This window comes from Micromonospora chalcea (assembly GCF_028768405.1).
In the GTDB taxonomy this organism is placed as follows: Bacteria; Actinomycetota; Actinomycetes; order Mycobacteriales; family Micromonosporaceae; genus Micromonospora; species Micromonospora chalcea.
The window spans coordinates 6131288-6187435 of the sequence record NZ_CP118233.1 but is presented as its reverse complement, the minus strand read 5'-3'; the positions used below and the strand labels follow the sequence as shown (position 1 = coordinate 6187435).

Here is a 56148-nt window from a genome sequence, read left to right as displayed (position 1 = left end):
GACACCGAGCGCTGGCGGGCCGTGCAGTACCAGTGGAGCTACGCGCTGGACCTGGGCCGCACCCGCCTGGTGATGCTGGACAACCGGTCCAGCCGGGTGCTCCTGCCGGGCAGCCGGGCGATGCTGCCGCCGGGCGAGTGGTCGTGGTTCCTCGACCAGGCGCACGGCGAGTACGACCACCTGGTGGTGGGCAGCTCGCTGCCGTGGCTGCTGCCACCGGGCATCCACCACGTCGAGGCGTGGAACGAGCGCCTGGCCGACTCCGGTCGGCCCTGGGTGGCCCGGATCTCCGAGCAGATCCGCCGGGCCCTGGACCTGGAGCACTGGGCGGCGTTCCGGCGCTCGTTCGAGGCGCTGGGCGAGCTGTTCGCGCGGCTGGGCAGCGGCACCGCGCCGCGCACCGGTGCGCGGGTGGGCGCCGGGCCGGCGTACGCCCGACCGGCGTCGATCAGCGTGCTCTCCGGGGACGTGCACCACTCGTACGTGGCGCGGGCCCGGTTCGCCGACCGTGACGTCCGCACGCCGGTGCACCAGCTCACCTGTTCACCGATCCACAACCAGGTGCCCGCCGGCATGCGCCCGCTGATGACGCTGGGCTGGAATCCCGGCCCGGCCGGGGCGACCCGGGCGCTGGCCCGTGCGGCCGGGGTACGCCGCCCGCCGGTGCGCTGGCGGAAGCTGGCCGGGCCCTACTTCGGCAACGCCGTGGCCACGCTCACCCACCGGGGCCGTGAGGCCGCCGTGGTGATCGAGGGCACGACCAGCGACGGCGAGCTGCGCCCGGTGGCGCAACAGCAACTCAGCGACGGGGACTGAGTACCCTCTGAGCGTGGACGAGACGCTGCGCGCCGTGGAGCACGAGTTGACCGCGTTGCTGCGCAGGGGCCGGGCGCTGTCCTGGGAGATCGCCCGCGAGGTCCACCCGAACCTGGAGCCCAACGCGTACGGCCTGCTGCTCTGGCTGCGGCGGTCGGGGTCGATCCGGCTCACCGACCTGGCCGTCAAGCTGGGCATCGGCAAGGGCACGCTGAGCCGGCAGATCGGCGGGCTGGAGGCGCTGGGCCTGGTACGCCGCGACCCGGACCCCACCGACCGCCGGGCGGCCCAGCTGAGCCTGACCGAGGAGGGCACCCGGCGGTTCGACGCGGCCCGGGCGGCGCGACTCGGACAGATCAGGCGTTCGCTGGAGAGCTGGCCGAAAGAGGACGTGGCGGACCTCGCCCGGCTGATGCACCGCTTCAACGAGTCGTTCTGATCTTCCGGCGAGGGGGAACAAACCCGACCCGGCAAGAGTTGTTGCTCAAGGCAACGGCTTCTACGGTTGCCCAAGGCAACCTTTCTCCCCCGCTCCGGAGGCAATCCACGATGACCCAGGCGACTGCGCCCGCGCGGGCGACCGCCGTCGACATGTCCCACCGCCAGATCCTGGAGGCGCTCTCCGGCCTGCTGCTGGGCATGTTCGTCGCGATCCTCTCCTCCACGGTCGTCTCCAACGCGCTGCCGCGGATCATCACGGACCTGCGCGGCGGCCAGTCCGCGTACACCTGGGTGGTCACCTCGACGCTGCTGGCGACCACCGCGACCACGCCCATCTGGGGCAAGCTGTCCGACCTGTTCAGCAAGAAGCTGCTGGTCCAGATCTCCCTGGTGGTCTTCGTGCTGGGCTCGGTGCTCGCCGGGCAGGCCCAGACCACCGGCGAGCTGATCGCCTGCCGGGTGGTGCAGGGCGTCGGCGCGGGCGGCCTCACCGCCCTCGCCCAGGTGATCATGGCGACGATGATCGCCCCGCGCGAGCGCGGCCGGTACAGCGGCTACCTCGGAGCAGTGATGGCAGTCGGCACCATCGGCGGCCCGCTGATCGGCGGCGTGATCGTGGACACCTCCTGGCTCGGCTGGCGCTGGTGCTTCTACGTCGGCGTGCCGTTCGCCGTACTCGCCCTGATCGTGCTCCAGCGGACGCTGCGCCTGCCGGTGGTCAAGCGCGACGTGAAGATCGACTGGTGGGGCGCCACCCTCATCACCGCCGCCGTCTCGCTGCTGCTGGTCTGGATCACCCTGGCCGGCGACAAGTACGACTGGATCTCCTGGACCAGCGGCGCCATGGTGGCCGGCGCCGCGCTGCTCGGCGCGCTCGCCGTCCGGGTCGAGAAGCGCGCCGCAGACCCGATGATCCCGCCGCGGCTGTTCCGCAACCGCACCATCACGCTCGCCGTGATCGCCAGCATCGCCGTCGGCGTCGGCATGTTCGGCGCCTCGGTGTTCCTCGGGCAGTACTTCCAGATCAGCCGCGGCGCCAGCCCCACCATGTCCGGCCTGATGACGCTGCCCATGATCGGCGGCCTGCTGGTCTCCTCGACGGTGGTCGGCCGGATCATCACCAGCACCGGCCGCTGGAAGAGCTGGCTGGTCATCGGCTCGGTGCTGCTCACCGCCGGCTTCGCGCTGATGGGCACCATGCGGGCCGACACGCCGTACTGGCGCCTGGCCGTGTTCATGGCGCTGATCGGTCTCGGCGTCGGCATGAGCATGCAGAACCTGGTGCTCGCCGTGCAGAACACGGTCCGCCCGGACGAACTCGGCGCGGCCAGCTCGGTGGTGTCCTTCTTCCGCAGCCTCGGCGGCGCGATCGGCGTGAGCGCGCTCGGCGCGATCCTCGGGCACCGGGTCACCGGCTACCTGGCCGACGGTCTGAGCCGCCTCGGCGTCCCGGCCTCCGGCTCGGGTGGCGGCGGCCTGCCCGACGTGCACACGCTGCCCGGGCCGATCCGGGACGTGGTCGAGGCCGCGTACGGGCACGCCGCCGGTGACATCTTCCTGGCCGCCGCCCCGTTCGGGCTGCTCGCCCTGATCGCGGTGGTCCTCATCCGGGAGGTCCCGCTGCGCCGCTCCAACGCCGAGCCGGTCCCCGCCGGGCCCGAGAAGGCCGCGGCGATCCCGGCCGGAACGCGGGACTGACCATGGACGCCGCGGAACGTGAACGGTACGGCCCGCGGACCCGGCCGTCGCCCTACGAGCGGGGTACGGACGGGCCGCGGGTGGTGCTCGTCGGCGTGGACGGCAGCCGCACCTCGATGCGTGCCGCCGCGTACGCCGCCGGACTGGCCCGGCGGCAGGGCGCCACGCTGGTGGCGGTGTTCGTCAGCTCGCCGGCCTCGTACAGCGCGATGCTCTCCGGCGTGGTGGCCGGCGCGGTCCAGCAGACCCACGACGAGCTGGCCGCCGAGCTGCGCGCGGAGTGCCGGCGCGGGGCCGAGGAACTGGACCTGCCGGTGACGTTCCTGTGCCGGCGCGGCGACGCCTACACCGAGCTGTGCCGGGCCGCCGACGAGCACCGCGCCGACATGGTGGTGGTCGGCTCGTCCGAACAGGCCGGGCACAAGCTGGTCGGCTCGGTCGCCACCCGGCTGGTCCGTACCGGCCGGTGGCCCGTCGTCGTGGTGCCCTGAAAGGAAGGGCCCCCTGTTAACGCCTCGCGTTGTGCAGGGGGCCCCTCTTAACATCTGCGCCCATGACCTGGACCGTGCCTGAGATCGACCGCCGCCACGAGCCCTACGTCGCCGACGAGCGCACCATGCTCGAAGGCTGGCTCGACCACCATCGCGACACCCTGGTGCACAAGTGCGCCGGACTCACCGCCGAGCAACTGCGTACCCGCAGTGTCGAGCCCTCCGGGCTGACGCTGCTCGGCCTGGTCCGGCACATGGCCGACGTGGAGCGGTGGTGGTTCCGCATCCGCGCCGCCGGCCAGGACGTGCCGACGCTCTACGACTACAGCGTGGACCCGGACGCCGACCACAACGACGTCGCCGACGCCGACCCGGCCGAAGCGTTCGCCACGCTGCGCGCGGAGATCGAGGCGGCCCGGGAGGCGGTCGCCGGCCTGCCGCTGGAGCACACCTTCCGCCATCGCCGGGGCGACACCGTCAACGACGTCAGCCTCCGCTGGGTCTACGTCCACATGATCGAGGAGTACGCCCGGCACAACGGCCACGCCGACCTGATCCGGGAACGCATCGACGGCGTCACCGGCGCCTGAGCCGGATCAGTACGCCAGCGCCGCCCGCAGGTAGCGCAGGTCGGCCGGGCCGCTCCAGCGGTGCGCGGACAGCCCGGCCACCCGGGCGCCGGCCACCGCGCGGTCCTCGTCGTCGACGAACAGCACCCGCCCCGGTGGCGTCTCCAGCGCCTCGCAGGCGGCCTGGAAGTACTCCTTCGCCGGCTTGTGCACCCCGACGACAGAGGAGTTGACGATCACGTCCAGCTCGTCGGTCAGGCCGAGCGCGGCCAGGTCGGCGTCGAGCAGGTCGGTGGCGTTCGTGCCCAGACCCACCCGGATGCCAGCGGCCCGCACCTCGCGGACGAACGCCAGCACCTCCGGGTCCACCTCGCCGCGGTAGCTCTGCCACTCCTGGACCGCCGCGCGGGCCCGGTCCGCGCCGACCGCGGGGGTCAGCGCGTCGGCCACACTCACCATCCACTGGGCGTGGCTGACCTGGCCGGTCAGCACCGGCTGGAGCAGACCCCAGGACATCGCGATCTCACCGAGGACGCCCTCGGTCAGCCCGTACTCCCGCTCGACGCCGGCGGCCACCGCCGGGTCCCAGCGGCGCAGTACGCCGTCGAAGTCCACCAGGAGCGCCGTGGCGCGTTCCCGACTCACTCGCTCGTCACCTGTTCCTCGTCGTCGGCCCGGTTGAGCCGCTGGCTGATCACCTGGGTCACACCGGCGCGCATGGTCACGCCGTACAGCGCGTCGGCGATCTCCATGGTCCGCTTCTGGTGCGTGATCACGATCAGCTGGCTCTTCTCCCGCAACTGTGCCAGCAGCGTGATCAGGCGGCCCAGGTTCACGTCGTCGAGCGCCGCCTCCACCTCGTCCATGATGTAGAACGGGCTGGGCCGGGCGCGGAAGATCGCCACGAGCATTGCCACGGCGGTCAGCGACCGCTCCCCGCCGGAGAGCAGCGACAGCCGCTTGATCTTCTTGCCCGGCGGCCGGGCCTCGACCTCGACGCCTGTGGTGAGCAGGTCCTCCGGGTCGGTGAGTACGAGCCGGCCCTCGCCGCCGGGGAACAGCACCGTGAAGACCTGCTCGAACTCCCGCGCGGTGTCTTCGAACGCGCTGGCGAAGACCTCCAGGATCCGGTCGTCCACGTCCTTGACCACGGTGAGCAGGTCGCGCCGGGTGGCCTTGAGGTCCTCCAGCTGCTCGGAGAGGAACTTGAAGCGCTCCTCCAGCGCGGCGAACTCCTCCAGCGCGAGCGGGTTCACCTTGCCCAGCAGGGCCAGTTCCCGTTCCGCCTTGGCGGCCCGCTTCTCCTGCACCGGCCGCTCGTAGCGGACCGGCTCCGGCACTGGCCGCCCGTCCTTCTCGGCCAGCGCCACGTCCGCGTCGGTGGGCGGCACCAGCCGGTCCGGGCCGTACTCGGCGACGAGCGTGGCCACGTCCAGGCCGAAGTCCTCGGCCGCCTTGGCCTCCAGCTGCTCGATGCGCATCCGCTGCTCGGCGCGGGCCACCTCGTCGCGGTGCACCTGGCTGGTGAGCCGTTCCAGCTCGGCGGCGAGGCGCTTGGCCGCGCCGCGTACCTCGGACAGCTCGGCCTCGCGGGCGGCGCGTTCGCGGGCGACGGCGTCGCGGTGCTCCTCGGCCCGGGCGATCGAGACGGTGAGCCGGGTGAGCGCCTCGCGGGCGCCGCCGACCACGGCCCGGGCGATCTGGGCGCCGCGGGCGCGGGCCGCGCGCCGGGCCGCGGCGCGCTCCCGCGCCGCGCGTTCGGCGGTGGCCTGCCGGGCCAGCGAGTCGGCCCGCCCGGCGATCGAGGCCACCCGCTCCTCGGCGGTACGCACCGCGAGCCGGACCTCCATCTCGTTCTGCCGTGCCTGCGGCACCATGGCGGCGAGCTGGTCGCGTTCCTCGGTGGAAGGTTCGGCGTCGATCGGGGTGGCCTCGGCCAGCCGCAGCCGTTCCTCCAGCTCGGCCAGCGCCGCGAGGTCCCGTTCCCGGGCCGCCTCGGCGCGTGCCCGGGACTCGCCGAGCCGGTCGGTCTCCGCCTTCGCCGACCGGGCGGCTGCGCCCAGTTCGGCGAGGCGGCGCGCGGCGGCGTTGCGGTGGCTCTCCGCCTCCCGCTTCGCGGCGGCGGCGTGCTGCACGGCCTCCTTGGCGGCGGCCACCTCGGCGCGCGCCTCGGCAAGCTGTTCACGCAGCTCGGCGGCGGTCCGTTCGGCGGTGGCCCGGTTGGCCCGCGCCTCCTCGACGGCGGCCTGCACCTCAATGAAGCTGGGCGCCTTTGCCGACCCGCCCGCCGCCGCGTACGCCCCGACCACGTCGCCGTCGGGGGTGACCGCGCGCAGCTCCGGGTTCGCAACGACGAGCGCGGACGCGGCGGCCAGGTCGTCGACGAGCGCGACGTCGCGCAGCGCCCGGTGCACGGCCGGCCGGATCTCGGCCGAGCACTCCACCAGTTCGGGCGCCCAGCGGGCGCCCTCGGGCAGCTTCGGGCGCAGCGCGTCCGCGGAGCCGTCCATGCCCGGCCCGGCGGGGCTGCCGACCAGCAGCCCGGCCCGGCCGGCGTCGGAGATCTTGAGCAGCCGCATCGCCTCGACCGCTTCGTCCACGCCGCTGACCGCCACCGCGTCGGCGAGCCCGCCCAGCGCGGCGGCGAGCGCCGCCTCGTCACCGGGCGCGACGGTGAGCAGCCCGGCGAGGCTGCCGAGCAGGCCGGGAACCTGGTCGGCGCGGGCCAGCAGCTCACCGGCGCCGTCCTTGCGGCGCAGGCCCATCGCGAGCGCTTCCTCGCGGGCCTTCCAGGTGGCGGCGTCCTTCTCCGCGGCGCGCTCCCCGTCGGTCAGGCTGCGCACCGCCGCCTGGGCCCGCTCGTGTACGGCCACCGCCTCGTCGTGCCGGGCGTCCAGGTCGGCGTTGTCCCGGTCGGCCTCGGTCGACTGCTCGGCGACCGCGTCCAGGTCGGCCTGAGCCTTCTCGGCCCGGCCCATCGCGTCGGTGTGCGCGGCGGCGAGCCGTTCGATCTCCTCGCCGGCGCTCGTGGTCCGGGCCCGGGCGGAGTTCACCTGGCCGGTCAGGCGGGCCAGTCCCTCGCGCCGGTCGGCGATCGCTTTGGCGGCGGCGACCAGTTCCCGCTCGGCGGCGGCGAGCTGGCGTTCCAGCTCCTGGCGGTGCTCGACCGCCTCGGCCAGCCGGATCTGGTCCTCGGTGAGCGCGGCGCGCAGCTCCTCCTCCTGCTCGCGCACGCGCCGCGACTCCGCCTCCAGCTGTTCCGGGTCGCGGCCGGGGCGCTCGTCGTCACCGGCGGCGCTGAGGTGACGCAGCCGTTCCCGGGCCAGTTGCTCGATCGAGCGGAACCGTTCCTGGAGCGCGGAGAGGCGGTACCAGGTGTCCTGCGCCGCCGCGAGCAGCGGGGCGTCCTCGGCCAGCGCCGCCTCCAGCTCGCCGAGGCGGCCCTGCACCTCGCCGTGCTCGGCCTCGATCAGCTCGCGCCGCTCGCGCAGCGCGGTCTCGTCGGCGATCTCCTTGTCCAGTGTGGTCCGCAGCGTGTGCAGGTCGTCGGCGAGCAGCCGCAGCCGGGCGTCGCGCAGGTTGGCCTGGATCGCGGCGGCGCGACGGGCCACCTCGGCCTGCCGGCCCAGCGGCTTGAGCTGGCGGCGCAGCTCGGCGGTGAGGTCGGTCAGGCGGTTGAGGTTGGTCTGCATCGCGTCGAGCTTCCGCAGCGCCTTCTCCTTGCGCTTGCGGTGCTTGAGGACGCCGGCCGCCTCCTCGATGAACGCCCGCCGGTCCTCCGGCTTGGCGTGCAGCATGCCGTCGAGCCGGCCCTGCCCGACGATGATGTGCATCTCGCGGCCGATGCCCGAGTCGGAGAGCAGCTCCTGGATGTCGAGCAGGCGGCAGGAGTCGCCGTTGATCTCGTACTCGCTCTCGCCGGAGCGGAACATCCGGCGGGTGATGGAGACCTCGGTGTACTCGATCGGCAGCGCGCCGTCGGTGTTGTCGATGGTGAGGGTGACCTCGGCCCGGCCCAGCGGCGCGCGTCCGGCGGTGCCGGCGAAGATGACGTCCTCCATCTTGCCGCCGCGCAGCGCCTTGGCGCCCTGCTCGCCGAGCACCCAGGCGATGGCGTCGACGACGTTGGACTTGCCGGAGCCGTTCGGGCCCACCACGCAGGTGATCCCGGGCTCCAGCTTCAACGTCGTGGCGGAGGCGAAGGACTTGAACCCCTTCACCGTCAGGCTCTTGAGATGCACCTTCTCGATCCTCGTCCGGTGGCCGCCGTACCGTCGCCGGCTGCGCGGACCTGGTGAACCCGCAGACTAACCCGGGACCGCGACGTCGCCGCCACGCGACCCACCCGGCACCTGCGGTGTCCGCTTTCCGCCCGGCCGTCGCGGTGGGAACGGAAATGCATGATCACAATTACCGGACGCAATTCCGGGCGGTTTCGCAAGATCGAGAATCACGGCGGGAACGGCGAAAAAGGGTACGCACATGGCTGCGCGCCGGCACTTGAGTGTCGGCGCGCTTTTCGGTGTGGTGCGATTCAGTTTTCCGGCGACTGGAGATCAGGTCAGCGCGGGCTCGGCCAGACGGAGGAGGTCGTCGGCCTCCGCCGCTGCCGCCGCGAGCCGATCGTTGTCGGCACGCAGACGCGTGATCTCGAACTCCAGTGCCTGAACCCTGGCACGCAGACGGGTGACCTCGTCGAGCAGGCGCCGGTCGGGCGCTGCGCTTACGTGGCCGTAGAGGGCCTTCGCCATGCTGAACTCCTTGATGTGCGCTGCCGGAAAGGCCGGCCAACGCGCGCCCATGATGTTCGCGGCTACCATTCCCGCTGTATCGGGGCATGGCTGGGCGCGACTGGCGACACCACTATATTGAGCCGAAACCCCCTCCTTCGTCAAGTTGACCAAGGCCGTAGATCATCTCCACGTCGGCCGGGCCACTCGCCGGGGGGCTGCCACAAGGCGCGGACACGCTCTGTCCGGACGCCTTTACTGTACGCCGGAAATGTGTGAACGCCTCATCCTCGGCGGCTGCTTCGCCTTAACTCTTTCTTAGCCACGTTGCCGCAGCTCCGAGCGCGCCCGTAGCGTCACCCCGGCCCGTAACCAACCCGTGGAGGGGACAGGCGTGTACCGCTGGAACGACCCGATCGAACCGGAGGGCGCCCGCCGGCGTCCCGAGCCGCCGACCGACGAGGGTCCGGCGTGGCTCAGCGACCGGCCCGAGCCGCGGTCGTCGTACCTCTTCGGCGACGGAGGGCAGCAGCAGCCGCCCGCCGGCTACGGCCCCGCCGGTTACGGCGCCGAGCCGGCCGGCTCCTACCCGCCGCCCCGCGACCGGTGGAACGGCGAGGAACAGCCCACCGCCGCCTGGCACGGCCAGGAGCAGCCCGCCAATGCCTGGCACGCCCAGGGGCCGGCCAGGACCGGCCACGAGCAGCCCACGGCCGCCTGGCAGGGCCAGGAGCAGGCGTGGCACGGCCAGGAGCAGCCGGCCGGCGGCTGGGAGCAGCCCGCGGCGACCTGGCAGCCGGCGGACGACATCCCGGCCGACGAGCCGCGACGCCGCAAGCGGCGCCTGTCCCGGCCCCTCGTGATCGGCGGGGCAGCCGCCGCGGCGACGCTCGTGGTGAGCCTCGGCGTGGGCGCCGTCCTGCTGCCCGGCGACGACCAGGGCACGAAGCGCACCTCCGCCGACGCTCCGGTGGCCGCCGCGCCGCAGGCGCCCGAGGACGCCGGGGACAGCCCGGCGGACACGCTCGCTGCCGAGTCGGCCAGCCCGTCGGCCGTACCGACCACCGCCGCGCCGAGCCCGTCGAAGAAGGCCACCCCGAAGCCGAGCCGCAGCACCGCGCCGTCGCGGCAGCAGGAGCGCAGCAGCGCCCCGAGCGGCGGCGGCACCGCGGCCACCAAGGCCACCGCCACGACCGCGCTGAGCGCGGAACTCCAGAAGGTCGTCACGCTGGTGAACCAGGAGCGGGCGAAGGCCGGCTGCAAGGCGCTGACCGTGAACGCCAAGCTGAACCTGGCCGCCCAGCGGCACAGCCAGGACCAGGCGGACCACAAGAAGATGGACCACAACGGCAGCGACGGCAGCAAGCCCTGGGACCGGGTGGAGCGCGCCGGCTACAACTACAGCATGGTGGGCGAGAACGTCGCCTGGGGCTACCAGAGCGCGGCCGAGGTGATGGACGGCTGGATGAACTCCGAGGGGCACCGGAAGAACATCCTCAACTGCGGGTACACCCAGATCGGAATGGGTCTGGCGCGCAGCAACGGGCCGTACTGGACGCAGGTCTTCGCCACCCCGGCCTGACCCGCGCGTCGTGACCGGCCCGGCGCTCGTTGACCGGTCGGGGGCGGCGTCGGGCCGCCCGCGTCCGGGGAGTCGTCGATGCGGATCCGGCCGGGGTGGGCCGTGCCGCGCGCCCGGCCGGCCCGCGTCCGCCGACGTGGCCCGCGCCGGGGCGTGGCGCTCGCGCTGACCGCGGCGCTGCTCGTCCCGGCGCCGGCCTGCCGGCGGCCGATCACGCCGCCCGGCGCGCCCACGCCCTGGCCGGTCGCGCAGGCCGACAGGTGGCGGTGGCAGTGGCAGCTCACCACCCCGGTGGACGTCACCGTCGACGCCGACGTCTTCCTCCTCGACCCGGTGGCGACCACCTCGACCGAGACCGCCGCGCTGCGCGAGCGGGGCCGCCGGCTGGTCTGCCACGTCCGGGTCGGCACGTACGCCGCCGACGATCCGGACGCCACCCGCTTCCCCGCCGCCGTACGCGGCGCCGCCGTGCCCGGACGGCCGGGGAGCCGCTTCCTGGACGTACGGCGCTGGGACGCGCTGTCACCGGTGCTGGCCGACCGGTTCCGGCTGTGCCGGGGCAAGGGCTTCGGCGCGGTGGCGCTGGCCGACGCGGACGGCTACCGGTACCGCTCCGGTTTCCCGCTGGGCTTCGACGACCAGTTGCTGTTCAACCGGCGGCTGGCCGGGCTGGCCCGCAAGCTCGACCTCTCCCCCGGCCTGGTCGACGACGTGGCGCAGGTGGCCGCGCTGGCGCCCGACTTCGACTTCGCTGTCAACCAGGAGTGCGTACGCCGCCGCGAGTGCGCGAAGCTGCTGCCGTTCGTCGACGCCGGCAAGCCGGTCTTCCACGTCGAGTACACGGGTGAGCCGGCGGACTTCTGCGTCACCTCGGCCGGCTACGGCTTCGCCTCGATCCGCAAGGACCGGCAACTGGACGCCTGGCGGGAGCCCTGCGTACTGCCGTGACGCCCCCGTCCCCGGCCACCTGGGCCGATACGGCCACGGAGGTGCCGACACTCTGCGTGACGCCACGGCTCAAGAGATGTACGCAAAAGCGATATACCTGAGAGTCATAATTATGACTCTCAGGTATATCGCACACTAGGGGATGCCGTCTCAGCCGCCAGCACGGTCCGGACCGGATGTCAAGCCGCGACGGACATGCCGCGCGGACCGGCGCCCGGACCCGGAATCAGCGGGCGCCGACCAGCTCCGGGGCCGGGGCGGGCGGCGGCTCCACCGCCGGGGCGACGACCGTACGGCGGCGCATGAAGCGTGGCGCCCACCAGTTCGCGTCACCCAGCAGCGTCATCACCGAGGGCAGCACGACCGCCCGGATGATCGTGGCGTCCAGCAGGATCGCCGCCGCCAGGCCGATGCCGAGCTGCTTGAAGTCGATCATGCTGAGCGTGGCGAAGATGGAGAACACCGCCACCATCACCACCGCCGCGCTGGTCACCACCCCGGCCGAGGAGGTGATGCCGTGCGCCACTGCCTCCCGGTTGGGCATGCCCCGGTCGACCGCCTCACGGATCCGGCTGACCACGAAGACGTGGTAGTCCATCGACAAGCCGAAGAGGACCACGAACAGGAACAGCGGCAGCCAGGTGACGATCGCGTCCATCGAGGTGAAGCCGAGCAGCCCTTCCGCCCAGGTGCTCTGGAAGACCAGCACCAGCAGCCCGTACGCGGCCCCGGCGGAGAGCAGGTTCAGCAGGATCGAGGTCAGCGCCACCACCACCGACCGGAACGTCCACGCCATCACCAGGAACGTCAGCGCCAGCACGAACGCGGCGACGATCGGCAGCTTCGCCCAGATGTGGGCGGCGTAGTCCTCGCTGGCGGCCACGCCGCCGCCGACCGCGTACTCCACGCCCGGGATGCCGCCGAGCGTGGCCGGCACCAGGTCCTCGCGCAGCTCGTGCAGTGACCGGGACGCCTCGTCGGAGCGGCTGGCGTGCGGCGTGGCCACCTCCAGCACCGACACCCGCCGGTCCGCCGACACCTGGATCTCCGGGCCGTCCGCCTCGGCCGGCGCGAAGAGCGGGTCCGTGGCGGTCCGGCCGGCCAGGTCGGTGAGCGCGGCCCGTACCCGGTCGGCCTGCTCGGCGGGCGCCCGCACGGCGACCGTGTGGCTGGTGCCGTTGCTCGGGAACGCCGCGGTGAGCCGGTCGTACGCCTGCATGGCGGCGGTGGTGCGCGGCACGTCCTCCGGGCCGGGGAACTTCAGCTTCATGCCGAGCGCGGGCGCGGCCAGCGCGAGCAGCAGCGCCACCGAGATCAGCAGCGTCGCCACCGGCGCGCGCAGCGCCGGCTTGAGCACCGCCGGCCAGAACCGGGGCCGGGCCGACTGACCGGTGCGCGGCGCGGTGAGGCGCCACAGCAGCGGCACCCGCGGCCGGTCCACCCAGCGGCCCAGCTTCGCCAGCAGCGCCGGCAGCACTGTGAGCGAGCCGATCACCGCGACCGCCACCACCAGGATCGAGCCGACGGCCAGCGAGGAGAAGATCGCGTCCTGGGCGAGCAGCAGACCGCCCATCGAGATGATCACGGCGGTGCCGGAGACCACCACGGCGTGCCCGGAGGTCTCCGCCGCGATCTCCACCGCGTCCAGACCGGAGCGGCCCTTCGCTCGTTCCTCCCGCTCCCGCCGCACGTAGAACAGCGAGTAGTCGACGCCGACCGCCATACCGATCAGCAGGATGACGCTGGCGGTGGTGTCGGTGGCCGGCACCAGGTGCGAGGCGAGCGTGGAGAGGCCCATCGCGGCCGCCACCGAGGAGAGCGCCAGCAGCACCGGCACGCCGGCGGCGATCAGCGCGCCGAACGCGATGATCAGGATGGCCAGCGTCACCGGCAGGCTGAGCAGCTCGGCGCGCTTGAAGTCCTTGCCGAGCGTGTCGTCGAGCGCCTTGTCGATCGACGGGCCGCCGACCTGCTCCACCCGCAGCTGCGGGTGCGCGTCCTGCACCTTCGCGGTGGTGTCCCGCAGCGGCTGCACCCGGTCCCCGGCGGTGCCCGGGTCGCCCGACATGGTGATCGGCACCAGCAGCGCGCTGCCGTCGCGCGACGGCATCGGCGTACCGATCGACGCCACGCCGTCGACCTGCCGCAGCCGGTCGGCCGCGTCCTGCGCGGCGGCCTTCGCCGCGGCCTGGTCGAGCGAACCCGAGCGGGCGGTGATCAGCACGTTCTCGGTCGCCGGCCGGTCGAACCCGCCACTGTCGACGATCAGCTGTGCCCGTCCGAACTCGCCGATCGCCTGATCCTCGTCGGTCGCCTCGTTCAGCCCGGCGGCGCTGCCGCCCACGAAACACACCGCCACGAAGACCACCCACAACGCGATCGCGCGCCACGGATGCTCCGCACTCCACCGTGCCAGCCGCACGGTCACCGGTCGCCTGCCCATGTTCCGGGTTCCACCCTCCTGATGCCGGCCCTGCGCCGACCCCAGATGACGCTAGGCAGCAGGCGGGGCCCCGGCATCGGGGAACGGCCCCCGCTCGTCCCCGATCCGGCGGGCGCGGTCCGCGCGGCCGGAACCGGCCGCACGGACCGGGCGGAAAAGGGCATCTCCGGGTACGCTCCGGCGCGTCTCCGGGGACCGTCGGGCGATGCACACCGGCGCAACCCCGAATCGGCTCGGGGTCAACCCCGGAGGGTGCCCCGGGGCCGCGGCTGACAACGCGGGCAGCTGTAGGAGGACCGGTTCATGAACGCCTCCCGCCGGATCGGCGCGCCGCAGCGCGGGCAGGGTTCGCCCTCCCGGCCGTACGCGTTCAGCGACCTGTCGAAGTAGCCGCTCTCGCCGTTGACGTTCACGTACAGCTCGTCGAAGCTGGTGCCGCCCTGCTTGATCGCCTCGGCGAGCACGTCCCGGACGTGCCCGAGCAGCCGCAGCGCGGCCGGGCGGGTGAGCGCGTCGGCCGGGCGGGCGCCGTGCAGCTTCGCCCGCCACAGTGCCTCGTCGGCGTAGATGTTGCCCACCCCGGAGATCAGCGTCTGGTCGAGCAGCGCGCGTTTGATCTCCGTACGCTTGCGGCGCAGCGCCGCCACGAACGCCTCGTCGGAGAACTCCGGGTCCATCGGATCGCGGGCGATGTGCGCGATCTCGGCCGGCAGCTCCGCCCCGCCTTCGGAGACGGACAACCCGCCGAACGTGCGCTGGTCGACGAAGCGCAGCTCCGGCCCGTCGTCGGCGAACCGGAACCGGACCCGCAGGTGCAGCTCGTCGGCCGCGCCGACCGGCTGCAACAGCAACTGGCCGGACATCCCGAGGTGGCCGATCACCGCGTCACCGCTGTCCAGCGGCAGCCAGAGGTACTTGCCGCGGCGGCGTACGCCGGTGATCGTCCGCCCGGCGAGCACGTCGGCGAAGTGCGCGCCGCCCGGCGCGTGCCGGCGTACCGCCCGGGGGTGGCGCACCTCGACGGCGGCGATCCGCCGGCCGATCACCCATTGGGCCAGTCCCACCCGGACGGTCTCGACCTCGGGCAGCTCAGGCACGGCCGGCGCCCGCCTCGACGTCCGCCGTCTCGTCCTGCCCCGCTGTCTCGTCCCCCGCCGCCTCGGCCTCGGCCCGCTCGGTGATCATCCGCCAGGCCGACTCGGCGGCGCGCTGCTCGGCTTCCTTCTTGCTGCGCCCCTCCGCGCCGCCGTAGCGGTTGCCGGCGACCACCACCCAGGCGGTGAACGTCTTCAGGTGGTCCGGTCCGGTGCCCTCGATCCGGTACTCCGGCACGCCGAGCCCCAGCGCCGCGGTCAACTCCTGGAGGCTGGTCTTCCAGTCCAGCGCCGCGCCCCGGCCCGCCGACTCGGCCATCAGCGGGTCGAAGAGCCGGTGGATCACGATGGCCGCGGTGTCCAGGCCGTACTGGAGGTAGATCGCGCCCAGCAGCGCCTCCAGCGTGTCGGCCAGGATGCTCGCCTTGTCCCGCCCGCCGGTGGCCTCCTCGCCCTTGCCCAGCAGCAGGTACGCGCCCAGCCCGTCCGGGCCCAGGCCACGCGCCACGTCGGCGAGCGCCCGCATGTTGACGACGCTGGCGCGCAGCTTCGCCAGCTGGCCCTCGGGCAGGTCGGGGTGGTTGTGGAACAGCGCAGTGGTGATCACCACGCCGAGGACCGAGTCGCCCAGGAACTCCAGCCGCTCGTTCGTGGGCAGGCCGCCGTTCTCGTACGCGAACGAGCGGTGGGTCAGCGCGCGTTCCAGCAGTTCCGGGTCGAGCGACACTCCGAAGGCCGCCTCCAGGTGGCCGACGGGAGCACGCCGCCGCTTGTCGTTGGTCATGGTGCTACCTCGGTGTCGTGTCGGTCAGGTGCGGGTTCGTGCGCAACGTCGGCGAGCAGGGCGCGGACCGTTCCGGCGGCGTCGCGGCGCCACAGGTGAGCGGCCAGGGCGATGCCCGAGGCGACGTCCTCGGAGCCGGCCGCGCCGTGGCACACGACCACGGTGCCGCCCACCCCCAGCAGGGCGGCGGCGCGGGGCGCGCCGCCGCCGGGCGGAGGGCCACCGGCCATCGCGTACGCGCCCTCGATGGCCTTCAGCAGGACGTTGCCGGTGAAGCCGTCGGTCACCACCACGTCGGCGCGGGCGCCGAGGGAGATGTCGTACCCCTCGACCAGGCCGACGTAGCGCGCGTCACAGGGCAGCGCCAGGGCGGCGATCGCGGGATCGGTGTGGCGGCGCAGCCGGTCGCCCTTGCCGGTCTCGTGCCCGACGGAGAGCAACCCGACGCGGGGCGCGGTGACGGAGTGCGCCACTGCCGCGTAGGCGGCGCCCAGGACGGCGTGCCGGGTCAGCGTGGCGGGGCCGGGTTCGAGCGTGCCGCCCACGTCCAGCAGCACCACGGGCCCCTCGACGGCGGGCAGCGTGGCGACGAGCGCGGGGCGGCGTATCCCGGTCCAGCGGCCGAGGCCGAGCGCGGCGGCGGTGACTGTGGCGCCGGTCGAGCCGGCGGAGACCACGGCGTCGGCGAGGCCGTCGCGGACGGCCTGCACGGCCGTGCGTACCGTGCTCTCGCCGCGGGCGGCGGTGGGATGGTCGGCCATGCCGACGGCGGTCCGCACCGGGCGGACCGTGACCCGGGCTCGCTGCGCCGGGTCGAGCGCACCGATCAGCTCGCCGGCCACCTCGATCGGGCCGACGAGCATCAGGTGCAGGGCGGGATCAGTGCGTACCGCTCGCAGAGCGCCGTCAACCACGACGGCGGGAGCATCGTCCCCGCCGAGGAGGTCGACGGCGATCCGCGCGGTGCCCGGCTCCGCCGGCCCGCCGGCCGGGGGCCGGTCGGCGGTGGAGGGAGCCGGGGCACCGGGCGTGAGCCTTGGTGCGCGCGTCACCCGACCGGTGGTCGGGGACGTCACTCGGCGTCCGCGTCAGACCTCGAGGACCTGACGGCCGTTGTAGGTGCCGCAGACGGAGCAGGCGGCGTGCGGCAGCTTGGCCGACTTGCACTGCGGGCAGGCCACGGTCGCCACCGCCGAGGCCTTCCAGTTCGCCCGGCGGGCGCGGGTGTTGCTGCGCGACATCTTGCGCTTGGGGACGGCCACGGTTCTTACTCCTCTGTACGGGTCAGTTGCGTCAGGCTCGCCCAACGCGGGTCGACCTGCTGATGGCTGTGATCGGCCGGCAGATCGTCCCAGTGCACCCCGCAGTCGGGGCACAGGCCTGGGCAGTCCTCCCGGCAGAGCGGGTTCGTCGGCAGCGCCAGCACCACCGCGTCCCGCAACGCCGGCTCCAGGTCGATCAGATCGCCCTGCATCCGGCCCACCTCGTCCTCATCGGTCGTGTCGTCCGTGGTGCTGTTCTCGTACGCGTACAGCTCCTGGATCGTCACGGCCAACGATTCGTCGATCTCGCGCAGGCATCGGCCGCACTCGCCCTTGACGGGACCGGTGACGGTCCCGGAGACGAGCACGCCCTCGGACACCGACTCCAACCTCAGGTCGAGGTCGAGGTCCGCGCCCTCCGGCACACTGATCAACTCCACGCCGAGGTCCGCCGGTGCCGGCACGACCCGCTTGTGCGTACGCAACGCGCCAGGTCGGCGCGGCAGTTCCCTCGTGTCGAGGACCAGCGGCGACCTGGGGTCGAGTGTGCTTGGCGAGTGTTTGGGCATAGTCAGACTCCGGCCGATGAGAGGCCGACAAAGAAGGTTACCTGCCTGGCGGCGGACCGTCGAACCGGGGGCGGACCTCCGGCTCGGCGGCAGCCGGCTGTCGGCGACCGGCCCGCGCGCCGCTCAGAAGGGTAGCGGGCGGTCCGGCTCGTCCCCGGCGAAGGTGCCGATCTCGCGCAGCGCGTGCATCTTGTCCCGGCCGCGCTCTATCGAGGCGAGCGCCCGGGTGAGGAACTGCTCGAAGTTCGCCAGCGCGGTGTCGACGTAGTCGTCCACCTCCTCGCGGAGGCGCTGCGCCTCGGCCCGCGCCTCGGCGATGATCCGCGCGCCCTCGTGCTCGGCCGAGACGGTGATCTCGTTGACCGAGACCAGCCGGGCGTGTTCCGCCTCACCCTCGCTGATGATCCGGTCGGCCTCGCGCTTGCCGGCCTCCATGATCTTGTCCCGTTCCTCCAGCAGCGCGGCGGCCCGGCGCAGGTCGGCGGGAAGCTCCGCGCGCAACTCGTCGAGCGCGGCGATCATCTCGCCCCGGTCGACCATGCAGTTGTTGCGCGACATCGGGACGGAGCGGGCCTGCTCCACCATGGCGATCAGTTCGTCGATGCGATCGAGCGGGTCCACCGGTACCTCACTCCTGTCTTCGTCGGCCGCCCTCCATGATGCGGCCTGCGCCCGGCTTCGGCGCTGCACACATCATGTCGCGCCCGAGCCACCCACGCCCCACCCGCCCCACCCGGCGCGTCGCCCACCCCCGGCGGAGGGTCAGGGGCGGAGGCGGGTGGCCAGCTGCTCCCGGACCAGGTCGGGGACGTGGGCGGAGACGTCGCCGCCCCACTTCGCCACGTCCTTGATCAGGCTGGACGAGATGAACGAGTAGAGCGGGTTGGTCGGCATGAACAGCGTCTCCACGCCGGCCAGGCCGATGTTCATCTGGGCCATCTGCAGCTCGTAGTCGAAGTCGCTCACCGCCCGCAGGCCCTTGATCAGCACACTCGCCTGCTGCGCCCGGCAGAAGTCGACGAGCAGACCGCGGAACGACTCGACCCGGACGTTGTCGTACGAGGCGGTGACCTCGTGGAGCATGTCGATCCGCTCCTCGACCGTGAACAGGCCCTGCTTCGACTGGTTGACCAGCACCCCGACGATCACCTCGTCGAACAGCCGGCTCGCCCGGCCGATGATGTCGAGGTGACCGTTGGTGACCGGGTCGAACGAGCCCGGGCAGACCGCACGTCTCATGATCGGCGACCGTACCAAAGAGTGGTCTCGCCGTAACGTCTGCTGCGCTCCGGAGTGACACCTTCCACCCACGTGACCGATCCGGAACGACTGGACCGCTCGACGATCACCAGGGCGTCCGGGGCGAGCCAGCCGCCGTCGACCAGCGCCGTCAGCATCGCGGTGATCTCGGCGTCCGGCACCGCGTACGGCGGATCGGCGAAGACCACGTCGTACGGGCCGTCGGCCGGACCGGCGGCCAGCACGGTGGCGACCTTGCCGGTGACCAGACGCGCGGCGGGAGCGGCCCGGAGCGCGGCGATGTTCTCCCGGATCACCCGGGCGGCACGCGCGTCGGACTCGACGAGCAGCACGTGCGCGGCGCCCCGGGACAGCGCCTCCAGGCCGACCGCGCCGGAACCGGCGTACAGGTCGGCGAAACGTGCCCCGTCCAGGTCGACGTGCGAGTGCACGGCGCTGAACAGCGCCTCCCGGACCCGGTCGGAGGTGGGCCGGGTGCCGGCGCCGGGCGGCGCGGCGATCCGCCGCCCGCCGAGCGTGCCGGCCACGATCCGGGTCACCGTCGCTCCCTGCGCATGCCCCGACGCTACGCGACCCGCGCGCCGGGGTGGATCGAGCACCCGAGGTGACGCCGGGTGACTCGACGTACATCAATGATCTCGGATTCATAACGGACCCTTTACGACCCGTCGATCTCGGTAACGCCCGCACTGTCGATCTCGCTAGGGTCTGGCCCGATTGCCGGACGGACGCGCGGCTCCGGCCCCTCCGCCCGGTCTCTCCCATCCTCCCCCTCGTCAGGAGCAGGCGTGAATCGTCTCCACCTCCGGCGTGCCGCCGCCCTCACCGCCGGCACGCTGCTCGGCCTCGCGGGCGTCGCCACCGTCGCCGGCCCGGCCGCCGCCCACCACCCCGAGCCGTCCGGCAGCTACTGCGCCACCCCGAACGGCGCGGTCACCGTCACCTGGTCCGTGACCAGCAGCGAGACCGACATCTCCGGCCGCATCACCAAGCTCGTGTCCACAGTGCCCGGCCCGGTCAGCGGGGACCTGGCGGTCGGCGCCGAGCTGAAGCCGGCCGGCAAGGGCACGCTCACCGGCACCCAGACCCACACGTTCGCCGGCGCGATTCCGGAGCTGAAGCTGACCGTCGGGGCGCACTGGGACCGGGGCCGCAAGTCGCACGAGGGCGAGCGGACCGTGATCGCCCGCCCGGCCCGCGACTGCGTGACGCCGAGCCCGTCGCCGTCGCCCAGCACGCCGCCGAGTCCCACGCCCACGCCGAGCACGCCGGCCTCGCCGACCCCGACGCCGTCGGCGTCCCTCCCGCCGAGCCCGTCCACCCCGCCGTCGCCGTCCGCCCCGCCGGCGGAGCCGATCTTCAAGCTGGACCAGGACTGCGACTCGATGACGTTCGTCGTGGAGAACCCGGCCCAGGGCGCGCCGTTCACCGCCACGCTGACCACCGAGAAGGGCGTCACCAGGACGCTCGCGTCCGAGCCCGGCAAGACCAGCTCGGTCGAGTTCGACGCCTACCCGGGCCTCAAGGTCACGGTGAAGTACGACGTGGTCGAGGACGCCGAGACCATCCCGTACACCCAGCCGGACGACTGCTCCGGACAGGGTGGCGGCCTGCCCGTCACCGGCCCGGCCGCCGGCGCCATCGTCGGCGGCGCCGCGCTGCTGCTCACCGCCGGCGCGGTGCTGTTCGTGGTGGCCCGTCGCCGCCGGATCCGCTTCACCGCCTGATCCGTACCCGAGGGCGCGTCGACCACCCGGTCGGCGCGCCCTCGCCGTGCCTGCCGCGGGTCCGGTACAGGGCGCGCGGGCGGTCAGACCGCGTCGAGCACCGACGTGACCGCGACCGGGTCGACCTCGGCCTGGTCGGTCAGCAGGACGAGCCGCTCGTCGGAGTCGGGCAACCAGGCGGCGAACGCCTTGTAGCCACCGTTGTCCCCGGAGTGGTGCAGCGCCCGCCGGCCGGCCAGCGGGCCGACGAAGAACCCGTAGCCGTACGCCTCGTCGGGCCGTCCGGTGGGCGCGTGCGGCGCCGTCATCGCCGCCACCGAGGCCCTGGCGAGCAGCCGCCCCCGGCGCGGTACGTCGAGCCAGGTGAGCAGGTCCGCCCCGGTGCACCAGACGTCACCAGCGCCCATGCTCACCGTCGCGAGGTCCCAGGACGGCACCGGGCGGCCGTCCTCGTGGCCGGTCGCCACGTCCGGCCGCCCCTCGCCGGAACCGGCGAAGCTGCCGGCCATGCCCAGCGGCGCGAAGACCTCCTCGGCGAGGAACTCGGCGTACGGCCGGTCGGCCACCTGCTCGACGGTCCGGGCCAGCAGCACGTAGCCGGGACTGCTGTAGTGCCACCCGGCGCCGGGCGGGAACAGTGGCGGCAGCGCGGCGAACCGGTCGAGCAGCTCGTCCGGTTCGGCCGGCCCGTGCAGGTCGATCGCCGGGTAGTCCTCCCAGTGGCCGAGCCCCGAGGTATGGGTGAGCAGGTGGTGCAGCGTGATGCCGGACCACTGCGGCGGCGGCGTGCCGGGCAGCCGGCGTACGACCGGGTCGGACAGGCTCACCGCGCCCCGCTCGGCGAGCAGCAGCACCGCCACTGCCGCCATCTGCTTGCTGATCGAGGCGATCTGGAATCGCGTCGCCGGAGTGCAGCGCCGGCCGGACGCCTCGTCTGCGACCCCGACGACCCGGTCCACCAGGAGCTCGTCACCTCGGGCCAGAAGCAGCACGCCGCGTTCGGGTGATGGTGTCGACATCTGCGCGAGCCTAGGCACGCCACGGGCGTGCCGCTGCCCCGCGACCGCACCGGCCCGCCGTCAGCCCTTCTCCAGGTATTCGGCGCGTTCCTCGTCGACGAGCGCGGCCACCGAGGCCGCGAGCGCCGGGTGCCGGGCCAGGTCCGGGTCCTCCTCGACCAGTTCGATCGCCTCGGCCCGCGCGTCGCGGATCAGCTCGGCGTCGCGTCTGAGCGACAGCAGCCGCAGGTGCGAGCGCCGGCCGGACTGGGTCGCGCCGAGCACGTCGCCCTCGCGGCGCTGTTCCAGGTCGAGTTCGGCCAGCTTGAACCCGTCGGTGGTGGAGGCGACCGCGTCCAGCCGTTCCCGCGCCGACGAGCCCTCGACCGCCTCGGTGACCAGCAGGCACAGACCGGCGGCCGAGCCCCGGCCGACCCGGCCGCGCAACTGGTGCAGCTGGGAGACGCCGAACCGGTCGGCGTCCAGCACGATCATCACCGTCGCGTTCGGCACGTTCACGCCGACCTCGACCACTGTGGTCGCGACCAGCACGTCCAGCTCGCCGTCGGCGAACGCGCGCATCACCGCGTCCTTCTCGTCGGCGGGCAGCCGCCCGTGCAGCACCCCGATCCGCAGCCCGTGCAGGGGCCCCTCGGCCAGCAGCGGGGCCACCTCGGTCACCGCCAGCGGCGGGCGCCGGCCGTTGTCGTCCTCCCGCGGCGCCTCCTCGTCCGACACCGGACCCTCACCGATGCGCGGGCACACCACGTACGCCTGGTGGCCCTTCGCGACCTCCTCGCGCAGCCGGCGCCAGGCCCGGTCGAGGAACGCGGGCTTCTCGGCGGCCGGTACGACGTGCGAGGCGATCGGCGAGCGGCCCTGCGGAAGCTGGGACAGCGTGGAGGTCTCCAGATCGCCGTAGACGGTCATGGCCACCGTGCGCGGAATCGGGGTGGCCGTCATCACCAGCACGTGCGGCGGTTGGTCGGCCTTGGCGCGCAGCGCGTCGCGCTGCTCCACGCCGAAGCGGTGCTGCTCGTCCACCACCACCAGGCCCAGGTCGTGGAAGTCGACGCCCTCGTAGAGCAGCGCGTGCGTGCCGAGCACGATGCCGGCCCGCCCCTCGGCCACCTCGGCCAGCGCCCGGCGCCGGGCCGCCGCGCCGAGCGAGCCGGTGACCAGCTCCACCCGGGTGGCGTCCTCGGCGGCGCCCAGCTCACCGGCCCGGCCGAGCGGGCCGAGCAGGTCGAGGATGCCCCGGTGGTGCTGGGCGGCGAGCACCTCGGTCGGCGCGAGCAGCGCGGCCTGCCCACCGGCGTCGACGACCTGGAGCATGGCGCGCAGCGCCACCACGGTCTTGCCGGAGCCCACCTCACCCTGCAGCAGCCGGTGCATCGGGTGCGCGGCGGCCAGGTCGGCGGCGATCTCCCGCCCGACGACCTGCTGGCCGGAGGTCAGCTCGTACGGCAGCCGGGCGTCGAACGCGTCGAGCAGGCCGCCCGCCTTCGCCGGCCGGGCCCGCGCCGGCCACGCCGCGGCCCGGTGCTTGCGCTGCACCAGCGTGAGCTGCACGGCGAACGCCTCGTCCCACTTGAGCCGCCGACGCGCCCGGTAGAGCGCCTCCTTGCTGGTCGGACGGTGGATCTCGCGCAGCGCGGTGCCGATGTCGGCCAGGTTGCGGGTGGCCCGCACGGTGGCCGGCAGCGGGTCCTCCGGCGGGGTGAACGTGTCCAGCACGACGCGCACGCAGCGGGCGATCACCCAGGTCGGCACCGCCGCCGCGGCCGGGTAGACCGGGATCAGGGCGCCGGCGAACTCCTCGACCTCCTCGTTCGCCGCCGCCTCGCCCTCGCCGCCCTCGCCCAGCAGGACGTACTCCGGGCCGTTGAGCTGCCGCTTACCCCGGAACTCGGTCACCTTGCCGGCGAACAACCCCCACCGGCCGGGCCGCAGCTCCCGCTCCCGCCACGCCTGGTTGCCGAAGAACGTGCAGGTGAGCACGCCGCCGGAGCCGTCGCCGACGGTGACCTCCAGCAGGTTGCCGCGCCGCTGGCGCATCGGGCGCACGGCGGTGCGCTGCACCTGGGCGAGCACTGTGACCTGCTCCCCCACGTCGAGCGAGCGGATGTCGGTGTGCTCGCCGCGCTCGTCGTACCGGCGCGGGAAGTGGTAGATCAGGTCGCCCGCGGTGTGCAGGTCGAGATGCCCGGCCAACGCCTTCGCGGTGCGCTCGCCGACCAGCTTCTTCAGCGGCGTGTCCACAGTGGCCGCCTCGCTCGTCATTCGACCCCCACCAGGAGCGGATAGTGCGGCTGCCCGCCCTCGTACGCCTGCACCTCGACGAACGGCCAGGCCCGCTCGACATGCTCACGGACCCGGTCGGCCAGCCCGGCCGGCGCATCCGCGCCGCACAGCAGCGTGACCAGCTCACCGCCACCGCCGAGCATCCGGTCCACCACCGCGATGCAGGTGTCGGTCAGATCCTGCCCGATCAGGTGCACCTCGCCCTCGACCAGCGCCAGCACGTCACCCGCGCGGGCCGGGCCGGCGACGGTGAGCGCCTCCCGGGCGGCGTGGCACACCTCGGCGTACCGGCAGGCGCCGGCCGCCTCGGCCATCGCGATCACGTCGTCCTCGAAGCGCCGCTTCGGATCGCGTACTGCGAGCGCCGCGAGCGCCTGCACCGGGGAACGGGTGGGCACCACGCTCACCTTGACGCCGAGGCCGTACGCCTCCTTCGCGGCCGCGCTCGCCACCGACTGCGTGTTCGGGTCGTTCGGCAGCACCACCACCCGGGCGGCGCCGGTGGCCCGGATCGCGTTCAGCAGCTCACCGGTGGACGGGTTGGCCGGCACCACCACGGCGCCCTCGGCGGCGAACAGCTCGGCGATGCCCGCGCCGGTGGCCACCACCACGGCGGCCCGGCCGTCCGGGCGCGCCACCTGCAGCGCGGGCGCCGGGGCGGTCTGGTCGGCGAAGCGGGTCACGCCGATGCGGTGCGGCCGGCCGGCGACCACGCCCGCCTCGATCGCCGCCCCGACGTCGTTGACGTGCACGTGCACGTTCCAGGTGCCGGCGCCGTCGCCGACGATCGCCAGCGAGTCGCCGAGCACTGCCAACTCGGCGCGCAGCCGGGCCACGGCCTCGTCGTCCGCGTCGAGCAGGTACTGCACCTCGTAGGCGTACACGTCGGAGCCGCTCTCCCGCACGGCGGTGGCCGGCGGACGGCGGGTGGGCGGCGCGGGCGCCGCCTGCGCCGGGCTTTCCCCCGTGACCACCTCGACCAGCGCGTCAAGCAGCAGACACAGGCCGCGCCCACCGGCGTCGACCACGCCCGCGCGGGCCAGCTCCGGCAACTGCTCGGGGGTACGCGCCAGCGCGTGCGCCGCCGCCTCGGCCGCGGCCCGGGCCACTGTGCGCAGGTCGTCGCTGTCCGCGAGACGGGCCGCGTGGGCCGCCGCGGCGACCACGCTGAGCAGGGTGCCCTCGACCGGCCGGGCGACCGCGGCGTAGGCGGCGGTGGTGGCGTCGGCCAGCGCGTCGGCGAGCTGCCGCCCGCCCACCGCGGGAGCGGCGGCGAGCGTGTCGGCGAGGCCGCGCAGGATCTGCGAGACGATCACCCCGGAGTTGCCGCGCGCCCCGAGCAGCGCGCCCCGGGCCATCAGCCGCAGCGCGTGCCCGTGCGGGGTGTGCCCGTCGTCGGGGAGGGTGCCGAGGTCCATGGCCAGGGCCTGCTGGGCCGAGGTCAGCGTGAGGACCAGGTTGGTGCCGGTGTCGCCGTCGGGCACCGGGTAGACGTTCAGCTCGTCGATCTCGCCCTGGTGCCGCCGGAGGGCGGCCAGCCCGCTCGCGCACCAGCGGCGCACCGCTGCGGCGTCGAGGGTCTCCAGCACGTCGGGAAGCCTACTGGCGCGCACCGACACGCGCCGGGGTCGTCCGCCGCGTGTCCGCCCCGCCCGCCGGCCCGGCCGGGTCGCCGGTACGCTGGGTGGGCTCGCGAAAGGGCCGGTTGGGCGTACCGACTGTCATCGGGTAACCTGACCAGGTTGCCCGGGCAGCGCCTGGCGGCGACCTCATGAACGTTTCAATCCCAGGAGTATCCCGTGGCTAGCGTGTGCGACGTCTGTGGCAAGGGGCCGGGCTTCGGCCACAACGTGTCCCACTCGCACCGGCGGACCAACCGCCGCTGGAACCCGAACATCCAGTCGGTGCGCACCCCGGCCGGTGGCGGCAACACCAAGAAGTTGAAGGTCTGCACCTCGTGCATCAAGGCCGGCAAGGTCACCCGCGCCTGACGCGGTAGCGCCACCGAACATCGTCGGTCGCCGGCGGATCCCCCGGGATCCGCCGGCTTCTGTCGTATCCACCGACCCGCGCCGCACACCTGACCGACCGTACGGCGACCGGCTGGTACGGGCCGGTTAGGGTGCTGCTGCGCCGGCCGTCCGGTTCCGGCGCGAGCCGTGGGGAGGGTGACCGGTGGACCTCGATCTGGGTCGCGAGCAACTGGTGGTGGTGGGCGCGTCGTTCGGCTCACTGAGCTGGTTCGACCAGCAACTGCCGGCCGGCACCGTGGTACTGGTCGAGGAGCCGGACGTGATCGCCCGCCGCGACCTGGCCCGGTTCGCCGAGCGGCTGCCGATGATCGGGCGACTGGTCGAGGCCGAGTACCAGACCGGCTTCGACGCCGACGCCCTGCTCGCCCGCGAGCCCGCCCTGGCCGACGCCCGGCTGGTCCTGCCCGGCCTGGAGTACGCGGTCGGCGCCGCCGCCCGGCTCGCCGAACGGCTCGGGTTGCCCGGCGCCGGGGCGGAGGCCGCTGACATCTTCTCCGACAAGCACCGGATGCGGCTGCTCGCCGACCGGATCGGACTGGCCAACCCCGTCTACGAGCTGGTCGACGACCCGGCGCGGGCGGTGGAGTTCGCGCGGGCGCACGGCGGCCGGTGCGTGCTCAAGCCCACCCGCCGTTCCGGCAGCCTGGGCGTGCAGCTGATCACCGACCCGGCCGAGGTGCCCGCCCGCTGGGCGGCGAGCGCCGCGCCGCCGGACCCGGCCGAGGCCACCGAGCGCGGCCTGCCCACCGGCGTGCTGGTGGAGGAACTGCTGGTCGGCTCCGAGCACAGCGTCGAGCTGCTGGTCGCCGACAGCGAGGTGATCTTCGCTAACGTCACCGACAAGCGGATCGCCGGTGGCCGGTACCCGGTCGAGACCGGCCACACCGTGCCGTCCGCGCTGCCCGCCACCGAGCACGACGCGCTGCGCGCCGCCGCGGTACTCCTCGCCGAGGCGGCCGGCTTCCGCAGCGGCATGCTGCACAGCGAGTGGATCCTCGTCGACGGCGTGCCGACGCTGGTGGAGTGCGCGGCCCGGATGCCCGGCGACATGATCACCGCGCTGATCTCGATCGCCTACGAGCGCGACGTCATCGAGGCGTACCTGCGGGTGCTGCGCGGCGAACGGCCGGCGTTGCCGGCGCGGCCGACCGGCGCGGCGGCCATCGAGTTCCTGATCGCGCCGCCCGGACAGGTCACCGCCGTCGACGGCAAGCGCGACGCGCTGCGCGTGCCGGGCGTGCTCGACGTGCAGGTCGAGACGAAGGTCGGTCAGACCGTGCCGGAACTGCTCTCCTCGGCGCACCGCAGCGGGCACCTGATGGCCTGGGGCGCGACCCCGGACGAGGCGGCCAGTGCCGCACGCCGCGCCGCGGACGAGATCCGCATCACCGTCGGCTAGAGCGTGCGGCCGTAGGACAGGCAGCCCGGGGCGTCCTTGTAGTAGCCGAAGTTCGGGATCCGCTCGTAGCCGGACGAGGTGTACATGGCGATCGCCTCGGGCTGTTTGTCGCCGCACTCCAGCACGATCCGTTTGCGGCCGTGGTCACGGGCGGAGCGCTCGACCGCGCCGAGCACCGCACGGGCCACGCCCCGGCCCCGGGCCGCCGGGTCGGTGTACATCCGCTTCAACTCGGCCGTGTCGCCGTCCGCGCCGTGGCTGCGCCAGCCGCCGCAGCCCACCGGACGCCCGTCGAGGTAGGCGACGAGGAACGCGCCGTCCGGCGGGGTGAACTCGGCCGCGTCGACAGGGGTGTCGTCGCCGCTGCCGCCGTAACGGGCGCCGAGGTCGGCCAGCGCCGCCCGGATCAGCGCCTGCGACTCGGGCGCGTCGAAGCGCCGCTCCCGGATCTCGATCTCGCTCACCGTGCCAGGTTACGACCGCCTCCGACCCCCGCCCGGCCGGGCGGCCGGGGGTCGGACGCAGATCACTCCGCCGTTCGGCGGAAGTGGTCCCAGCCGCGCGGGCCGTCGTACCCGGCGCCGTCGACGGTGACGCCGGCGCCGGCCGCCACCCGCCCGACCGGCCGCCAGCCGTCGGGCAGCGCGGCGTCGGGCGGGAACGTCGCCGCCAGGGCGTGGTCGTCGCCGCCGGCCAGGATCCAGGTGTACGGGTCGACGCCGAGCGCCGCCGCCGCGTCGCGCATCTGCCGGGGCACCTCGAACGCCTCCCGGCGCAGGTCGACGGCCACGCCGCTGGCGGCGGCCACGTGCCCGAGGTCGGCCAGCAGGCCGTCCGACACGTCGATCATGGCGGTGGCGCCCGCCGCGGCGGCGGCCGGTCCGGCCGCGTACGGCACCTCCGGGCGGCGGAACGCCTCGACCAGCAGCCGGGGCGTGCGGAAGCCCCGGGACAGCACGGTGTAGCCCGCCGCCGCCCAGCCGGTGCGCCCGGCCAGCGCCACCACGTCGCCGGGCCCGGCGCCGGAGCGGACCACCGGTGGTCGCCCGGCCAGGTCGCCGAGCGCGGTCACCGCGATGGTGAGCGTCGGGCTGGCCGACATGTCCCCGCCGACCACGCTCGCGCCGACGAGCGCCGCCTCCGCGCCCAGCCCGTCGGCCAGCTCCTCGGCCCAGGCCGGGTCCAGCTCGGCCGGCATGCAGAGCGCGACGAGCAGCGCGGTCGGGGTGGCGCCCATGGCCGCGATGTCGGCGAGGTTGGCCGCCGCCGCGCGGTGTCCCACGTCCCGCGCCGCCGACCAGTCGCGCCGGAAGTGCCGTCCCTCCACCAGCACGTCGGTCGATGCGACCACCCGCCGGTCCGGCGCCGCCACCACCGCGCCGTCGTCGCCCGGGCCGAGCAGGCAGCTCTGTCCCTGTGCCAGCCGGGCGGTCACCCGGTCGATCAGCCCGAACTCGCCGACATCCGTGACCGTCATGCCGTCCCCTCGATCCGCTGCGTCGTTGCGCACGTTCCACCCCTGTCCGCGCCGGCGTGTGCTCGCTCACCGCGTACGACCGGCAACCGATAGGGATCACTGCCGCTCAGTACGGTAGTTTCACCCTTCGGGTCGCCCGGAGGCGACGGACGGAGGTCGAGTCGTGGTACAGGCGTACATCCTCATCCAGACCGAGGTCGGCCGGGCGCGTGACGTGGCCGGTCTGATCGCGGACCTGGCCGGCGTGGTACGGGTCGACGCCGTCACCGGGCCGTACGACGTGGTGGTGCTCACCGAGGCGAACACCGTCGACGAGCTCGGCAAACTCATTGTCAGCAAGGTGCAGATGGTGCCCGGCATCACCCGCACCCTCACGTGTTCGGTGGTGCGGCTGTAAGTGGACGAGAAGACTTCCCCGCGCCCGGACCGCTCCACCCGCCGCGCCGCGCTCTGGGCGACTCTGGTCGCCGTGCCGGTGACGGTGGCGGTGGCCGGGTTCACGTTCGCCAAGCTGGCCCCGGAGTCGCCGGACGCCGGGCCGAGCGCGTCGGCGAGCCCCCGGGCACAGTCGAGCGCGCCGGTCGAGATGGCCGCCCCGGCGCTGGCCGAGCGCCCGACCGTACTCTGCCGTGCCCTGATGTCGCAGCTTCCGGACAGCGTGCGTGACCTGCCGCAGCGTCCGGTCACCGCGGGCCCGGAGCAGAACGCCGCGTACGGCGACCCGGCGCTGACGGTGGCCTGCGGCGGCAGCCCGGCGCAGTTCCCGCCCACCGACGAGGTGTGGACGGTGAACAAGGTCTGCTGGCACGCGGCCGAGGAGGCCGACGCCACGGTGCTGACCACCGTCGACCGGGAGACGCCGATCCGGGTGCGGGTGCCGAAGTCGTACGAGCCGCCGCTGCAGTGGGTGACGACGATCTCCGACACCATCGTCAGCTCCGTGCCCTCAGCGAAGCAGGCCCCCTCGGGCTGCTCCGCCTGACGCCCGGCCGGCCGGTTCAGCGGCCGGCGCGGCGGTGCAGGGCGGTACGGATCAGCCGGTTGACCAGCTTCGGGTACTCCAGCCCGCTAGCCGACCACATCCGCGGGAACATCGACGTCGGGGTGAAGCCCGGCATCGTGTTGATCTCGTTGAGGTAGACGTCCATCTGCGGGGTCACGAAGAAGTCGACCCGGGCCAGGCCGGAGCAGTCGAGCGCGGTGAAGGCCCGGGTGGCGTAGTCGCGCACCTGCCGCGCGACCGGCTCGGGCAGGTCGGCCGGTACGTCGTACTCGCAGACCTCGTCGGCGAAGATGTACTTGGCCTCGAAGTCGTACCAGTCGCGGTCGCCGATCATCCGCACCTCGGCGAGCACCGAGGCCTCCGGCGCGCCGCCGGCCTCGCCCTCCAGCACACCGCACTCGATCTCGCGGCCGACCACGGCGCCCTCGACGAGCACCTTGCTGTCGATCTCCCGGGCGGTGACGAGCGCGGCGTCCAGGTCCGCCCAGTCGTCGACCTTGGTGATGCCGAACGAGGAGCCGGCCCGGGACGGCTTGACGAAGACGGGCAGCCCGAGGCGCTCCTTGTCCTCCTCGCTCAGCGACATCCCGGCGCGCAGCACCGCGTACGGGCCGACCGGGATGCCCTCGGCGGCGCAGAGCTTCTTGGTGAACTCCTTGTCCATGGCCGCGGCGGAGGCGAACACGTTCGCGCCGACGTAGGGGATGTCGGCCATCTCCAGCATTCCCTGGATCGTGCCGTCCTCGCCGTACGCGCCGTGGAGCACCGGGAAGACCACGTCCACGTCGGCGAGCGCGACCGGCCCCTGGGCCGGGTCGAGCACCATCAGGCCGCCCGCGGCCGGGTCGGCGCGCAGCACCAGCTCGGCGCCGGACCCGGCGGTGATCTCCGGGAGCTTCCGGTCGGTGATGGCGAGCCGGCTCGGTTCGCCGTCGGCGAGCACCCACTGGCCCTGCCGGGTGATGCCGACCGGCACCACCTCGAACTCGTCCGGGTCGAGCGCGGCCAGCACGCTGCCGGCGCTGACGCAGGAGATGCCGTGCTCGGGGCTGCGGCCACCGAAGACGATCGCCACACGGGTCTTGCCTGGGGTGGTCATGGTCACCTCATCGTCGCGACTGCGGCTGGCCGTGCTCGCCGGTGGCGCTCACCCGATTGACCTTACTGTGCGTTGTCGGCGGGGGTGGTCGATACCCGGGGAGACGCGGAGCCGCGTGGCAAACGGTCAAGGTGACATATACAGGGAGTAACCATACGAGGGTGGCCGTGGCTCAGAAGACCGGGTGCCGGGGCCGGCGGCCGACCGCGATCACCTTGACGCGCTGCCGGCCGGCCCGCACCATGCCCAGCGCCATGAACGCGCCGGCGATCCGGTCGGCCGCCTCCCGGCTGCTCGCGCCGACGACCTGCCGTCGGCGTTCGGGGCTGGTCCGCTCGTCGCGCCCGGCGCCGTCCGGGGGTCGCACGTCGGTGAGGACCACGAGGAACCGGGTCATTCCCGGCCACCTCCGCTCCGCAGGCGGCAGGCCGTCACCGTCATCGCGGAACCCCTCCCCATCTCGTGGACCGGCAGGGGCACGCGGCGGCCGGATCGTGGGGGAGTAGAAATCCGACCACCGCGCGCCCCATCCCCTCCGGTCGCTCACCGCCACCGTCGCCACGACAACCGGCGGTGAGGACGCCGTCACAGATTGACAGGTTCACGGGCGTGAATGCAACTCTCATCGACTTTCTCTCACGCACATTTTCCCACCAGATGTGCGACCATCGATGCATGGCGCCGAAGACCGCCCGGGCCCGACGGCTCGGCATCGCACTGCGGACCCACCGGGAGGCCGCCGGCCTCACCCTGGAGTCCGCGGCCGACGAGATCAACAGCACCCGGAGCACGCTGTCCCGCTACGAGAACGCGCAGACGCTGATCAGTCCCGCCACCGTGCGCGCGTTGCTGACCAGCTACGGCGTGGGCCCGGACGAGATCGCCGCGGCCGTGGAGCTCGCGAAGGACGCCCGCAAGCCCGGCTGGTGGGTGTCCTACTCGTACCTGCTGGACCGCCGCACCATCGACTTCATCGCGCTGGAGGCCGAGGCCACCGGCATCGCGAACTTCGAGCCGTCGGTGGTGCCCGGTCTGCTGCAGACCGCCGACTACATCCGCGGCGTGATGCGCGGCGGCCCGCACACCCTCAGCGACGAGCAGGTCGAGCAGCGGGTGCAGCTACGGCTGGACCGCCAGCAGCGGCTCTCCGGGGACGAGCCGCCGATCCTCGACGCCATCATCGACGAGGGCGCGCTGCTGCGCCCGGTCGGTGGGCCCTCGGTCATGTCCGCCCAGCTCCAGCACCTGGTGAAGATGGCCGAACTGCCGAACATCACGGTGCAGGTGATCCCCCTGGCCGCCGGTTACCACCGCGGCACCCGGGGCTCGCTGCACATGCTGGAGTTCGCCGACCCGGAGGACCCGATCATCGCCTCGGTGGAGACCGTCGCCGGGCAGATGATCCTCGACCGGCCGGGCGACCTGCGTACCTGCACCAAGATCATGGAGCACCTGCGGACCGTGGCGCTGAGCCCGGCGGCCAGTCGGGACCAGCTGCTCCGCCTGCTGAACGAGAGGTGACCCAGATGAACGGCACGAACCGTCCGCACCCGACACCGGCCGGCTGGCGCAAGAGCAGTCACAGCGGCGACGAGGGCGCATGCGTGGAGATGGCGCCGCTGCCCGGCTCGGTGGCGGTCCGCGACTCCAAGGACCCGGCCGGCCCGGTGCTGGTGTTCCGGCCGCACGCCTGGGCCGCGTTCACCGCGGCGCCGCCGCGCCCCTGACCGCGGCTCCTCAGGCGGACGCGCCGCCCGGCCGCAGCGGCGCGGCCACGGCGGCGGCGCGCACCGCCTCCAGCGCGGCGATGGCCACCCCACGCGCCCCGGCCATGTCCCGGTCCGGCACCAGGGCGAAGGTGGCCACCGCCCGCTGCTCCGCACGGAGCACCGTGTGCTCGGCGACAGCGGCGAGGAACCAGTCCCGGAACTCCGGCGCCGCCTCCACCACGCCCCCGCCGACGAAGTACGCGTGCGGGTCGGTGAAGTTGGCCGCGATGGTGAACAGCCGCCCCAGCGCCCGCGCCTGCTGGCCGAAAACCTGGCGGGCCAGCGGGTCGCCCCGCTCGCCGTAGCCGCGCAGCAGCTTCGCGGCCCGGTCCGGCTCCTCCGCGGCCAGCGGATGCTCCGGATGCCGGGCCAGCCAGTACGGCAGCAGGTTGCGCCGGATCGCGGTCAGCGAGGCGACGCTCTCCGCGTCACCGGTGAAGCCGCACGCGCAGACCGGCGCCGCCTGGTCCGGCTCGACCAGGCCGTCCAGCGGGATGTGCACGTGCCCGAACTCGCCGGCCATGCCGGCCGCGCCGCCGACCACCCGCCCGGACTCCACCACACCCCCGCCGAGCCCGGTGCCGACGATCGCGGCCACCGAGGACCGGGCCATCGCGTCCGCGCCGAAGTGCACGTGGTGGGCGTAGAGCGCGGCGGCGTTGCCGTCGTTGGCGTACACCACCGGCAGGCCGAGCCGCCGCTCCAGCGCGGTACGCACGTCGAAGCCGCGCCAGGCCGGCTGGGAGAAGTTGGTGGAGCCCCGCGAGGAGATGACCCCGGTGGCGCTGGCCGGGCCGGGCGTGTCCAGCCCGACCGCGCGTACCAGGTCACGGGGCACGCCGGTGTGGGCGAGCACGCCGTCGAACGCCCGCGCCAGCGCCTCCACCGCCGCCTCCGGCCCGGCGCCCACGTCACTCGGGATCTCCAGCAGCCCGTCCACCAGGAACCGGCCGTCGACGGTCAGCACAGTGGCGTTGTCGCTCGTGCCCCCGTTGTCCAGCCCCACCACCACCGGCACACCTGCGCTGCCCACCGCCACCGCCTCCCGCCGCGCCTGACCCGAGGCTAGTTCCCGTCCGGCCCACCCGCCACGCCCCCGGCGGGACTCCCCCACCGCGATCAGCCGGGACTCCCCCGCCGCGGTCAGCCGGGACGGCGGGCGGTCACCGCTGTCGCCTCGCGTTCCTCGTCGCGGACCACCGCCGGCTCCAGCCCGGCGGCGGTGAACACGGCGCACAACTCCGGGGCCTGCGCGACGCTCACCTCGACCACCACATGCCCGCCCGGGGCGAGCCACTCGGCCGCGCCGGAGGCGACCCGGCGCAGCACGGCCAGACCGTCCGTGCCGCCGTCCAGCGCCACCGGCGCCTCGTACAGGCGCGCCTCGGCCGGCAGCGAGGTCACCGCGGCGGTCGGCACGTACGGCGCGTTCGCCACCACCAGGTCCAGCGTCCCGCGCCGGCCGGCCGGCAGCGCGTCGAACAGGTCGCCCTCGTAGACCGGGACGCCCAGTGGTTCGAGGTTGCGCCGGGCGCAGGCCACCGCCACCGGGTCGATGTCGGCGGCGGCCAGCCAGCGCGGCGTCAGCCGCTCGTGCAGCACCACGGCGGCGGCGCCGGAGCCGCAGCACAGGTCGAGCACCGCGGGGGCCGGCCCGGCCAGCGCCGTCGCAGCGTCGACGAGCAGGGCGGTCCGGCCGCGCGGCACGAACACACCCGGGTGGACGGCGATCCGCCGACCGCAGAACTCGGCCCAGCCGAGCAGATGTTCCAGCGGCAGGCCGGCGACGCGACGGTCGACCAGCCGGGTCAACGCCTGCGCCGAGTCGGCGGCGGCGATCAGCAGGTCCGCCTCGTCCTCGGCGAAGACGCAACCGGCGGCGCGCAGCCGGCGGACGAGGGCCGGACGGTCGGGAGTGAACACGGTGGATGCCATGGCAGGCCTTTCGGGAAGCGCTCGTCGGCGCTCCCGGCGTCGCCTCAGCTCCTGGGCGACGCGGACTCGGAGGGAACGCCGGTCCTCTGCTGGGGGATCGGACTCACCTCCTCGGGTCGGGGCCGCACGGGCCGTGGCTGCCCGTCACGATAGCCCAGCGGACGTCGCGCCGTCAGCCCGCCGCGTCCAGCGCAGCCGCCACGTCGGCGAGCAGATCGGCGGTGTCCTCGATGCCGCAGGAGAACCGCACGAAGCCGGGCGGCGTGGCGTCGCCCCACTGGGCGCGCCGGTCGGCGGTGCTGTGCAGCCCGCCGAACGAGGTGGCGGCGGCCACCAGCCGGGAGGCGCCGAGGAACCGGGCCACCCGGCCCTCGTCGCCCAGGTCGAACGAGACCACGCCCGGCACGCGGCGCATCTGTGCCGACGCGACCGGGTACGCCGGGTCGTCCGGCCGTCCGGGCCAGCGCACCCCGGTCACGTCCGGCCGGGCCGCGAGCAGGTCGGCCAGCGCCCGCGCATTGGCGGTCTGCCGGGCCAGCCGCAGGTCCAGCGTGGCCAGCGAGCGGTGGGCCAGCCAGCAGTCGAACGCGCCGGGCACCCCACCGGTGGCGTTGCGCCAGGTGGTCGCCGCGTCCCGCAGCCCGGCGTCGCGGGTGGCCAGATAGCCCAGCAGCAGATCCGAGTGGCCGGTCAGCGCCTTGGTGCCGGAGGCGACCACCACGTCCGCGCCGAGGTCCAGCGGGCGCTGCCCGAGCGGCGTCGCGGTGGTGTTGTCCACCGCCACCAGCGCCCCGGCGGCGTGCGCGGCGGCGGCCACCGCCCGCACGTCGACGACGTCCAGGCCAGGGTTCGCCGGGGTCTCCAGCAGCACCAGCCGCACGCCGTCGAACGACGGGTACGGCCCGGCCGTCGGCACCAGCACCACGCGTACGCCGAGCTGTTCCAGCGTGCCCGAGGCGAACGAGCGCACCGAGTAGTAGCCGTCGGCGGGCAGCAGCACGGTGTCGCCGGGTCGCAGCACCGTCAGCAGCAGCCCGGTGATGGCGGCCTGGCCGCTGGCGAAGACGCGGCAGTCGGCGCCCTCCAGCTCGCCGATCGCCGTCTCCAGCAGTCGCCGGGTCGGGTTGTCCGGCCGCCCGTACCCGTCCGCCGCCGCCGACGGGCCGCGCTCCGGGTCGAGGTGGTACGGCGCGGCGAAGACCGGGCCGGGCAGGAACGGCTGCCCGGGTACCGCCTCCGGCAGTCCGGCGTGGACGCTGCGCGTGCCGTCGCCCCAGTTCTCGCCACTCATCCCGGCTCCGCTCACTCGTACGACTCCGGCTTGGCGGTCCGGCTCATCAGCGCGTCCACCGCGAGGCGCGGGTCCATCCCCTCGTGGCAGATCCGCTCGATCTGCTCGGTGATCGGCATCTCGACCCCGTGCGCGCGGGCCAGGTCGCGGATGGCCAGGCAGCTCTTGACGCCCTCGGCGGTCTGCCGGGTGGCCGCCTGGGCCTGCTCCAGCGACTCCCCCCGGCCGAGGTGCTCGCCGAAGGTGCGGTTACGGGCCATCGGGGACGAGCAGGAGGCGACCAGGTCGCCCATGCCGGCCAGCCCGGCGAACGTGATCGGGTCGGCGCCGAGCGCCACGCCCAGCCGGGCGGTCTCGGCCAGCCCCCGGGTCATCAGCATGGCCCGGGTGTTGTCGCCGAAGCCCATCGCGGTGGCGATGCCGTACGCCAGCGCGATCACGTTCTTCACCGCGCCGCCCAGCTCGCAGCCGATCACGTCGTCGTTCGTGTACGGGCGGAAGTACGGGGTCCGGATGGACGCCTGCACCAGCGCGGTACGCCGGCTGTCGGTGCCGGCGACCACCGTCGCGGCCGGCTGCTCGGCGGCGATCTCCGGGGCCAGGTTGGGCCCGGAGACGACCACCACCCGGTCGGCGGGCACCCCGGCGGTCTCCATGATCACCTGGCTCATCCGCTTGGTGGTGCCCAGCTCGATGCCCTTCATCAGCGACACGAGCGTGGCGTCCGGCGCCACGTACGGCGTCCAGTCTGCGAGGTTGCCGCGCAGCGTCTGCGACGGCACCGAGAGCACCACCACCTCGGCGCCCTCGATCGCCTCGGCGGCGTCGCCGGTGGCGGTCACCCGCTCCGGCAGGCGCACGCCCGGCAGGTACTCCGGGTTCTCCCGGCCGGTCCGGATCGCCTCGGCCACGGCGGCGCGGCGGGCCAGCACTGTGACGTCCCGCCCGGCGTCGGCGAGGATCTTGGCGAACGCGGTCCCCCAGGACCCGGCGCCCAGCACCGCCACGTGCCCGCTCATTCGCCGGCCTCCCGGATGCCGGTGCGGGCGGGCCGCTGCCAGAGCGGCGGTGGTGTGCCGCCACGGATCTCCGCGACCAGATCCCGGATGCGCAGCATGATGGTGTCCGTCATCTCCTCCAGGATCGGCCGGGTCGGCGTGGCGCCGGCCCAGGGGCTCAGGTCCACCGGCGGGCCGGCGACCACCGTCACCGGGGTACGCGGGCGCAGCCCGAACCGCGCCGTACGCGGGTCGAACATCCGCTCCGGGCCGACCATGGCGATCGGGACCACCGGGGCGCCGGTCGCGAGCGCCAGCCGGGCCGCGCCGGTCTTGCCCTTCATCGGCCACAGGTCCGGCTCCCGGGTGGTGGTGCCCTCCGGGTAGATCACCACGGCGCCCCCCTCGGCCAGCGCGGCGACCAGCTTGTCCAGCGACTTGACCGCCTCGACGGTGCCCCGTTCGACAGGGATCTGCTGGCAGCGGTGCAGGATCGCGCCGACCACCGGCACCCGGAACACGCTGGCCTTGCCGAGGAAACGCGGCCAGCGCCCGGCGTCGTAGATGTAGTGGGCGACCACGAGCGGGTCGGCGTGCGAGATGTGGTTCGGCACGAGGATCACGCCGCCGTCGCCGCGCAGGTGCTCCATGCCCCGCCAGGTGCGCCGGGTCCAGACCGTCATCAGCGGCTTCACCAGCACCACGGCGAGCCGTCGCCAGAACCCCAGCCTCCGCCGTGCCACAGTGCCTCCTCGATCCGCCCACGCGCCCCGGCACAGAATCATGCCTGTTCGCCCCCGCTGCGGCCAGTGCGGGTACCGGCGCTCCCGCTGGCAGGATGGTCGGCGTGTCTGAGGCCCGCTGGACCGTGGTGATGCCGGTGAAGCGCCTGCAAGCGGCGAAGAGCCGGCTGCGGGGCGCGCTGTCCGGCGTACCCCATGAGGAGCTGGCGCTGGCCCTGGCGGCCGACACGCTGCGCGCGGCGCGGGCGTGCCCGGCGGTCGCCGGGGTGCTCGTGGTGACCGACGACGCGCGGGTGCGCGCGGCGGCGGACGCGGCGGGCGCCCGGGTCGCCGCCGATCCGGGCGCCGGGCTGAACGCGGCGTTCCGGCACGGCGCGGCCGTCGCCGGGCCGCGCGCCGCCGTGGCCGGCCTGACCGCCGACCTGCCCGCGCTGCGACCGGCCGAGCTGGCCGCCGCGCTGCATGCCACCCAGGGGGTACGCGGGTACGTCGCGGACGCACCCGGCGGTGGCACCGTGCTGCTGGCCGCGCCGGCCGGGGTGCCGCTGGCGCCGCGGTTCGGGCCCGGCTCGGCCGCCGCCCACGCGGCGAGCGGGGCGCTGCCGCTGGCCGGTGACTGGCCCAGCCTGCGCCGGGACGTGGACACCCCGGCGGACCTGGCCGCCGCCGCCGGGCTGGGTCTGGGGCCACGCACGGCGGCGCTGCTGGCCGGGGCCGAAGTCCGGTACGGTGCTGGCATGCAGGGCACGGTGGCCACCTACGACGCGTCGACCCGCAGCGGCGTGCTGCTGCTCGACGACGGCACCGAGCTGGCGTTCCCGGCCCGCGCGTTCGACGCCTCCGGGCTGCGGCTGCTCCGATTGGGGCAGCGTGTCCGGATCGAGCGGGACGCCGACGGCGAGGTCGTCCGGGTGACCTTGCCGGCCATGGCGTGAACAACCTGGCCGGAGTTCATTTTCCGTTCACCCTTATCGGGGAATCATGAGGTGGTGAGCACCCCTCGCGAGCACCCCGACGGCCCGCCGCCGATCCTCGACCCCGGCCCGCCCCGCAACGGCCGCCCCAGCCGCGGCCCGGACGGGCGGTTCCGCCAGCCCCGGCCCCCGGAGGAGCGCCTCGGCGCCGACCCGGACGCGGCCGGCGCCACCGGGCTGGACGAGCCGCTCGACCCGGTCGAGGGCCCGGACGAGACCGGCCCGGACGCCGGGTCGCCACCGGCGCAGCCGCTGCCGGAGGACCGCTTCCTCAACCGGGAGCTGTCCTGGCTCGACTTCAACGCCCGGGTGCTGGCGCTCGCCGAGGACCCGCGCACCCCGCTGCTGGAACGGGCGAAGTTCCTGGCCATCTTCGCCAGCAACCTGGACGAGTTCTACATGGTCCGGGTGGCCGGGTTGAAGCGCCGCCTCTCCGCCGGCCTGCCGGTACGCGGTGGCGACCGGCTGCCGCTGCGCACCCAGCTCGAACTCGTCACCGAGAAGGCCGCCGGCCTGGTCGCCCGGCACGCCGCCTGCCTGGTCGACGACGTGCTGCCGAAGCTCGCCGCCGAGGACATCCGCATCCTGCGCTGGAGCGACCTGGACGACGCCGAGCGGGAGCGGCTGCGCACCTGGTTCCGGGAGCACATCTTCCCGGTGCTCACCCCGCTGGCGGTCGACCCGGCGCACCCGTTCCCGTACATCTCCGGCCGGTCGCTGAACCTGGCCGTCTCGGTACGCGACCCGGACGGCGGCTCGGAGCTGTTCGCCCGGGTCAAGGTGCCGAACAACGTGCCCCGGTTCGTCCGGGTCCACCGGGAGCAGCCGGGCGTGCGGTTCCTGCCGGTGGAGGACCTCATCTCGGTGCACCTCGGCCAGCTCTTCTCCGGCATGCAGGTGGTCGAGTGCCACCTGTTCCGGGTGACCCGCAACGCCGAGGTCGAGGTGGACGAGGACCGCGACGAGGACCTGCTCCAGGCGCTGGAACGGGAACTGGCCCGGCGCCGGTTCGGTCCGCCGGTACGCCTGGAGGTGGCCGCGTCCATCTCCGACCACATGCTGGAGCTGCTCGTCCGCGAGCTGGACATGGACGACCACGACGTGCTGCGGGTACGCGGGCTGCTCGACCTGTCCGCGCTGTGGCAGGTCTACGGCGAGGCGGACCGGCCCGACCTGAAGGACCCGTCGTTCGTGCCGGCCACCCATCCGCGCCTGGCCGAGGGCGAGGTGCCGCGCAGCGTCTTCGCCACGCTGCGCGACGGCGACGTGCTGGTGCACCACCCGTACCACTCGTTCGCCACCAGCGTGCAGCGCTTCGTCGAGCAGGCCGCGGCCGACCCGAACGTGCTCGCCATCAAGCAGACGCTCTACCGCACCAGCGGCGACTCCCCGATCGTGGACGCGCTGGTCGACGCGGCCGCCGCCGGCAAGCAGGTGGTGGTGCTGGTGGAGCTGAAGGCGCGCTTCGACGAGGTGGCGAACATCGGCTGGGCGCGCACGCTGGAACGGGCCGGCTGCCACGTGGTGTACGGCCTGGTGGGCCTCAAGACGCACTGCAAGACCGCGCTCGTGGTACGCCAGGAGGGCAACCAGATCCGCCGGTACTGCCACATCGGCACCGGCAACTACCACCCGAAGACGGCAAGGCTCTACGAGGACTTCGGCATGCTCACCGCCGACCCGGAGATCGGCGCCGACCTGACCGACCTGTTCAACGTGCTCACCGGCTACAGCCGGCAGACCGCGTACCGGCGGCTGCTGGTGGCGCCGCAGGGCATCCGCAGCGGCCTGATCGAGCGCATCGACAGGGAGATCGAGCACGTCCGGCTGGGCATGCCGGGGCTGGTGCAGTTCAAGGTGAACTCCCTGGTGGACGAGGAGATCACCGACGCGCTCTACCGGGCGTCGCGGGCCGGCGTGCACGTGGACCTGCTGATCCGGGGCATGTGCACGCTGCGGCCGGGCGTGCCGGGGCTGTCGGAGAACATCCGGGTCCGCTCGATTCTCGGCCGGTTCCTGGAGCACTCCCGGATCTTCCGGTTCGGCAACAACGGCGACGCCGAGTTCTGGATGGGCTCGGCCGACCTGATGCACCGCAACCTGGACCGCCGGGTCGAGGCGCTGGTGCAGGTGAGCGATCCGGTGGCCCGCGCCGAGCTGGACCACGTCCTCACCGCCGCGTTCGACCCCGACGTGGACGCGTTCGAGCTGGCCGCCGACGGCACCTGGCACCGGCGTACCGGCGACGGCGACACGCCGCTGACCCACCTGCAGGACCTGTTGCTGCGCCGGGTCGGCGGCCGGGCGGACTGAGCGGGCCGTGGCGCGTGCCGGGCGGGCATACGGTGAGCGGGTGAGCGACGACGAGCCGGTACGGATCCGGGCCGCGGGCGGCGTGGTGTGGCGCCCGGGCCCGGCCGGCGTCGAGGTCTGCCTCGTGCACCGCCCCCGGTACGGCGACTGGTCGTTGCCGAAGGGCAAGCTGGACCGCGGTGAGCATCCGCTGGTCGCCGCCGTCCGTGAGGTCGCCGAGGAGACCGACGTACGCGCGGTGCCGCAGGTGCGCCTGCCCACCGTCCGCTACCGCAGCGAGGGTCACGCCAAGGCGGTCGACTACTGGTCGATGCGGGCGGCCGGCGCCGGCGGCTTCCAGCCCGGCACCGAGGTCGACGACGTGGCCTGGTTCCCGGTCGACGACGCGGTACGCCGGGTCAGCTACCCGCACGACGCCGAGGTGATCGCCGCGTTCGCGGCGCTGCCGCCGGTCACCGCGACCGTGCTGCTGGTGCGGCACGCCAGCGCCGGCAAGCGCGGCACCTGGACCGGCCCGGACCACGGGCGCCCGCTGGACGACGACGGGCAGGCCCAGGCGCTGGCGCTGGTTCCGCTCGTGGCCCTGGTCCGCCCGGCCCGCCTGTGCTCCGCCTCGGCGCGCCGCTGCGTGCAGACGCTGAGTCCGGCCGCGGCCCGGCTGGACCTGCCGATCGAGGTGTGCGGCGACTTCGACGAGCCGGAGCCGGGCCAGCAGGCCGAGGAGTGCGCGCTCGCCGCCGCGGCCCGCCTGGTCGCGCTGGCGCAGGCCGCCGGGACGGTGGCGGTGTGCAGCCAGGGCAAGGTGATCCCGGGCGCGCTGGAACGGCTCACCGGCCGCGTGGACGAGGACTTCACCACCGCCAAGGGCGGTGGCTGGCTGCTGCCGTTCGCCGGTGACCGGCTGGTCCTCCCGGACCGGCTGTGAGGCGGCTCAGGGCAGCGTGACGGTGAGCGTCACCGGGAGGTGGTCGCTGGCCTCGGTACGCGGCGCGCGTACCTCGGTGGCGGTCAGGCCCGGGGAGACGAAGACGTGGTCGATCTGGGTGCGCGGGTCGTCGGCCGGGCTGGTCCGCAACGGCCGGGCCGGGGCCAGCGCGTCCACCAGCCCGGCGCCGGTGAACTCGGCGAACGCCGGGTCGGCCGGCTCGGTGTTCAGGTCGCCACCGAGCACCAGCGGACGGCCGGCGGCGTACCGGCCGGCGAACGCGGCCACCTCGCGGGCCTGCTCCACCGGATCCCGGCCGGGCGGCGGTTGCAGGTGCGTGGCCACCACTGCCAGCTCGCGACCACCGAGGTCGAGCGTGACGCCGAGGGCCTGCGCACCGGTCGGCGCGCCGTGCGCGGTCAGCCGCCGCGTCTGCCCGGAGCGCGCCGGGAACCGGCTGAGCACCGCGTCGCCCCAGACCGGGTCGGCGGCGGGCGCGAAGACGTACGGCATCTCCAGCCGCCGGGCCAGCAACGCCAGCGTGTCGTGGCCGCCGTTGAGCCACCAGCCCCGGTCCACCTCGCTGAGCAGCACGATGTCCGCGCCGCGCAGCTCCCGGGCCAGCGCGTCGAGGTCCAGCCGGCCGTCCAGGCCGAACCCCATCCGGATGTTGTACGCGGCCACCCGTACCGCCGCCGGCGTGGCCGTGGCCCGGGCCTGTGCGGGCGGTACGTGCAGCGCGGCGCCCAGCGCGGCCAGTGCGGTCAGGCCGGCCAGGACCGTGACCCGGACCGTGGTGGGCAGCACCGGGCCGGGTGAGGCCGCGCCGGACGATGCCGGGGTGGCCCGGACAGGCGCGGTAGCCGCCACCAGAGCCACCAGGACGGCCGTGGCGACCGGCGCCCAGCCGTTGGGGTACCCCAGGTCGTAGGCGGCGTAGTAGGCCACCGTGGCCACCGCGAACACCAGCATCCCGAGCGCCGCCGCCCGCCCGCGTCGCGCCCCCGCCCGTCCGTCGTCGCCCCGCCCGGCCGCGTCGTCGGCGGCCGCGGGCCCGTCGCCGGTCGTGTCGGTGAGGGCCAGGCAGCCGCCGAGACCGGCGGCGGTGAGCAGGTACGCCGGAACGAGATGCCCGGTCACGAACAGCACCGACCCGGCGAGCAACACCAGTGGCCACAGCACCCGCGCCACGCGCGCCGGTGCCCGGAACAACGCCGCCGCGAGGAACAGCAGCACCGCGAGCGCGCCCGGCAGGGCACCGCTGCCGGGGCGGGCGAGCCCGGGGAAGTCAGGCGATCCGGTGCCGGCGGCGGCGCTCCAGAGCGCCGGGGCGAGCGCCACCTGACCGGCCAGCAGCAGCGCCGGGCCGCACAGCAGCCAGGCCCGGCGTCCCGGAACGCGGATACGCCGCCCGGTTGTGCCGTGGCCCGCGCCCGTCGGGGACGGCCCCGCCGCCGACGTGTCCGCCCGCTCCCGCCGTACCGCCACCGAGGCGGCCAGGAACGCCGGCACCAGCAGGGCACTCAGGCTCCAGGCGAGCACACCGCCGCGCCACACCAGGTCCTCGGTGCCGAGCAGGGCGTGCCCGACCGCGTTCCCGGCCATGCCCAGCGCCAGCCCGGCCACCGGCCGGGGCACGGACGCGGCGGTGGCGGCGAGCCAGACCAGGCCGGCGAGCAGCCCGGCGCAGGCCAGCCAGAGCTGGGCCGGACCACCGGGTTGCGCGGTGAGCGCCAGCCGCGCCGCCGCCAGCACAACGGCGGCGACGAGTCCGACCGGGGCGGCGCCGGTGCGGCGTACGAGCGCAGGCGCGGCGAGGGCGAGCAGGAACCAGCCGAGCGCGAACGCGCCGAGCAGCTCGGCCGGTGTCTCGGCGGCCCGCCCGAAGAGGGTGATGACCGACGGGAGCCAGACCCGCAGCACGTCCAGCAGGACCGCGATACCGAGCGCGAGCGTGAGGGTGGAGAGGTGACGGTGCCGCACGGGCGCCTCTTCTCGTGACCGACGGGGGTTTTCGGCACGGCGATTCTGCGGGGCGCGACGGCGGGCGGTCAACGGCGTACCCATGCGAAAGGGCGCCCACCGGCAACGGTGGGCGCCCTTTCGTGGGCCGTCCGGTCAGCGCCGGGTGGCGGCCTTCTTGGCCGGTGCCTTCTTCGCGGGCGCCTTCTTGGCCGCCGTGGTCTTCTTGGCCGTGGCGGACTTCGCCGCGGTCGTCTTCTTGGCGGTGGTGGTCTTCTTCGCCGCGGTGGACTTCGCCGCGGTCGTCTTCTTCGCCGCCGTGGTCTTGGTCGCGGCGGCCTTCTTCGCCGGCGCGGCCTTCTTGGTAGCGGTGGTCTTGGTGGCCTTCGCCGCCGTGGTCTTCTTCGCGGCCGCGGTGGTCTTCGCCGCTGTGGTCTTCTTCGCGGCGCCGGTGGTCTTCTTCGCGGCGGCGGTGTCCTTCGGCACCTTGCCGCTGGCCACCATCTCCTTGAAGCCCGCGCCCGCCCGGAACGTCGGGACGGAGGTCTTCTTGACCTTCACCGCCTCGCCGGTACGCGGATTGCGCGCTGTTCGGGCTCCCCGGACGCGCTTCTCGAACGCTCCGAAACCGGTGATCGCCACCTTCTCGCCCTTGGTGACCGCCGCCTGGACCTCAGCGAGAACCGCGTCGAGCGCGGCCGTCGCCGTCTTCCGGTCCCCCAGGCGAACGGCGAGCGCCTCGATGAGCTCGGCCTTGTTCACGACTTCCTCCCGATTGTGCAACTGACTCGACGCGAGCCATTCTGCGCGCACGTTATGCCCTGTGCTGCCTGGACACAAACATTCGGTGGAAAAAAGCCCTTGTGTCGTAACGGATTCGCCCCCACCGGGCGCACCGGTGGGGGCGAATTCGGGCCGGAGTCAGGCTACCGAGGGCAGGAACGACGGCCGGGACGCCTCGTACGAGGCGATCTCCGCCTCGTGCCGGAGGGTGAGTCCAATGTCGTCCAAGCCCTCCATCAGCCGCCAGCGGCTGTGGTCGTCCAGCGGGAACGCCCAGGTGGCGTCACCGGCGTGGACCTGGCGGGCGGCGAGGTCGACAGTGATCGGCGTGGTCGGCTCGGATTCCACGAGATCCCACAGTTCTTCCACGGCTTTCAATTCCAGCTCGACCGGAAGGAGGCCTTCCTTGAGCGCGTTGCCGCGGAAGATGTCGCCGAAGCGGGGCGAGATGACGGCCCGGAAGCCCCAGTCCCGCAGCGCCCAGACGGCGTGCTCCCGGGATGATCCGGTGCCGAACTCGGGGCCGGCGATCAGAATCGACGCACCCGAATGGACGGGATCGTTGAGGACGAATGACGGGTCCTCCCGCCACGCGTTGAACAGACCGTCGGCGAATCCGGTCCGGGTCACCCGCTTGAGGTACACGGCGGGGATGATCTGATCGGTGTCCACGTTGGATCGGCGCAGCGGCACGGCGGTGCCGGTGTGGGTGGTGAACTTGTCCATCTCTCGGCTGCCCTTCTACAGGTCGGCGGGGGCGGCCAGCCGGCCGACCACGGCGGTGGCGGCGGCGACCGGCGGGGACACCAGGTGGGTACGCCCGCCCCGGCCCTGGCGGCCCTCGAAGTTGCGGTTGGAGGTCGAGGCGGAACGCTCACCCGGCTTCAGCGTGTCCGGGTTCATGCCCAGGCACATGGAGCAGCCGGCGAAACGCCACTCGGCGCCGGCCTCGGTGAAGACCTTGTCCAGCCCTTCGATCTCGGCCGCCTCGCGGACCGCGGCCGAGCCGGGGACCACGAGCATGCGTACGCCGTCGGCGACGCGGTGCCCGCGCAGCACGTCGGCGGCGGCACGCAGGTCCTCCAGGCGGCCGTTGGTGCAGGAGCCGACGAAGACCACGTCCACGGCCAGGTCACGCATCGGCGTGCCCGGGGTGAGGTCCATGTACTCCAGCGCGCGCCGGGCGGCGACCCGCTCCGGCTCGGTGACGAAGTCCTCCGGGGCCGGCACCGTCGCGCCCAGCGGCACACCCTGCCCGGGGTTGGTGCCCCAGGTGACGAACGGCGTGATCCGGCTCGCGTCGAGCGTGACCTCGGTGTCGAACGTCGCGCCGTCGTCGGTGGGCAGCGTCCGCCAGTACTCCAGCGCCGCGTCCCAGGCGTCGCCCTGGGGCGCGTTGGGCCGCCCCTTCAGGTACGCGAACGTGGTCTCGTCCGGCGCGATCATGCCGGCCTTGGCGCCCCACTCGATGGACATGTTGGCGATGGTCATCCGCCCCTCCATGGAGAGGTCGCGGATCGCCTCGCCCCGGTACTCGACGATGTGACCGCGACCGCCGCCGGTGCCGACCTGCGCGATCAGCGCGAGCACCAGGTCCTTGGCGGTGACGCCGGGCGCCAGCTCGCCGACCACGTTCACGGCCATGGTCTTCGGCCGGGCCTGCGGCAGCGTCTGCGTGGCCAGCACGTGTTCGACCTCACTGGTGCCGATGCCGAACGCGAGCGCGCCGAACGCGCCGTGGGTGGCGGTGTGCGAGTCGCCGCACACGATCGTCATGCCGGGCTGGGTGAGGCCGAGCTGCGGGCCGATGACATGCACGATGCCCTGGTTCTCGTCGCCCAGCGCGTGCAGGCGGACGCCGAACTCGGCACAGTTGCGACGCAGCGTCTCGATCTGGGTGCGGGAGGTGGGGTCCGCGATCGTGAGCAGGTCGCCGCGCCGGAGGCGGAACGCCGGGTCGTCGTACCCGGTCGGGGTGTTGTGGTCCTCCGTCGCGATCGTCAGGTCGGTACGGCGGACCCCGCGCCCGGCCAGACGCAGCCCGTCGAACGCCTGCGGGCTGGTCACCTCGTGCAGCAGGTGCAGGTCGATGAAGAGCAGGTCCGGCTCGCCGTCGGCGGAGCGGACCACGTGTGCGTCCCAGACCTTCTCGGCCAGGGTCCTCGGTTGAGTGACTCCCACCATCTGGACATCCTAAATTCTGGGAGGTAAATTTCGGCTTGTGGGACACAGTATGAGCGGTGTCGGCGTTCTCGACAAGGCGGTGGTCATCCTGGCCGCCTGTGTCGACGGCGCCAGCCTGGCCGAACTCGTTGAACGCACCAAGCTGCCCCGGGCCACCGCGCACCGGCTGGCACAGGCGCTGGAGATCCACCGGATGCTCGTCCGGGACACCCAGGGGCGCTGGCGCCCGGGTCCACGCCTGGGCGAGCTGGCGAACGCGGCCCCGGACGTGCTCCTGACCGCCGCCGAGCCACTGCTCGCCGCGCTACGGGACGCCACCGGCGAAAGCGCCCAGCTCTACCTGCGGCGCGCCGACGAGCGGATCTGCGTGGCCGCCGCCGAGCGTGCCAGCGGCCTGCGGGACACCGTCCCGGTCGGCTCGGTGCTGCCGATGACCGCCGGGTCGGCGGCGCAGATCCTGCTCGCCTGGGAGCCGCCGGAGGCGGTCATGCCGCTGCTCCCCCGCTCCAAGTTCACCGGCCGCACGCTGGCCGAGGTGCGGCGGCGCGGCTGGGCCCAGAGCGTCGCGGAGCGGGAGGCGGGTGTGGCGAGCGTCTCGGCGCCGATCCGGGACCGCACCGGCCGGGTGATCGCCGCGATCAGCATCTCCGGCCCGATCGAGCGCCTCGGCCGCCGCCCCGGAGAACGCCACGCCATGGCCGTCGTCCGAGCCGGCCAGCGCCTCTCCGGCCTCTGACCCACCCACCCCCACCCCCCTCTCGCGTTGATCATGAAGTTGGCGGCATTTTTGATCTCCCAGACTGCCGCTAACTTCATGATCAACGGGGTGGGGCGGGGAATGCGAACGGCCCGCCTCGCGTAGCGAGACGGGCCGTTCGGTGACGTAGCCCCGACCGGATTCGAACCGGCGCTACCGCCTTGAGAGGGCGGCGTCCTGGGCCGCTAGACGACGGGGCCAGGCACTTTTCCTGCTTCGCCGCCCTGCCGGGTGGCGTGGCAGTAGTCTAGCGGCATCGCGTCCGGCACCGCGCCGCGGGGGTCACCCCCACCGCACGCGGAAAACGTTGCCCGGACAGCAGAAAGCCCGCCCCGGGGAAACGGGACGGGCTGTCGGTGCTGTAGCCCCGACCGGATTCGAACCGGCGCTACCGCCTTGAGAGGGCGGCGTCCTGGGCCGCTAGACGACGGGGCCAGAACCTTCATTGCACTCCGCCAGCGTGAGCTGCCGGAATCCAGCGTCCGCGAGCTCTTGCGAACCCGCGGCTGCGCTGGGGTACCAGGACTCGAACCTAGACTAACTGAACCAGAATCAGTCGGGCTGCCAATTACCCCATACCCCATTGGCCCCTTGCGGCGCCGGGAATGAACTTTACCCTCCCGGTGCCGACAGGCCAAATCCAACCCCTCGAAACCCACCTGACCAGCGGAAACGAGGCATCGGAGCGAATCAGGCGACAGGGACCACCGGGTTGCTGAGCTCCCCGATCCCCTGGATCCGCACGGTGACCGTATCCCCCTCGGTGAGCGGACTAACCCCCGCCGGCGTGCCGGTCAGGACCACGTCGCCGGGCAGCAGCGTCATCACGTGCGAGATGTACGACACCAGGCCCGGTACGTCGAACACCATGTCCTTGGTCCGGCCGAGCTGGCGTACCTCCATCTCCTCCGGGTTGCGGCCCACCTCACACCGGATCTCCAGGTCGCTCACGTCGAGCCCGGTGGTGATCCACGGCCCGATCGGGCAGAACGAGTCGAAGCCCTTGGCGCGGGTCCACTGGCCGTCGGAGCGCTGGAGGTCCCGCGCGGTGACGTCGTTGGCGCAGGTGTAGCCGAAGATGGCCCGCTCGGCGGCGGCCCGGTCGGCCCGGCGGGCGCCCGGAGCGCCGATCACCACGGCGAGTTCCGCCTCGTGCTCGACCTGCTTGGAGAAGATCGGCAGCCGGATCGCGTCGCGCGGACCGATGACCGACGTGGACGGCTTGAGGAAGAGCAGCGGCTCCTTCGGCACCTCGCTGCCGTGTTCGGCGGCGTGCTCGGCGTAGTTGCGGCCGACGCAGACCACCTTGCTGGGCAGGATCGGCGACAGCAGCCGGACGTCGGAGAGCGCCCAGCGGGCGCCGGAGAACTGGATCTGCCCGAACGGGTGGCCCTCGATCTCGGCGATGGTCAGGCCCTGCGGCCCGGCCTCCGGCTCGCCCTCGACGACCCCGAACGACATTCCCTTGGCATGAGCGAAACGAGCGATACGCACCCGGCCAATCTATCCCCGCCCGCGCGGCGCCCGTCGGACACCGGCAGGCAGCGCGCCCGGCGGCCCGCGCCGCACCCCTCGCCGCCCGCCGGCGCCGGGACCGGCGAGAGAGCGACAGGGTACGCCGGATCGCGCCGGACGGGGCGGGAATGGCGGCTTCGTACCCGCCCGGCGGGGCCCGGCCCATAGCTTCGGTTCCGGAGGTTCGTTGGTATGCCTGCATCGAGACGACACCACAGGGCCCTGGCAGTGTTCGTGAACTGCCTCGGCGTCATCGCCGCCGTACCGGCGCTGTCCCCGGCGACGCCCCGCGCGGCCGAAACTCCCGCCCGACCGGCTCCACCGCCGGCCGCCGTCCCGGTCGCCCTGCCCGGCGCGGGGGCGACCCCGATCCCGACCGGCGTGCCGGCGGTCCCGCCGGCGGTGCCGACCACCGGCCCGGCGCCGGTCCGCCCGTCGATGCCGCCGGTGAGCGTGGCGGTCGGCGCGGCGGGCACTCCGGCGCCGGGTTACCGGATCGAGGTCCGCAACGCCGGCACGGCGCCGGTCGACACGATGGTGCGGCAGGAGCTGCCGAGCGGGTCGCGGGCCACCACGGTGACCGGCGGCGGGCGGACCACCCGGCCCGCCGGGTCCAGCGCCGGGGAGGTGACGTGGCGGCTGCGCCTGCCGGCGAAGAGCACCACCACGTTGCACACCGCGCTGTCGGTTCCCGGCCCGGGCCGGTCGGTGACCGCGCCCACCTGCGTCTACGGCACCGACGGCACGCGCCCGTACGACTGCGCCACGGCGACCTGGGTGGGCGCCGCGACGGCCCCGGCGGCGCAGGTGACGGCCGCCCCCGCCTGGCGGCGGCCACCGGTGCTGCTTGCCGCGTTCACCGCGTTGCTGGTGGTGACCGCGGGCGTGCTGTGGTGGGCCCTGTGGCGCCGCCGCCGGCGCACGGCCGCGACGGCGGGCACCGGCCTGTCCGGAGGCGGGGCGATGTCCGCCGGTGCCGGCGCGCCGGGAAGCGGCGTCCCGGGGCAGGGCAGCCCGGCCGAACGGGGCACGGTCTATCCGCGTACTGCGGTGCCGGCGCCCGCGAGCCGCCGTCGCCGGCCGCCGGTCTGGCTGGTGGTGGGCGTGGCGGCGGCGGTGCTGGCCGGGGTGGTCGGCGCGGCGGCCTGGTCGGCCACGCAGCGGGTGGCGGCGATGGACACCACCAAGCAGCCGACGAGCGGCGCGTGGGTGGGCAGCAGCGTCACCGGCGCGTTGGGCCAGCCGCTGCGGGAGACCGCGTTCGAGTTCACCGTCTACCGGGTGAGCTGCGGCGCGGACGTCCTGCCGGCGGCGCCCGGCGGCGGACGCCCCTGTCTGGCCACGGTCGGGGTGCGCAACGTCACGAACGAGGACCAGACCTGGCACGGGCAGTTGCAGCGCGCGTACCTGCCGAGCGGGAACTGGGTGGCCGCCGACGAGGACGCGACCCGGGTGGCGAACCTGGGCCGGGACGTGTTCTCCCAGCCGGTGGCCGCCGGGCGGCGGGTGCTGCTGCCACTGGTGTTCACCATGCGCGGCGACGAGCCGCCGAAGCGGCTGGAGCTGCGCAGCGGCGTCTTCTCCGCGGGCGTGCGGGTGGACGTGCCGTGACCCGGCGACGGGCGGCGGTCGTACCCTGGGGTGCGTGACCGCCGCCCTCGCCCCCGCGCTCGACGTCGCCGACTGGCAGGCGCGCCGGGCCGCCCACGAGCAGCGGGTGGACGCCTGGCTGACGCCGCATCTCGGCCGCCGCCGGGCGGGCGTGAAGCATCCGGTGGAGGACTTCCTCTTCACCTACTACTCGCACCGGCCGGCCCAGCTGCGCCGCTGGCACCCGGGCGCGGGCGTAACGCTGCGCGACGCCGACCCGGCCGGTTTCGGCCCGGACTACACCGCCTGCGCCGCCGGGCTCACCCTCGACACCGATCGGGTACGCGCGCGGCGCGCCGAGTCGATCGCCTGGATCCGTACGCTGCTGGCGGCGACCGCCGGACGCCCGGCGCAGTTCGGCTGCTTCGGCATGCACGAGTGGGCGATGGTCTACCGGCAGACCCAGGAGCAGGTACGGCACAACTCCTGGCCGCTGCGGCTGAGCCCGGCGGCGACGGCGGCGGTGGTCGAGGAGCGCGGCGTGCGGTGCAGCCACTTCGACGCGTTCCGGTTCTTCACCGCGCCGGCCCGCCCGCTGAACGTGCTCCAGCCGACCCGGGACAGCCAGCACGCGCTGGAGCAGCCGGGTTGCCTGCACGCCAACATGGATCTCTACAAGTGGGCGTACAAGCTGTCGCCGCTGGTCTGCTCGGAACTCGTGGCGGACTGCTTCGAGCTGGCCCGGGAGATCCGGACGCTGGACATGCGTGCCAGCCCGTACGACCTGGCCGCCCTGGGCTACCCGCCGGTGCCGGTGGAGACGCCGGAGGGCCGGGCCGAGTACGCCACCGCGCAGCGCGGGTTCGCCGAGCGTGCCGCCGGGTTGCGCGCCCGGCTGCTGGCCGCGCTGGACCGGGCGGTGCCGGCCGACCACCGCTGAGCGGGGCCGGCCGGCACGCGACGGTCAGCTCGGCGCGCAGGTCGGCGCCGGGCTCGGCGCGGTTCCCTCGGCCAGGAACCCGAACGTGGTCTGGGCGGCCGGGGCCAGCGCGCCGTTCCAGCTCGCGTTCCGGGCGGTCACAGTGGTTCCGCTCTGCGTCACGTCGGCGCTCCACGCCTGGCTGACCCGCTGTCCGCCGGCGAGCGGGAAGCGCACGGTCCAGCCGGCGATCGGCGCGGCGCCGTCGTTGCGCACTGTCACCTCCCCCTGGAAGCCGCCCGGCCACTGACCGGCGAGGCGCCAGGTGGCGGTGCAGCCGCCGGGCGCCGACGTCGGGCTCGCGGTGGGCGACGGGCTGGTCGTCGGTGACGGGCTGAGCGTGGGCGACGGCGTGGGGCTGACGGTCGGGGACGTGGTCGGGCCGGGCGTGGCGCGGCCGAGCGCGGCGACCAGCGCCGGGTACCACCTGTCGGACATCTTCTGGTCCCCGGCCGCGTTCGGGTGCACCCCGTCGTAGGTGTCGGTGGCGGTGCTGAACCCGGTCCACTGGTCGACCACCACGATCGGGGAGGCGGCCGTGGTCTTCCCGGCCGCCCAGCCGTCGATGAGCGAGTTGAGCGCCACGGTCCGCTGGCCGCACTCCGGGCAGCTCGCCGGGTTCATCGGGATGATCTTCGCGACCAGCACGGTCGTGGCCGGGTTGGCGGCCCGCATCTGGTCCACCAGCTTCGAGTACGCGGCGAGGATCGTGGCGGGCGCGATGTTGCTCCACACGTCGTTGGTGCCGAAGTGCATGAGCACGACGTCCGGGCGGGTGGCGGCGAGCCAGCCGGGCAGCAGGTTCTGGTTGGCCACGTTCGTCGCGAGGTAGCCGCCGTGGCCCTCGTTGTCGCCGTCGTAGGGCACGCCGCAGCCCTGCGGCCCGAGCGTGCCGACGAAGTCGACGTCGGTGTGGCCGGTGGACTGGAGGCGGTTCCAGAGCAGGGCGCGCCAGCAGCCGGGCGACCCGGTGATGGAGTCGCCCAGTGGCATGACGCGGACCGGCGTGGCCGCCGCGGCGGCCGGGGGTGTGGTGGCGGTGAGGGCGAGGCCGAGGGCGAGGACCGGTAGCAGCGCGGCGAGCGCGGTCAGCGCGGCGCGTACGGGGTTTCGGGACATGCGGAAGGGACTCCTGTCACTGTGACGTGGTGGTCGGTGACGGCCCTGAAGCTCCCGTACGCATTGAAGCGCTTCGACGCCTCCGGCTCAACCCTCCGGGTACCCCCGGTGCCGGTTCCACTCCGGAGCGAGGATCGACATGACAGTGGCGTCCACCCAGCCGTCGCCGTCGCGCAGCACCTGCCGCAGCGTCCCCTCGGCGACGAAGCCCACCTTCTCGTAGGCGCGCCGGGCACGCGGGTTGAACGCGAACACCTCCAGGCCGATGCGGTGCAGGCCGAGCTGCTCGAAGCCGTACCCGACGATCAGCCGCACCGCCTCGGTGCCGAGGCCGCGGTCGCGGCCGCCGGGACCGATCAGCGTGCGGAAGTTGCAGCTCGCGTTGGCCCGGTCCCACTCGTTGAGGACCACCTCGCCGACGCAGGCGCCGCTGGCCCGGTCCACCACCGCGAGGTCGAGCCGGTCGTCCTGGCTGTTGCGGGTGCCGTACCAGGCGCGCAACCGGGCCGGTTCGAACGTCTCGCCGGCCGGGCTGCCGGTCAGCCGGACCACCTCCGGGTCGGCCAGGATCTCCGCGAGCGCCGGCAGGTCGTCGTCGTGGAACGGGCGCAGCGCCACACGCTCGCCGGTGAGCGTGGGCTTGACGGAGAAGTCGATCACGGGGCGGAATTCTCCGGTCGGCGCGCCGGGCGGTTCAACCGTTTTTCGGTCAGTCGCCGTCCACCCGGCGGTCGCGTTTGCGCTGGGACTGGCGCTTCTTCTCGGCCAGCCGGCGCTCCTTGGCGCCACGGGAGGGGCGGGTCGGGCGGCGCGCCTTGGGCGGCGGGGCGACGGCCTCGCGCAGCAGCGCGGCCATCCGTTCCCGGGCCGCTTCCCGGTTGGCCAGTTGCGCGCGGTGCTCACTGGCGGTCACGGTCAGCACGCCGTCGACCAGGCGTCCGGCGAGCCGGGTCAGCGCCCGTTCCCGCAGCGTCTCCGGCACGCTCGGCGAGCGGCCCAGGTCGAAGCTCAGTTCCACCCGCGAGTCGGTGGTGTTCACCCCCTGGCCGCCGGGCCCGGACGACCGGGAGAACCGTTCCCGCAGCTCGACTGCGGGCACCACGAGCCGGTCGGTCACCCGCAGTCCGTCGTCCACTCCCCGAGGCTAGCGCCCGGCGCGGTGACTCGGGGTGGGGGTGGCGCTCGGGGTGGGACCGGCCCGTTCCTCGCCGCCGGAGGCCGCGTACGCGGCCGCGCCGACCAGCAGCAGGGCGATCACCGCGAGCTTGACGACCACGCCGCGAATCGCGAGCCAGGCGTTGCGGCGGGCGCCCGGCACGCTGGTCCGGATCGTCTGGTAGTCGGTCCAGCCGCGTTTCGCACGCGCGTAGGACGCGCCGACACCGGCGCCGATGATCAGGCCCATCACGAGGAGGGCCGCAATGACAGCTTGCTCCACCTCCGCCAGTATCCATACTCAGCGTAATATTTCTATTCCCCAATGATCCCACGCCGGATATCCGACAGTTCGCACCGATCTTGCAGTGCTTGTGCAGGTCAGCGCCGCGCGAAGCGCCGAGGCGACCCGCGCGGGAGACCGCGCCCGGTGACTCAGCCGCCCCGGCCGATGATGGTGTCGGCGGTCTGCTGGACCTGGTCGATCGGGATGGCGAAGCCGATGCCGATCGACCCGTTGCCGTCGATGGTGGCGATGGCGGTGTTCACGCCGACCACCTCACCGCGCGCGTTCACCAGCGGCCCGCCCGAGTTGCCCGGGTTGATGGAGGCGTCGGTCTGCACCGCCGTGTGCCGGCCGTTGCCGATCCGCACCTGCCGGTTGAGCGCGCTGACGATACCGGCGGTGACGGTCCCGGCGAGCCCGAGCGGCGACCCGACCGCGAGCACCGGCTCCCCCACCCGGGTCGAGTTCGCCTTGGCCAGCGGCAGCGGCGGCAGGCCGGCGGACGCGGGCACCTTGAGCACGGCCAGGTCGCTGGCGGGTTCCCGGCCCACCACCTCGGCCGGGAAGCGACGCCCGTCCGAGGTCTCCACAGTCACCGCGCCCGAGCCGCCGCGGGCCAGGATGTGGTCGTTGGTGACGATGTGCTGCTCGTTGTCGATGGCGAATCCGGAGCCGGACGCGGACGCGCCGGATCGGCCCCCGACCATCACCGAGACCACGCCGGGCACCGTCTTGCCGGCGGCGGTGACCAGTTCCGCGGGCACCGGCGCGGCGGATGCCGCGCTCGGTCCCGGCGAGCCCTGGTCGGCCGCCCAGGTGCCGGCCAGCGCGCCGGAGACGGTGGAGAGCGCCACCACCGCCGCCACGCTCAGCAGCCGGTGCCGCAGGCTGCGCCGTCCGGCCTCCGGCCCGCCCCCGGGTACGTCCCGGTGGCCGCGCCCGTCCGGGTCCAGCTCCGGCGAGACGAACCACGGTCCGCGTGGCTCGCCGAGTCCGGTCTGCACTGCCATGCCTGGCTCCTCACATGTCGTGCGGTAGTGGTGTGCGGGTCAGGGCAGCCGGGAGAACCACCGCAGCGAGCCGGCGGCGGCGCCCATCGCCAGGACCAGCCCGAGGCCGATGAAGCGGGCCGAGATGTCCTGCCGTTCGGTGCGGTAGCCGACGGACGTGCCGATGTCCTCGTAGACGTCCTTCAGCTCGGCGGTGGTGGACGCCTCGTGGAATCCGCCACCGGTCTGCTCGGCGACCGCCCGCAGCGTCTGCCCGTCCACCGGCACCTGGATCGCCCGGCCGCCCCGGTCGACCGAACCCCCGGGCGTGCCGAAGGAGATCGTGTGCACCGGGACCTTGGCGGCGACGGCCTGGTCGGCCGCCTCGATCGGGTCCATCCCGGAGGTGTTCGCGCCGTCGGAGAGGATGATGATCCGGGCCGGCGGCGGGTCCTTCGCGGCAGTCGCGTCAAGGCTCTTGACCGCGCCCAGCGAGGTGCTGATCGCCTCGCCGATCGCGGTGCCCTGCACGCCGGTGATGCCCTCGGCCAGCCGCCCGATGCCGTCGTGCAGCGCCTCCCGGTCGGTGCTCGGCGGCACCAGCACCGCGGCGCTGCCGGCGAACGCGACGAGGCCGACGTTGAACTCGTCCGGCAGCCCGTCGACGAACCGCCGGCCGGCCTCCTTGGCTGCTGTCAACCGGTCCGGGTCCACGTCACCGGCGAGCATCGAGGTGGAGACGTCGACAGCGACCATCACGGTGGCCCGTTCCCGGGGGACCCGCACCTCCGCCTCGGGGCGGGCGAACCCGACCACGAGCAGCGCCAGCATGGCCAGGAACAGGCCCGCCGGCACGTGCCGGCGCCAGGCCGGGCGGCGCGGGGCGACCCGGTCCAGCAGGCGCAGGTTGGTGAAGCGCACCGCGTACCGGCTCTGCCGCCGTTGCAGCACCAGGTAGCCGGCGACCAGCGCGAGGACGGCGAGCAGCAGCCAGAGGCGGGCTGGTGACTGCCAGGTCATGCGACACCTCCCCGGGCGGCGGCCGGCACGGTGGCCAGCCGGCGCTGCTCGTGCACGTGCCGCACCACGTCCGCGCACCAGTCCCGGTCGGTGCGCAGCGCCATGTGGGTGGCGCCGGCCCGGCGCAGCGTGTG

55 protein-coding genes, 3 tRNA genes and 1 pseudogene (2 of these 59 only partly in view) are annotated in these 56148 nt (G+C 74.0%); 20 read left to right on the top strand and 39 right to left on the bottom strand.

Going from position 1 to position 56148, the window contains the following annotated elements; translation table 11 throughout:
- From PVK74_RS28070 to PVK74_RS28050, 5 genes are all read left to right on the top strand, one after another.
- Positions 1–816: the end of an alkaline phosphatase D family protein gene (locus tag PVK74_RS28070; protein WP_069088767.1), read on the top strand. 897 nt of this gene lie to the left of the window's left edge; the window shows 816 of its 1713 coding nt (coding positions 898–1713); its start codon lies off the left edge, out of view; the stop codon is at positions 814–816.
- A 13-nt stretch (positions 817–829) separates the two neighbouring features.
- A complete protein-coding gene (locus PVK74_RS28065) occupies positions 830–1255 on the top strand; it encodes a MarR family winged helix-turn-helix transcriptional regulator (RefSeq protein WP_043325928.1) in 426 nt (141 codons plus the stop codon).
- Between the two features lie 110 nt (positions 1256–1365).
- Complete coding sequence (locus tag PVK74_RS28060) at positions 1366–2955, top strand: MDR family MFS transporter (protein WP_069088753.1); 1590 nt, start codon at positions 1366–1368, stop codon at positions 2953–2955.
- Between the two features lie 2 nt (positions 2956–2957).
- Positions 2958–3446, top strand: coding sequence for a universal stress protein (locus PVK74_RS28055; RefSeq protein ID WP_043325931.1), 489 nt, complete (start codon positions 2958–2960; stop codon positions 3444–3446).
- Positions 3447–3508: 62 nt separating this feature from the next.
- On the top strand, positions 3509–4036 hold the full coding sequence (locus PVK74_RS28050; RefSeq protein ID WP_064447034.1) for a DinB family protein: 528 nt from the start codon (positions 3509–3511) through the stop codon (positions 4034–4036).
- Between the two features lie 6 nt (positions 4037–4042).
- Here the strand turns inward: PVK74_RS28050 and PVK74_RS28045 are convergent, their stop codons facing one another.
- From PVK74_RS28045 to PVK74_RS28035, 3 genes are all read right to left on the bottom strand, one after another.
- The gene (locus PVK74_RS28045) at positions 4043–4660 is read right to left on the bottom strand and encodes an HAD family hydrolase (protein ID WP_274477585.1); all 618 of its coding nucleotides are present in this window, start codon (positions 4658–4660) and stop codon (positions 4043–4045) included.
- Positions 4657–8256: a chromosome segregation protein SMC gene (gene smc / locus PVK74_RS28040; protein ID WP_274477584.1), complete on the bottom strand. Its 3600-nt coding sequence runs from the start codon at positions 8254–8256 to the stop codon at positions 4657–4659. The genes PVK74_RS28045 and smc overlap by 4 nt, the downstream gene beginning before the upstream one ends.
- Before the next feature lie 315 nt (positions 8257–8571).
- Complete coding sequence (locus PVK74_RS28035) at positions 8572–8766, bottom strand: hypothetical protein (RefSeq protein WP_013284566.1); 195 nt, start codon at positions 8764–8766, stop codon at positions 8572–8574.
- Between the two features lie 373 nt (positions 8767–9139).
- Here PVK74_RS28035 and PVK74_RS28030 point away from each other — a divergent pair, with 373 nt between their 5' ends.
- Both PVK74_RS28030 and PVK74_RS28025 read left to right on the top strand, forming a co-directional pair.
- Positions 9140–10327 carry a CAP domain-containing protein gene (locus PVK74_RS28030; RefSeq protein WP_274477583.1) on the top strand — a complete coding sequence of 396 codons (1188 nt, stop codon included), beginning with the start codon at positions 9140–9142 and terminating at the stop codon, positions 10325–10327.
- A gap of 78 nt (positions 10328–10405) precedes the next feature.
- Positions 10406–11275 carry an endo alpha-1,4 polygalactosaminidase gene (locus PVK74_RS28025; RefSeq protein WP_274477582.1) on the top strand — a complete coding sequence of 290 codons (870 nt, stop codon included), beginning with the start codon at positions 10406–10408 and terminating at the stop codon, positions 11273–11275.
- A 226-nt stretch (positions 11276–11501) separates the two neighbouring features.
- On the opposite strand, the gene PVK74_RS28020 is transcribed toward PVK74_RS28025, so the two are convergent.
- The 9 genes from PVK74_RS28020 to rsmD form a co-directional block, all read right to left on the bottom strand.
- Positions 11502–13718 carry an MMPL family transporter gene (locus PVK74_RS28020; RefSeq protein WP_113971824.1) on the bottom strand — a complete coding sequence of 739 codons (2217 nt, stop codon included), beginning with the start codon at positions 13716–13718 and terminating at the stop codon, positions 11502–11504.
- Positions 13719–13957: 239 nt separating this feature from the next.
- Positions 13958–14815, bottom strand: coding sequence for a bifunctional DNA-formamidopyrimidine glycosylase/DNA-(apurinic or apyrimidinic site) lyase (gene mutM / locus PVK74_RS28015; RefSeq protein WP_064447028.1), 858 nt, complete (start codon positions 14813–14815; stop codon positions 13958–13960).
- On the bottom strand, positions 14808–15596 hold the full coding sequence (rnc, locus tag PVK74_RS28010) for a ribonuclease III (RefSeq protein WP_166455542.1): 789 nt from the start codon (positions 15594–15596) through the stop codon (positions 14808–14810). The genes mutM and rnc overlap by 8 nt, the downstream gene beginning before the upstream one ends.
- The gene (locus tag PVK74_RS28005) at positions 15593–16552 is read right to left on the bottom strand and encodes a phosphate acyltransferase PlsX (protein WP_176722757.1); all 960 of its coding nucleotides are present in this window, start codon (positions 16550–16552) and stop codon (positions 15593–15595) included. Before PVK74_RS28005 ends, rnc begins: the two co-directional genes overlap by 4 nt.
- Before the next feature lie 132 nt (positions 16553–16684).
- A complete protein-coding gene (gene rpmF, locus PVK74_RS28000) occupies positions 16685–16858 on the bottom strand; it encodes a 50S ribosomal protein L32 (RefSeq protein WP_030500827.1) in 174 nt (57 codons plus the stop codon).
- A gap of 5 nt (positions 16859–16863) precedes the next feature.
- Positions 16864–17427: a YceD family protein gene (locus PVK74_RS27995; RefSeq protein ID WP_043325942.1), complete on the bottom strand. Its 564-nt coding sequence runs from the start codon at positions 17425–17427 to the stop codon at positions 16864–16866.
- A gap of 123 nt (positions 17428–17550) precedes the next feature.
- On the bottom strand, positions 17551–18048 hold the full coding sequence (locus tag PVK74_RS27990; RefSeq protein WP_043325943.1) for an SPFH domain-containing protein: 498 nt from the start codon (positions 18046–18048) through the stop codon (positions 17551–17553).
- A gap of 141 nt (positions 18049–18189) precedes the next feature.
- Complete coding sequence (coaD, locus tag PVK74_RS27985) at positions 18190–18666, bottom strand: pantetheine-phosphate adenylyltransferase (protein ID WP_043325944.1); 477 nt, start codon at positions 18664–18666, stop codon at positions 18190–18192.
- Positions 18663–19226, bottom strand: coding sequence for a 16S rRNA (guanine(966)-N(2))-methyltransferase RsmD (gene rsmD, locus PVK74_RS27980; protein WP_069087646.1), 564 nt, complete (start codon positions 19224–19226; stop codon positions 18663–18665). Before rsmD ends, coaD begins: the two co-directional genes overlap by 4 nt.
- Before the next feature lie 249 nt (positions 19227–19475).
- Here rsmD and PVK74_RS27975 point away from each other — a divergent pair, with 249 nt between their 5' ends.
- Positions 19476–20414 (top strand): cell wall anchor protein, encoded by a 939-nt coding sequence (locus PVK74_RS27975; protein ID WP_166455543.1) that lies wholly within the window; start codon positions 19476–19478, stop codon positions 20412–20414.
- An 83-nt stretch (positions 20415–20497) separates the two neighbouring features.
- Here the strand turns inward: PVK74_RS27975 and PVK74_RS27970 are convergent, their stop codons facing one another.
- The 3 genes from PVK74_RS27970 to PVK74_RS27960 are packed head-to-tail and all read right to left on the bottom strand — an operon-like array spanning position 20498 to position 25305.
- A complete protein-coding gene (locus tag PVK74_RS27970) occupies positions 20498–21433 on the bottom strand; it encodes a serine hydrolase domain-containing protein (RefSeq protein ID WP_274477581.1) in 936 nt (311 codons plus the stop codon).
- A 60-nt stretch (positions 21434–21493) separates the two neighbouring features.
- A complete protein-coding gene (recG, locus tag PVK74_RS27965; RefSeq protein ID WP_274477580.1) occupies positions 21494–23695 on the bottom strand; it encodes an ATP-dependent DNA helicase RecG in 2202 nt (733 codons plus the stop codon).
- The gene (locus tag PVK74_RS27960; RefSeq protein WP_166455546.1) at positions 23692–25305 is read right to left on the bottom strand and encodes a DAK2 domain-containing protein; all 1614 of its coding nucleotides are present in this window, start codon (positions 25303–25305) and stop codon (positions 23692–23694) included. The genes recG and PVK74_RS27960 overlap by 4 nt, the downstream gene beginning before the upstream one ends.
- A 210-nt stretch (positions 25306–25515) precedes the next feature.
- Here PVK74_RS27960 and rpmB point away from each other — a divergent pair, with 210 nt between their 5' ends.
- Together rpmB and PVK74_RS27950 are read left to right on the top strand one after the other, a co-directional pair.
- The gene (gene rpmB, locus PVK74_RS27955; protein ID WP_011905179.1) at positions 25516–25707 is read left to right on the top strand and encodes a 50S ribosomal protein L28; all 192 of its coding nucleotides are present in this window, start codon (positions 25516–25518) and stop codon (positions 25705–25707) included.
- Between the two features lie 184 nt (positions 25708–25891).
- Positions 25892–27148, top strand: coding sequence for an ATP-grasp domain-containing protein (locus PVK74_RS27950; protein WP_274477579.1), 1257 nt, complete (start codon positions 25892–25894; stop codon positions 27146–27148).
- Here the strand turns inward: PVK74_RS27950 and PVK74_RS27945 are convergent.
- Both PVK74_RS27945 and PVK74_RS27940 read right to left on the bottom strand, forming a co-directional pair.
- Positions 27145–27612 (bottom strand): GNAT family N-acetyltransferase, encoded by a 468-nt coding sequence (locus PVK74_RS27945; protein ID WP_064447021.1) that lies wholly within the window; start codon positions 27610–27612, stop codon positions 27145–27147. The genes PVK74_RS27950 and PVK74_RS27945 overlap by 4 nt on opposite strands.
- A gap of 62 nt (positions 27613–27674) precedes the next feature.
- The gene (locus PVK74_RS27940) at positions 27675–28625 is read right to left on the bottom strand and encodes a thiamine-phosphate kinase (protein ID WP_064447020.1); all 951 of its coding nucleotides are present in this window, start codon (positions 28623–28625) and stop codon (positions 27675–27677) included.
- Between the two features lie 163 nt (positions 28626–28788).
- On the opposite strand from PVK74_RS27940, the gene PVK74_RS27935 reads away from it, so the two are divergent.
- The gene (locus tag PVK74_RS27935; RefSeq protein ID WP_013284547.1) at positions 28789–29022 is read left to right on the top strand and encodes an Lrp/AsnC ligand binding domain-containing protein; all 234 of its coding nucleotides are present in this window, start codon (positions 28789–28791) and stop codon (positions 29020–29022) included.
- Positions 29023–29607 carry a DUF3515 family protein gene (locus PVK74_RS27930; protein ID WP_043325952.1) on the top strand — a complete coding sequence of 195 codons (585 nt, stop codon included), beginning with the start codon at positions 29023–29025 and terminating at the stop codon, positions 29605–29607.
- A gap of 16 nt (positions 29608–29623) precedes the next feature.
- Here PVK74_RS27930 and PVK74_RS27925 read toward each other — a convergent pair whose 3' ends face one another.
- Positions 29624–30727 (bottom strand): D-alanine--D-alanine ligase family protein, encoded by a 1104-nt coding sequence (locus tag PVK74_RS27925; RefSeq protein WP_043325953.1) that lies wholly within the window; start codon positions 30725–30727, stop codon positions 29624–29626.
- Positions 30728–30899: 172 nt separating this feature from the next.
- Complete coding sequence (locus PVK74_RS27920; protein WP_064447019.1) at positions 30900–31124, bottom strand: hypothetical protein; 225 nt, start codon at positions 31122–31124, stop codon at positions 30900–30902.
- 278 nt (positions 31125–31402) lie between these two features.
- On the opposite strand from PVK74_RS27920, the gene PVK74_RS27915 reads away from it, so the two are divergent.
- Both PVK74_RS27915 and PVK74_RS27910 read left to right on the top strand, forming a co-directional pair.
- Positions 31403–32248, top strand: a complete 846-nt coding sequence (locus PVK74_RS27915) for a helix-turn-helix domain-containing protein (RefSeq protein ID WP_043325956.1) — start codon at positions 31403–31405, stop codon at positions 32246–32248.
- 5 nt (positions 32249–32253) lie between these two features.
- Positions 32254–32454, top strand: coding sequence for a DUF397 domain-containing protein (locus PVK74_RS27910; RefSeq protein WP_064447251.1), 201 nt, complete (start codon positions 32254–32256; stop codon positions 32452–32454).
- Between the two features lie 10 nt (positions 32455–32464).
- Here PVK74_RS27910 and PVK74_RS27905 read toward each other — a convergent pair whose 3' ends face one another.
- From PVK74_RS27905 to PVK74_RS27885, 5 genes are all read right to left on the bottom strand, one after another.
- Positions 32465–33529, bottom strand: a complete 1065-nt coding sequence (locus PVK74_RS27905) for an ROK family protein (RefSeq protein WP_043330564.1) — start codon at positions 33527–33529, stop codon at positions 32465–32467.
- A 110-nt stretch (positions 33530–33639) separates the two neighbouring features.
- Positions 33640–34431 (bottom strand): putative protein N(5)-glutamine methyltransferase, encoded by a 792-nt coding sequence (locus tag PVK74_RS27900; protein WP_274477578.1) that lies wholly within the window; start codon positions 34429–34431, stop codon positions 33640–33642.
- A 172-nt stretch (positions 34432–34603) separates the two neighbouring features.
- Complete coding sequence (locus tag PVK74_RS27895) at positions 34604–35722, bottom strand: cystathionine gamma-lyase (protein WP_064447017.1); 1119 nt, start codon at positions 35720–35722, stop codon at positions 34604–34606.
- Between the two features lie 11 nt (positions 35723–35733).
- Entirely contained in the window at positions 35734–36741 is a 1008-nt protein-coding gene (locus PVK74_RS27890; protein WP_030500847.1) for an NAD(P)H-dependent glycerol-3-phosphate dehydrogenase, read from the bottom strand.
- Positions 36738–37463, bottom strand: a complete 726-nt coding sequence (locus tag PVK74_RS27885; protein WP_043325959.1) for a lysophospholipid acyltransferase family protein — start codon at positions 37461–37463, stop codon at positions 36738–36740. Before PVK74_RS27885 ends, PVK74_RS27890 begins: the two co-directional genes overlap by 4 nt.
- Positions 37464–37558: 95 nt before the next feature.
- On the opposite strand from PVK74_RS27885, the pseudogene cofC reads away from it, so the two are divergent.
- The 3 genes and pseudogenes from cofC to PVK74_RS27865 form a co-directional block, all read left to right on the top strand.
- Positions 37559–38179 (top strand): annotated as a pseudogene (cofC, locus tag PVK74_RS27880) (2-phospho-L-lactate guanylyltransferase); the annotation flags it as partial.
- Between the two features lie 273 nt (positions 38180–38452).
- Positions 38453–40750, top strand: coding sequence for an RNA degradosome polyphosphate kinase (locus tag PVK74_RS27870; protein WP_369799305.1), 2298 nt, complete (start codon positions 38453–38455; stop codon positions 40748–40750).
- Between the two features lie 7 nt (positions 40751–40757).
- Positions 40758–41675 (top strand): NUDIX hydrolase, encoded by a 918-nt coding sequence (locus PVK74_RS27865; RefSeq protein WP_064447016.1) that lies wholly within the window; start codon positions 40758–40760, stop codon positions 41673–41675.
- Positions 41676–41681: 6 nt separating this feature from the next.
- Here the strand turns inward: PVK74_RS27865 and PVK74_RS27860 are convergent, their stop codons facing one another.
- The 4 genes from PVK74_RS27860 to leuC all read right to left on the bottom strand — a co-directional run bounded on the left by PVK74_RS27860 (position 41682) and on the right by leuC (position 46604).
- Entirely contained in the window at positions 41682–43658 is a 1977-nt protein-coding gene (locus tag PVK74_RS27860) for an endonuclease/exonuclease/phosphatase family protein (protein ID WP_274477577.1), read from the bottom strand.
- Positions 43659–43793: 135 nt separating this feature from the next.
- On the bottom strand, positions 43794–44399 hold the full coding sequence (locus tag PVK74_RS27855) for an HU family DNA-binding protein (protein WP_030270029.1): 606 nt from the start codon (positions 44397–44399) through the stop codon (positions 43794–43796).
- Positions 44400–44558: 159 nt separating this feature from the next.
- Positions 44559–45146 carry a 3-isopropylmalate dehydratase small subunit gene (gene leuD, locus PVK74_RS27850; protein ID WP_043325965.1) on the bottom strand — a complete coding sequence of 196 codons (588 nt, stop codon included), beginning with the start codon at positions 45144–45146 and terminating at the stop codon, positions 44559–44561.
- A gap of 15 nt (positions 45147–45161) precedes the next feature.
- Positions 45162–46604 (bottom strand): 3-isopropylmalate dehydratase large subunit, encoded by a 1443-nt coding sequence (gene leuC / locus PVK74_RS27845; RefSeq protein WP_043325966.1) that lies wholly within the window; start codon positions 46602–46604, stop codon positions 45162–45164.
- 49 nt (positions 46605–46653) lie between these two features.
- On the opposite strand from leuC, the gene PVK74_RS27840 reads away from it, so the two are divergent.
- A complete protein-coding gene (locus tag PVK74_RS27840) occupies positions 46654–47340 on the top strand; it encodes an IclR family transcriptional regulator (protein ID WP_013284529.1) in 687 nt (228 codons plus the stop codon).
- A 148-nt stretch (positions 47341–47488) separates the two neighbouring features.
- On the opposite strand, the gene PVK74_RS27835 is transcribed toward PVK74_RS27840, so the two are convergent.
- The 4 genes from PVK74_RS27835 to PVK74_RS27820 all read right to left on the bottom strand — a co-directional run bounded on the left by PVK74_RS27835 (position 47489) and on the right by PVK74_RS27820 (position 48855).
- A tRNA-Glu gene (locus tag PVK74_RS27835) sits at positions 47489–47561 on the bottom strand.
- A 162-nt stretch (positions 47562–47723) separates the two neighbouring features.
- Positions 47724–47796: transfer RNA gene (locus PVK74_RS27830), tRNA-Glu, on the bottom strand.
- 76 nt (positions 47797–47872) lie between these two features.
- Positions 47873–47944: transfer RNA gene (locus PVK74_RS27825), tRNA-Gln, on the bottom strand.
- Positions 47945–48051: 107 nt separating this feature from the next.
- Positions 48052–48855 carry a fumarylacetoacetate hydrolase family protein gene (locus PVK74_RS27820; RefSeq protein WP_013284528.1) on the bottom strand — a complete coding sequence of 268 codons (804 nt, stop codon included), beginning with the start codon at positions 48853–48855 and terminating at the stop codon, positions 48052–48054.
- 213 nt (positions 48856–49068) lie between these two features.
- Here PVK74_RS27820 and PVK74_RS27815 point away from each other — a divergent pair, with 213 nt between their 5' ends.
- Both PVK74_RS27815 and PVK74_RS27810 read left to right on the top strand, forming a co-directional pair.
- Positions 49069–50487, top strand: coding sequence for a hypothetical protein (locus PVK74_RS27815; RefSeq protein WP_274477575.1), 1419 nt, complete (start codon positions 49069–49071; stop codon positions 50485–50487).
- Between the two features lie 34 nt (positions 50488–50521).
- Positions 50522–51406 carry a 3-methyladenine DNA glycosylase gene (locus PVK74_RS27810; RefSeq protein WP_209960332.1) on the top strand — a complete coding sequence of 295 codons (885 nt, stop codon included), beginning with the start codon at positions 50522–50524 and terminating at the stop codon, positions 51404–51406.
- 24 nt (positions 51407–51430) lie between these two features.
- Here the strand turns inward: PVK74_RS27810 and PVK74_RS27805 are convergent, their stop codons facing one another.
- The 7 genes from PVK74_RS27805 to PVK74_RS27775 all read right to left on the bottom strand — a co-directional run.
- Entirely contained in the window at positions 51431–52564 is a 1134-nt protein-coding gene (locus PVK74_RS27805) for a cellulose binding domain-containing protein (protein ID WP_274477574.1), read from the bottom strand.
- 87 nt (positions 52565–52651) lie between these two features.
- Positions 52652–53224 (bottom strand): GNAT family N-acetyltransferase, encoded by a 573-nt coding sequence (locus PVK74_RS27800; RefSeq protein ID WP_274477573.1) that lies wholly within the window; start codon positions 53222–53224, stop codon positions 52652–52654.
- A gap of 49 nt (positions 53225–53273) precedes the next feature.
- Positions 53274–53699, bottom strand: a complete 426-nt coding sequence (gene arfB / locus PVK74_RS27795) for an alternative ribosome rescue aminoacyl-tRNA hydrolase ArfB (RefSeq protein WP_043325975.1) — start codon at positions 53697–53699, stop codon at positions 53274–53276.
- 9 nt (positions 53700–53708) lie between these two features.
- Positions 53709–54002, bottom strand: a complete 294-nt coding sequence (locus PVK74_RS27790; protein WP_274477572.1) for a hypothetical protein — start codon at positions 54000–54002, stop codon at positions 53709–53711.
- A 152-nt stretch (positions 54003–54154) separates the two neighbouring features.
- Complete coding sequence (locus PVK74_RS27785; protein WP_187692889.1) at positions 54155–55015, bottom strand: S1C family serine protease; 861 nt, start codon at positions 55013–55015, stop codon at positions 54155–54157.
- A 39-nt stretch (positions 55016–55054) separates the two neighbouring features.
- Complete coding sequence (locus PVK74_RS27780) at positions 55055–56014, bottom strand: VWA domain-containing protein (protein WP_104113889.1); 960 nt, start codon at positions 56012–56014, stop codon at positions 55055–55057.
- On the bottom strand, positions 56011–56148 hold the 3' portion of the coding sequence (locus tag PVK74_RS27775) for a DUF58 domain-containing protein (RefSeq protein ID WP_043325978.1). It continues 879 nt past the right edge of the window; only the last 138 of its 1017 coding nucleotides appear in the window; its start codon lies off the right edge, out of view; it ends in the stop codon at positions 56011–56013. The genes PVK74_RS27780 and PVK74_RS27775 overlap by 4 nt, the downstream gene beginning before the upstream one ends.

Excerpts from the sequence above, each read along its gene's own strand:
- PVK74_RS28060 (WP_069088753.1), top strand. The coding sequence starts at position 1,366 with ATGACCCAGGCGACTGCGCCCGCGCGGGCGACCGCCGTCGACATGTCC.
- PVK74_RS28055 (WP_043325931.1), top strand. The coding sequence starts at position 2,958 with ATGGACGCCGCGGAACGTGAACGGTACGGCCCGCGGACCCGGCCGTCG.
- PVK74_RS28050 (WP_064447034.1), top strand. The coding sequence starts at position 3,509 with ATGACCTGGACCGTGCCTGAGATCGACCGCCGCCACGAGCCCTACGTC.
- PVK74_RS28035 (WP_013284566.1), bottom strand. The coding sequence starts at position 8,766 with ATGGCGAAGGCCCTCTACGGCCACGTAAGCGCAGCGCCCGACCGGCGC.
- PVK74_RS28025 (WP_274477582.1), top strand. The coding sequence starts at position 10,406 with ATGCGGATCCGGCCGGGGTGGGCCGTGCCGCGCGCCCGGCCGGCCCGC.
- PVK74_RS28020 (WP_113971824.1), bottom strand. The coding sequence starts at position 13,718 with ATGGGCAGGCGACCGGTGACCGTGCGGCTGGCACGGTGGAGTGCGGAG.
- rnc (WP_166455542.1), bottom strand. The coding sequence starts at position 15,596 with ATGACCAACGACAAGCGGCGGCGTGCTCCCGTCGGCCACCTGGAGGCG.
- PVK74_RS27995 (WP_043325942.1), bottom strand. The coding sequence starts at position 17,427 with ATGCCCAAACACTCGCCAAGCACACTCGACCCCAGGTCGCCGCTGGTC.
- coaD (WP_043325944.1), bottom strand. The coding sequence starts at position 18,666 with ATGAGACGTGCGGTCTGCCCGGGCTCGTTCGACCCGGTCACCAACGGT.
- PVK74_RS27970 (WP_274477581.1), bottom strand. The coding sequence starts at position 21,433 with ATGTCGACACCATCACCCGAACGCGGCGTGCTGCTTCTGGCCCGAGGT.
- recG (WP_274477580.1), bottom strand. The coding sequence starts at position 23,695 with ATGACGAGCGAGGCGGCCACTGTGGACACGCCGCTGAAGAAGCTGGTC.
- PVK74_RS27940 (WP_064447020.1), bottom strand. The coding sequence starts at position 28,625 with ATGACGGTCACGGATGTCGGCGAGTTCGGGCTGATCGACCGGGTGACC.
- PVK74_RS27925 (WP_043325953.1), bottom strand. The coding sequence starts at position 30,727 with ATGACCACCCCAGGCAAGACCCGTGTGGCGATCGTCTTCGGTGGCCGC.
- PVK74_RS27920 (WP_064447019.1), bottom strand. The coding sequence starts at position 31,124 with ATGACCCGGTTCCTCGTGGTCCTCACCGACGTGCGACCCCCGGACGGC.
- PVK74_RS27915 (WP_043325956.1), top strand. The coding sequence starts at position 31,403 with ATGGCGCCGAAGACCGCCCGGGCCCGACGGCTCGGCATCGCACTGCGG.
- PVK74_RS27910 (WP_064447251.1), top strand. The coding sequence starts at position 32,254 with ATGAACGGCACGAACCGTCCGCACCCGACACCGGCCGGCTGGCGCAAG.
- PVK74_RS27900 (WP_274477578.1), bottom strand. The coding sequence starts at position 34,431 with ATGGCATCCACCGTGTTCACTCCCGACCGTCCGGCCCTCGTCCGCCGG.
- PVK74_RS27895 (WP_064447017.1), bottom strand. The coding sequence starts at position 35,722 with ATGAGTGGCGAGAACTGGGGCGACGGCACGCGCAGCGTCCACGCCGGA.
- PVK74_RS27890 (WP_030500847.1), bottom strand. The coding sequence starts at position 36,741 with ATGAGCGGGCACGTGGCGGTGCTGGGCGCCGGGTCCTGGGGGACCGCG.
- leuD (WP_043325965.1), bottom strand. The coding sequence starts at position 45,146 with ATGGACAAGTTCACCACCCACACCGGCACCGCCGTGCCGCTGCGCCGA.
- leuC (WP_043325966.1), bottom strand. The coding sequence starts at position 46,604 with ATGGTGGGAGTCACTCAACCGAGGACCCTGGCCGAGAAGGTCTGGGAC.
- PVK74_RS27840 (WP_013284529.1), top strand. The coding sequence starts at position 46,654 with ATGAGCGGTGTCGGCGTTCTCGACAAGGCGGTGGTCATCCTGGCCGCC.
- PVK74_RS27815 (WP_274477575.1), top strand. The coding sequence starts at position 49,069 with ATGCCTGCATCGAGACGACACCACAGGGCCCTGGCAGTGTTCGTGAAC.
- PVK74_RS27805 (WP_274477574.1), bottom strand. The coding sequence starts at position 52,564 with ATGTCCCGAAACCCCGTACGCGCCGCGCTGACCGCGCTCGCCGCGCTG.
- PVK74_RS27785 (WP_187692889.1), bottom strand. The coding sequence starts at position 55,015 with ATGGCAGTGCAGACCGGACTCGGCGAGCCACGCGGACCGTGGTTCGTC.
- PVK74_RS27780 (WP_104113889.1), bottom strand. The coding sequence starts at position 56,014 with ATGACCTGGCAGTCACCAGCCCGCCTCTGGCTGCTGCTCGCCGTCCTC.